At 61.5% G+C, this 55,507-nt stretch carries 61 protein-coding genes and 1 pseudogene; 17 read left to right on the top strand and 45 right to left on the bottom strand.

What is annotated here, in order from left to right; genetic code table 11:
- Positions 1-864 precede the first annotated feature (864 nt).
- On the top strand, positions 865-1,371 hold the full coding sequence (locus LZG00_20400) for a hypothetical protein (GenBank protein MCF3596352.1): 507 nt from the start codon (positions 865-867) through the stop codon (positions 1,369-1,371).
- A gap of 49 nt (positions 1,372-1,420) precedes the next feature.
- On the opposite strand, the gene LZG00_20395 is transcribed toward LZG00_20400, so the two are convergent.
- The 20 genes from LZG00_20395 to LZG00_20300 form a co-directional block, all read right to left on the bottom strand.
- Positions 1,421-2,386, bottom strand: a complete 966-nt coding sequence (locus tag LZG00_20395) for a toll/interleukin-1 receptor domain-containing protein (GenBank protein MCF3596351.1) — start codon at positions 2,384-2,386, stop codon at positions 1,421-1,423.
- A gap of 19 nt (positions 2,387-2,405) precedes the next feature.
- Entirely contained in the window at positions 2,406-3,296 is an 891-nt protein-coding gene (locus LZG00_20390; GenBank protein ID MCF3596350.1) for a reverse transcriptase family protein, read from the bottom strand.
- A complete protein-coding gene (locus LZG00_20385) occupies positions 3,293-3,598 on the bottom strand; it encodes a helix-turn-helix domain-containing protein (protein ID MCF3596349.1) in 306 nt (101 codons plus the stop codon). The genes LZG00_20390 and LZG00_20385 overlap by 4 nt, the downstream gene beginning before the upstream one ends.
- A gap of 45 nt (positions 3,599-3,643) precedes the next feature.
- On the bottom strand, positions 3,644-3,811 hold the full coding sequence (locus LZG00_20380; GenBank protein MCF3596348.1) for a hypothetical protein: 168 nt from the start codon (positions 3,809-3,811) through the stop codon (positions 3,644-3,646).
- A 438-nt stretch (positions 3,812-4,249) separates the two neighbouring features.
- Complete coding sequence (locus LZG00_20375) at positions 4,250-4,831, bottom strand: rhomboid family intramembrane serine protease (protein ID MCF3596347.1); 582 nt, start codon at positions 4,829-4,831, stop codon at positions 4,250-4,252.
- 148 nt (positions 4,832-4,979) lie between these two features.
- On the bottom strand, positions 4,980-5,516 hold the full coding sequence (locus LZG00_20370) for a hypothetical protein (GenBank protein MCF3596346.1): 537 nt from the start codon (positions 5,514-5,516) through the stop codon (positions 4,980-4,982).
- 156 nt (positions 5,517-5,672) lie between these two features.
- Positions 5,673-6,401 (bottom strand): DUF736 domain-containing protein, encoded by a 729-nt coding sequence (locus tag LZG00_20365; protein ID MCF3596345.1) that lies wholly within the window; start codon positions 6,399-6,401, stop codon positions 5,673-5,675.
- 124 nt (positions 6,402-6,525) lie between these two features.
- A complete protein-coding gene (locus LZG00_20360; protein ID MCF3596344.1) occupies positions 6,526-6,831 on the bottom strand; it encodes a hypothetical protein in 306 nt (101 codons plus the stop codon).
- A 16-nt stretch (positions 6,832-6,847) separates the two neighbouring features.
- The gene (locus LZG00_20355; protein MCF3596343.1) at positions 6,848-11,122 is read right to left on the bottom strand and encodes a strawberry notch family protein; all 4,275 of its coding nucleotides are present in this window, start codon (positions 11,120-11,122) and stop codon (positions 6,848-6,850) included.
- A gap of 103 nt (positions 11,123-11,225) precedes the next feature.
- A complete protein-coding gene (locus LZG00_20350) occupies positions 11,226-11,378 on the bottom strand; it encodes a StaA (GenBank protein ID MCF3596342.1) in 153 nt (50 codons plus the stop codon).
- The gene (locus tag LZG00_20345; protein ID MCF3596341.1) at positions 11,368-11,532 is read right to left on the bottom strand and encodes a hypothetical protein; all 165 of its coding nucleotides are present in this window, start codon (positions 11,530-11,532) and stop codon (positions 11,368-11,370) included. The genes LZG00_20350 and LZG00_20345 overlap by 11 nt, the downstream gene beginning before the upstream one ends.
- A 94-nt stretch (positions 11,533-11,626) precedes the next feature.
- A complete protein-coding gene (locus LZG00_20340) occupies positions 11,627-12,145 on the bottom strand; it encodes a type II toxin-antitoxin system YhaV family toxin (GenBank protein MCF3596340.1) in 519 nt (172 codons plus the stop codon).
- Positions 12,142-12,468, bottom strand: a complete 327-nt coding sequence (locus tag LZG00_20335; GenBank protein ID MCF3596339.1) for a type II toxin-antitoxin system PrlF family antitoxin — start codon at positions 12,466-12,468, stop codon at positions 12,142-12,144. Before LZG00_20335 ends, LZG00_20340 begins: the two co-directional genes overlap by 4 nt.
- A 125-nt stretch (positions 12,469-12,593) precedes the next feature.
- A complete protein-coding gene (locus tag LZG00_20330) occupies positions 12,594-13,247 on the bottom strand; it encodes a hypothetical protein (protein ID MCF3596338.1) in 654 nt (217 codons plus the stop codon).
- A complete protein-coding gene (locus LZG00_20325) occupies positions 13,247-13,840 on the bottom strand; it encodes a regulator (GenBank protein MCF3596337.1) in 594 nt (197 codons plus the stop codon). Before LZG00_20325 ends, LZG00_20330 begins: the two co-directional genes overlap by 1 nt.
- A gap of 76 nt (positions 13,841-13,916) precedes the next feature.
- Positions 13,917-15,899, bottom strand: a complete 1,983-nt coding sequence (locus LZG00_20320) for a ParB/RepB/Spo0J family partition protein (protein ID MCF3596336.1) — start codon at positions 15,897-15,899, stop codon at positions 13,917-13,919.
- A gap of 158 nt (positions 15,900-16,057) precedes the next feature.
- Entirely contained in the window at positions 16,058-16,447 is a 390-nt protein-coding gene (locus LZG00_20315; protein MCF3596335.1) for a DUF3768 domain-containing protein, read from the bottom strand.
- Positions 16,448-16,535: 88 nt separating this feature from the next.
- Positions 16,536-16,745 (bottom strand): DUF6330 family protein, encoded by a 210-nt coding sequence (locus tag LZG00_20310; GenBank protein MCF3596334.1) that lies wholly within the window; start codon positions 16,743-16,745, stop codon positions 16,536-16,538.
- A 23-nt stretch (positions 16,746-16,768) separates the two neighbouring features.
- Positions 16,769-17,707, bottom strand: a complete 939-nt coding sequence (locus LZG00_20305) for an ssDNA-binding domain-containing protein (protein ID MCF3596333.1) — start codon at positions 17,705-17,707, stop codon at positions 16,769-16,771.
- A 40-nt stretch (positions 17,708-17,747) separates the two neighbouring features.
- The gene (locus LZG00_20300) at positions 17,748-18,218 is read right to left on the bottom strand and encodes a hypothetical protein (GenBank protein MCF3596332.1); all 471 of its coding nucleotides are present in this window, start codon (positions 18,216-18,218) and stop codon (positions 17,748-17,750) included.
- 352 nt (positions 18,219-18,570) lie between these two features.
- Between LZG00_20300 and LZG00_20295 the strand changes: the two genes are divergently transcribed.
- Entirely contained in the window at positions 18,571-18,864 is a 294-nt protein-coding gene (locus tag LZG00_20295; protein ID MCF3596331.1) for a hypothetical protein, read from the top strand.
- A gap of 28 nt (positions 18,865-18,892) precedes the next feature.
- On the opposite strand, the gene LZG00_20290 is transcribed toward LZG00_20295, so the two are convergent.
- The 9 genes from LZG00_20290 to LZG00_20250 form a co-directional block, all read right to left on the bottom strand.
- On the bottom strand, positions 18,893-19,054 hold the full coding sequence (locus LZG00_20290) for a hypothetical protein (protein ID MCF3596330.1): 162 nt from the start codon (positions 19,052-19,054) through the stop codon (positions 18,893-18,895).
- 135 nt (positions 19,055-19,189) lie between these two features.
- Positions 19,190-19,891 carry a VIT family protein gene (locus LZG00_20285; protein MCF3596329.1) on the bottom strand — a complete coding sequence of 234 codons (702 nt, stop codon included), beginning with the start codon at positions 19,889-19,891 and terminating at the stop codon, positions 19,190-19,192.
- Entirely contained in the window at positions 19,888-21,795 is a 1,908-nt protein-coding gene (gene cadA / locus LZG00_20280; GenBank protein ID MCF3596328.1) for a cadmium-translocating P-type ATPase, read from the bottom strand. Before cadA ends, LZG00_20285 begins: the two co-directional genes overlap by 4 nt.
- Positions 21,796-21,800: 5 nt before the next feature.
- Complete coding sequence (locus LZG00_20275; GenBank protein MCF3596327.1) at positions 21,801-22,781, bottom strand: FAD:protein FMN transferase; 981 nt, start codon at positions 22,779-22,781, stop codon at positions 21,801-21,803.
- A complete protein-coding gene (locus LZG00_20270; protein MCF3596326.1) occupies positions 22,762-24,969 on the bottom strand; it encodes a PepSY domain-containing protein in 2,208 nt (735 codons plus the stop codon). Before LZG00_20270 ends, LZG00_20275 begins: the two co-directional genes overlap by 20 nt.
- Before the next feature lie 11 nt (positions 24,970-24,980).
- Positions 24,981-25,451: a DUF2271 domain-containing protein gene (locus tag LZG00_20265; GenBank protein ID MCF3596325.1), complete on the bottom strand. Its 471-nt coding sequence runs from the start codon at positions 25,449-25,451 to the stop codon at positions 24,981-24,983.
- A 35-nt stretch (positions 25,452-25,486) separates the two neighbouring features.
- Positions 25,487-25,867 carry a PepSY domain-containing protein gene (locus LZG00_20260; protein MCF3596324.1) on the bottom strand — a complete coding sequence of 127 codons (381 nt, stop codon included), beginning with the start codon at positions 25,865-25,867 and terminating at the stop codon, positions 25,487-25,489.
- Between the two features lie 180 nt (positions 25,868-26,047).
- A complete protein-coding gene (locus LZG00_20255) occupies positions 26,048-27,433 on the bottom strand; it encodes a ferredoxin reductase family protein (protein MCF3596323.1) in 1,386 nt (461 codons plus the stop codon).
- Positions 27,390-27,707, bottom strand: a complete 318-nt coding sequence (locus LZG00_20250; GenBank protein MCF3596322.1) for a PepSY domain-containing protein — start codon at positions 27,705-27,707, stop codon at positions 27,390-27,392. Before LZG00_20250 ends, LZG00_20255 begins: the two co-directional genes overlap by 44 nt.
- 145 nt (positions 27,708-27,852) lie before the next feature.
- Between LZG00_20250 and LZG00_20245 the strand changes: the two genes are divergently transcribed.
- Together LZG00_20245 and LZG00_20240 are read left to right on the top strand one after the other, a co-directional pair.
- The gene (locus LZG00_20245) at positions 27,853-28,512 is read left to right on the top strand and encodes a response regulator transcription factor (GenBank protein MCF3596321.1); all 660 of its coding nucleotides are present in this window, start codon (positions 27,853-27,855) and stop codon (positions 28,510-28,512) included.
- Positions 28,509-29,876, top strand: a complete 1,368-nt coding sequence (locus tag LZG00_20240; protein ID MCF3596320.1) for an ATP-binding protein — start codon at positions 28,509-28,511, stop codon at positions 29,874-29,876. Before LZG00_20245 ends, LZG00_20240 begins: the two co-directional genes overlap by 4 nt.
- 156 nt (positions 29,877-30,032) lie before the next feature.
- Here the strand turns inward: LZG00_20240 and LZG00_20235 are convergent.
- From LZG00_20235 to repA, 4 genes and pseudogenes are all read right to left on the bottom strand, one after another.
- Positions 30,033-31,794 (bottom strand): annotated as a pseudogene (locus LZG00_20235) (ParB N-terminal domain-containing protein).
- A gap of 168 nt (positions 31,795-31,962) precedes the next feature.
- Positions 31,963-33,174 (bottom strand): replication initiation protein RepC, encoded by a 1,212-nt coding sequence (locus tag LZG00_20230; protein MCF3596319.1) that lies wholly within the window; start codon positions 33,172-33,174, stop codon positions 31,963-31,965.
- Positions 33,175-33,387: 213 nt separating this feature from the next.
- A complete protein-coding gene (repB, locus tag LZG00_20225; GenBank protein MCF3596318.1) occupies positions 33,388-34,320 on the bottom strand; it encodes a plasmid partitioning protein RepB in 933 nt (310 codons plus the stop codon).
- A complete protein-coding gene (repA, locus tag LZG00_20220; GenBank protein MCF3596317.1) occupies positions 34,304-35,497 on the bottom strand; it encodes a plasmid partitioning protein RepA in 1,194 nt (397 codons plus the stop codon). Before repA ends, repB begins: the two co-directional genes overlap by 17 nt.
- A gap of 208 nt (positions 35,498-35,705) precedes the next feature.
- Here repA and LZG00_20215 point away from each other — a divergent pair, with 208 nt between their 5' ends.
- Together LZG00_20215 and LZG00_20210 are read left to right on the top strand one after the other, a co-directional pair.
- Positions 35,706-35,933: an AbrB/MazE/SpoVT family DNA-binding domain-containing protein gene (locus tag LZG00_20215; GenBank protein MCF3596316.1), complete on the top strand. Its 228-nt coding sequence runs from the start codon at positions 35,706-35,708 to the stop codon at positions 35,931-35,933.
- Positions 35,923-36,318 (top strand): PIN domain-containing protein, encoded by a 396-nt coding sequence (locus LZG00_20210; protein MCF3596315.1) that lies wholly within the window; start codon positions 35,923-35,925, stop codon positions 36,316-36,318. The genes LZG00_20215 and LZG00_20210 overlap by 11 nt, the downstream gene beginning before the upstream one ends.
- A gap of 78 nt (positions 36,319-36,396) precedes the next feature.
- On the opposite strand, the gene LZG00_20205 is transcribed toward LZG00_20210, so the two are convergent.
- Positions 36,397-37,281 (bottom strand): recombinase family protein, encoded by an 885-nt coding sequence (locus LZG00_20205; protein ID MCF3596314.1) that lies wholly within the window; start codon positions 37,279-37,281, stop codon positions 36,397-36,399.
- Positions 37,282-37,507: 226 nt separating this feature from the next.
- Between LZG00_20205 and LZG00_20200 the strand changes: the two genes are divergently transcribed.
- Positions 37,508-38,575 (top strand): hypothetical protein, encoded by a 1,068-nt coding sequence (locus tag LZG00_20200; protein MCF3596313.1) that lies wholly within the window; start codon positions 37,508-37,510, stop codon positions 38,573-38,575.
- Positions 38,576-38,644: 69 nt separating this feature from the next.
- On the opposite strand, the gene petA is transcribed toward LZG00_20200, so the two are convergent.
- Together petA and LZG00_20190 are read right to left on the bottom strand one after the other, a co-directional pair.
- The gene (petA, locus tag LZG00_20195) at positions 38,645-39,202 is read right to left on the bottom strand and encodes a ubiquinol-cytochrome c reductase iron-sulfur subunit (protein MCF3596312.1); all 558 of its coding nucleotides are present in this window, start codon (positions 39,200-39,202) and stop codon (positions 38,645-38,647) included.
- Positions 39,203-39,307: 105 nt separating this feature from the next.
- On the bottom strand, positions 39,308-39,832 hold the full coding sequence (locus LZG00_20190; protein ID MCF3596311.1) for a hypothetical protein: 525 nt from the start codon (positions 39,830-39,832) through the stop codon (positions 39,308-39,310).
- Positions 39,833-39,907: 75 nt separating this feature from the next.
- On the opposite strand from LZG00_20190, the gene LZG00_20185 reads away from it, so the two are divergent.
- Entirely contained in the window at positions 39,908-40,474 is a 567-nt protein-coding gene (locus tag LZG00_20185) for a Crp/Fnr family transcriptional regulator (protein MCF3596310.1), read from the top strand.
- Between the two features lie 5 nt (positions 40,475-40,479).
- Here the strand turns inward: LZG00_20185 and LZG00_20180 are convergent, their stop codons facing one another.
- The 6 genes from LZG00_20180 to LZG00_20155 all read right to left on the bottom strand — a co-directional run bounded on the left by LZG00_20180 (position 40,480) and on the right by LZG00_20155 (position 44,226).
- A complete protein-coding gene (locus LZG00_20180; GenBank protein MCF3596309.1) occupies positions 40,480-40,929 on the bottom strand; it encodes a DUF411 domain-containing protein in 450 nt (149 codons plus the stop codon).
- Between the two features lie 11 nt (positions 40,930-40,940).
- Positions 40,941-41,948 (bottom strand): cation diffusion facilitator family transporter, encoded by a 1,008-nt coding sequence (locus LZG00_20175; protein MCF3596308.1) that lies wholly within the window; start codon positions 41,946-41,948, stop codon positions 40,941-40,943.
- Between the two features lies 1 nt (position 41,949).
- Positions 41,950-42,612: a VTT domain-containing protein gene (locus tag LZG00_20170; GenBank protein ID MCF3596307.1), complete on the bottom strand. Its 663-nt coding sequence runs from the start codon at positions 42,610-42,612 to the stop codon at positions 41,950-41,952.
- Between the two features lie 3 nt (positions 42,613-42,615).
- Entirely contained in the window at positions 42,616-43,005 is a 390-nt protein-coding gene (locus LZG00_20165) for a hypothetical protein (GenBank protein MCF3596306.1), read from the bottom strand.
- 221 nt (positions 43,006-43,226) lie between these two features.
- Positions 43,227-43,712 (bottom strand): metal transporter, encoded by a 486-nt coding sequence (locus tag LZG00_20160; GenBank protein ID MCF3596305.1) that lies wholly within the window; start codon positions 43,710-43,712, stop codon positions 43,227-43,229.
- Between the two features lie 40 nt (positions 43,713-43,752).
- Positions 43,753-44,226 carry a rhodanese-like domain-containing protein gene (locus LZG00_20155; GenBank protein ID MCF3596304.1) on the bottom strand — a complete coding sequence of 158 codons (474 nt, stop codon included), beginning with the start codon at positions 44,224-44,226 and terminating at the stop codon, positions 43,753-43,755.
- A 188-nt stretch (positions 44,227-44,414) separates the two neighbouring features.
- On the opposite strand from LZG00_20155, the gene LZG00_20150 reads away from it, so the two are divergent.
- The 7 genes from LZG00_20150 (at position 44,415) to ccmI (ending at position 51,102) form a co-directional block, all read left to right on the top strand.
- Complete coding sequence (locus LZG00_20150; protein MCF3596303.1) at positions 44,415-45,137, top strand: response regulator; 723 nt, start codon at positions 44,415-44,417, stop codon at positions 45,135-45,137.
- Positions 45,137-46,603 carry an ATP-binding protein gene (locus LZG00_20145; protein ID MCF3596302.1) on the top strand — a complete coding sequence of 489 codons (1,467 nt, stop codon included), beginning with the start codon at positions 45,137-45,139 and terminating at the stop codon, positions 46,601-46,603. Before LZG00_20150 ends, LZG00_20145 begins: the two co-directional genes overlap by 1 nt.
- A complete protein-coding gene (locus tag LZG00_20140) occupies positions 46,539-46,844 on the top strand; it encodes an SHOCT domain-containing protein (GenBank protein MCF3596301.1) in 306 nt (101 codons plus the stop codon). The genes LZG00_20145 and LZG00_20140 overlap by 65 nt, the downstream gene beginning before the upstream one ends.
- A gap of 64 nt (positions 46,845-46,908) precedes the next feature.
- Entirely contained in the window at positions 46,909-48,909 is a 2,001-nt protein-coding gene (locus LZG00_20135) for a heme lyase CcmF/NrfE family subunit (protein MCF3596300.1), read from the top strand.
- 8 nt (positions 48,910-48,917) lie between these two features.
- The gene (locus LZG00_20130) at positions 48,918-49,484 is read left to right on the top strand and encodes a DsbE family thiol:disulfide interchange protein (protein ID MCF3596299.1); all 567 of its coding nucleotides are present in this window, start codon (positions 48,918-48,920) and stop codon (positions 49,482-49,484) included.
- Positions 49,481-49,954 carry a cytochrome c-type biogenesis protein CcmH gene (locus LZG00_20125; protein ID MCF3596298.1) on the top strand — a complete coding sequence of 158 codons (474 nt, stop codon included), beginning with the start codon at positions 49,481-49,483 and terminating at the stop codon, positions 49,952-49,954. The genes LZG00_20130 and LZG00_20125 overlap by 4 nt, the downstream gene beginning before the upstream one ends.
- Positions 49,951-51,102: a c-type cytochrome biogenesis protein CcmI gene (gene ccmI, locus LZG00_20120; GenBank protein ID MCF3596297.1), complete on the top strand. Its 1,152-nt coding sequence runs from the start codon at positions 49,951-49,953 to the stop codon at positions 51,100-51,102. Before LZG00_20125 ends, ccmI begins: the two co-directional genes overlap by 4 nt.
- Positions 51,103-51,130: 28 nt before the next feature.
- Here ccmI and LZG00_20115 read toward each other — a convergent pair whose 3' ends face one another.
- The gene (locus LZG00_20115) at positions 51,131-53,260 is read right to left on the bottom strand and encodes a thioredoxin family protein (protein ID MCF3596296.1); all 2,130 of its coding nucleotides are present in this window, start codon (positions 53,258-53,260) and stop codon (positions 51,131-51,133) included.
- Between the two features lie 283 nt (positions 53,261-53,543).
- On the bottom strand, positions 53,544-53,846 hold the full coding sequence (locus LZG00_20110) for a DUF2933 domain-containing protein (GenBank protein ID MCF3596295.1): 303 nt from the start codon (positions 53,844-53,846) through the stop codon (positions 53,544-53,546).
- A 156-nt stretch (positions 53,847-54,002) separates the two neighbouring features.
- Here LZG00_20110 and LZG00_20105 point away from each other — a divergent pair, with 156 nt between their 5' ends.
- Together LZG00_20105 and LZG00_20100 are read left to right on the top strand one after the other, a co-directional pair.
- Positions 54,003-54,563: a L,D-transpeptidase gene (locus LZG00_20105; GenBank protein MCF3596294.1), complete on the top strand. Its 561-nt coding sequence runs from the start codon at positions 54,003-54,005 to the stop codon at positions 54,561-54,563.
- A gap of 28 nt (positions 54,564-54,591) precedes the next feature.
- Positions 54,592-55,050: a cytochrome c gene (locus LZG00_20100; GenBank protein MCF3596293.1), complete on the top strand. Its 459-nt coding sequence runs from the start codon at positions 54,592-54,594 to the stop codon at positions 55,048-55,050.
- Positions 55,051-55,302: 252 nt separating this feature from the next.
- Here LZG00_20100 and LZG00_20095 read toward each other — a convergent pair.
- Positions 55,303-55,507: hypothetical protein (locus LZG00_20095; protein MCF3596292.1), on the bottom strand; the 205-nt coding region annotated here is incomplete at its 5' end.

Here is a 55,507-nt window from a genome sequence, read left to right as displayed (position 1 = left end):
TGGCCGAATGCCTGGTTTCCGAATCTGCCCGGGTCAGGGACGGCGCAGCCGCCGGCTTGCCGGGCGCAAAAGTTTTCCGAGCGCGGCATCCGACACATGCGCGCGCTCACGCAAGGGACCGCCCCATGCCACAGGCCCCGTCCTCGCCGAAAAGTTTTGCGATCCTTGACGCGGGCTGATTTGGGGGCCATCCGGAGGATATGCTTCCGCACTCATGTGTGTGTGTTTTGACGGTAGGTTTGCCCGACACGAGCAGGCAAACGGCCCGACCGGACGCGGCAGACGGATGGAGCGGCGGGATCGTTTTGGCCTCGGGCCAAAACAGACCAGAGCGCAAACCGGCGGAGCGGCCGGGGAGGGACGTGCTCGCGAGGCGGGCAAACCGGGATGCCAGGCGCAACACCGCGGTGAGGCCGCATGGCCGAATGCGCGACGGACCGAAGGGCCGTTCTCCCCTGCGACACGCGAAGCCGAGCTGGGGAGGCCGCAAGGCTTAGCCCAAGGTTGATGTGCTGGCGACGCCGCTGCCGACTATAAGGATTACTTTTCCAAGCATTCGACGTGATGGGCGAATTGTGGTCATTCGTTGCGATCTGCGCGAGTCTGTTTAACGCAAGTACCTGGCAACCTCCTCTCACGCGGCGCCCGCTCGAGGATTTGGATCCGCTGAATCAGACCTAGCCGCCGAGGCATTGGCGTGAGATATAGGGGCAATAGAGGGTAGGTGGTAAGCCACGCATTTTTAGTTGGTCGGCTACCATTCGCACTATGTCAGTTCTCTCTACGTGCGTTCGGCCAGTAGGATGAATTGGTCTCAAGAATCGACTCAAGATGCCGCATGTAAATAGAAAGTAACGTAGTATCATGGAAGTTCTGTTCTCAACAAATCTCAAGCCAATGGCCGACTTAGAAGTGGGAGAAATCGGTCTCTGTAACTTTGGCAGAGGGGCAGAACTCGCCATGCTTGTTGTAAAACTCGATGAAGACCTTGGCTTCGCGACACTGAATGGCCAAGGCGACGACCTATTCAGTATTCACTATGTAGATCACAGACCTGACCTCTGCCTCTCGTATGGCCAAGACTGGAAACTGGTGCTCGACCCCGCTGGAGATATCCAAGTGGGAAGCTACGCCTCACCTGAAATTGGCGACATCGTCATGTGGAACGGTGCCTTTGGCTTATGCGCATTTCAGTCCCGAGGGCCTATGAGGAACAAGATCAACTGTCCACTGGCAGGTACTAAACCCGACAGATCGCCCATCGAAGCAGTATTTAGGTCCTGGAAAATTGTCCTCAACGAAAATGATCCCGAGACTGGTCTCGCGCCCGTAATCTTCCGCCATTCTGCCAAGAAGATTTCGCAACCTTGATGGACGCATCGTCAAACAAAACCAGACACCCCTAAAGTTGCTGATGCGGTTACTGAAGTGGCTTCACAAACATGTGCCAATAAGTTTCTGCCGCACCCTCGAACGTCAGCTTCTGGTCTCTGTTTTGGCCAAAGTGTGCCATCCCCATACTCCGCAGATACAGGGTTTGCTCATCGGCCTCGACGGTTAGGTTCTCATTGAACCCGTTGGTGTCTGCATTTTCGGTCGCAGTGTAAGCAATGCCCCCCATATGCCGCCCCCCCATGAACACGGTGCAGCGGCTAGCAGACTGACCGTTATGGTAGGCAACAGCGCTGAAGCGATTTGCGTCAAGCCTGCGGAACGACCCGTCAATCTCGGGATTGCGAGCCGACAATTCAGAAAGCGAGTTCTCGAAATATTTTGCCATGAACTCAAACGCCTCGGTCTGGAAAGCATCACGATCACGGTCTGTGAACGTTTTGGCCACCCGCAGATTACTTGACCGGATCACTTGAGCCGGTGTCGATCTGTTGACTGACTGCGTGTTTTGCATGATGGCAGGTGCCGCTGACTGCTTGGTGACCGATTGTGGACTACCGATGCGCTTTGCTGCCGCCTGAACGGCTTCGGCGACGAGACGGAACGCATGGTCGATGTCCGGCCATTGCGTGACCGGACGACCGTCCGTTGGCGTGGCCATCAGCTTGCCGAAGGGTGCGCCATGCCAGAGGCAATCGCGCAGAATGACCGGGATCACGATGGCCTCTCCCACCTTATGCCGTTCCAGTGCACGAGTCATCTCGATCTCATAACAATAGTCAGAGTTTAGAAAATCCGGGCTTACCAGCAGCAGGATGATCTCATCGGCTTCAATGTGCGCGTCGATCTCACCGGCGAAGTCCTGCCCCGCCTCAATCCGGCGGTCGTGCCAAGTCTCTATCAGGCCTTGACGCTGAAGGATTCTGAGCTGGCGTTCCAGCTGGTCTCGTAGTGCCTCGTCAGCGTGGCAGTAGGAAAAGAAAACCGTCGTCATGTTAACCCATCATTGAAAATCAGTGTGCCTGGTTGCGCGCCAGGATTTGCTGCTCGGTGCCTTCACGCCCCATGAGAGAGGCCATCTTCTTAGCCTTCTCGTATCCCTCGGGAAGTTTCGCGATCTCTGCCCTAAGTTTATGACGTTCTAGGTGCTGAACGTTTGGCATGAGAAGCGTTTGATCTCGCACCACCACGCCCGTTACGACTACCGGCGCATTAATCTGACCGATTTCCTTTGACGCTTTGAAGCTGTGACCATGGTGAGCAAGCCGCTCCTTGATCGCATGAACCAGCACCCCGGGAACGTTTTGCCCAGAAACTGTTATGTCATCGACATACACGCTAACCTGGCATCCGGCATCACGGGTCAGCTGATCAATCTCGTCCCACATGTCAGCGTAGGCCCAAAAGGCCAGCGATGGGCTGGCAGGGCTTCCGGCTGGCAGAACCCCGTTCAGCGTTGTGAGATCAAGGAGGACTTTCACTACGTCGGGAGGGCACCCAAGATATTTTCCTAAGAACCATGCTACCTTGCTGGCTGTGCAGCTCGGATAGAAATCTTCGATGTCGAGAAGATGGAACGCTGCTGCACCGCGATGCCGTGCGGCATTGTCGATGTTCGAGCGACCGCGCACTGGCGACATCAGGTAGTCCGGAGTTTTCACCCGCAGCAGCAACTCTCCGATCCGCCGTTGAATACGCTTCAGATCGCCCCGTGGTGCAAGGACAGGACGGAATGTTCCGTCTTTTTTCTTCTTGCGCAGAGGCTTGTAGAGATCGGGTGCGGCCTTCAACTCAGCAAACTTCTCAGAACTGGTCTGTAATAGTTTGAACAACTTTTTGCGTGTGCTGCACCGATAAAGGGCACATTGATCGAGGGCATAGGACTTGTCGCGGCGCTTCGTCATGATGACGCTCGCTTCCGCTCGATCATCCTCAGAAAATCAAGTATCTTGTCAGCGACAACCCCACGCGCTTTCTCGATAGCGCCCGGCGTCGTGCCTTCTGTCAACTTCTCGTCAAAAAACCAGATCGAACTGACTGGCAGATCAAACTCTTCGGCGTATCGTGCAACGATTTCCTGACTTGGCACTTTCCGGCATCGTTCGATATCAGAAAGGTGCGATTGGGAAATATCGAGGCGTTCCGCCAACTCGTTCTGTTTCAGGTCATGGAAGACCCGGATCAATCTCAGTGCTTCACCTAGCATTCTCGGTCCTCCTTTCGCCAAATGCGAACATTAAGGGTCGCGCGGTTAGTCGCCGGACAACCGGGACAGCCATTCGATGAGGTCAAAGAGTTTCCCCATCCCCCAGGCTACCCAGAATGCGCCCTTTAACAGGCGAGACTTCCACGTCGGCTTGCGCTTCCGTTTTGTCTCGCGTGTCCCACGCTGGCTGATCTCGTCGGTGTCGTAAGCCATGTTATGGCCTCCTCTGCTGGCCCTGCCGCAGGATTGCGAAAGGGTGTCGCCACCAGCGCGAGGAACGGAGAGACCGTCCTTATCCCTTATGCTGGCCCCCCGGGGTCGCCCGGGGGGCCGCCGCCCCGCCGCCGCCGCCACAGGGGCCGCTTGGGGGGTAGGCGTCAGAGGGAACTAGCCCCTCCACGGATCGGTGAACCGACCCTAAGTACAGCGATTTTATTCCGAACCGAACCGAAGCCCGGCATACCGATAAGACATAGATAGGATCTTCCTTGCGCGATACAAGATCGCTGTAGGCGATTTTTTTGCAACTTCCCTAAGGGACACCGTTACGAACGAAGACGCCGTCACCGAGGCCCTGAAAGTCCAAGAAGGTCGCTTCCGGACCTTCGCTGTATCCGTCACCGATGTCCGGTTTTGGCCGAGTGCATTGCTTCAGTCCAGATCGACCCCGCCGAGGCGCGGCGCATGTACATGCGTTCGGACGAGTAACGCCGCGGCCGCGCCCGCGATGGCGCCGAAGAAATGCGCCTCCCACGAGACGCCAGGTTGGCCCGGAAGAACGCCCCAGAGAATGGAGCCGTAGAGCAAACCGACCACCAGTGCCGCGCCCAGCGTGATCAGTGAACGATCCACGAGGCCGCGCGCGACGAGGAAGCCAAACCAGCCGAAGACGAGCCCTGACGCGCCGATATGGATGGCCGAGCTTCCGAACAGCCAGACAAGACCGCCGCCGAGGCCGATCACCACTGCGGTCACCGGCAGCAAGGCCCTCGTGGTCGTTGCCACCAACAGCCCACCCATCACCAAGAGCGGCGGCGTATTTGCCATAAGGTGCGCGAAACTTCCATGCAGGAGGGGCATGGCGATGACACCATCCAATCCGCTTACGTGACGGGGGATCAGGCCGAAGGCCGGATTCAAGCCGTAACCGATAATCCAATTGAGGAGGTGAACCGCCCAGAGCAGTGCGACAAAGGCGACAAGCGCCGCGGCGCGACGAAAGAAGGCGCGCATGTGATCCCGGTTCATCATGTTGGCGACAGTAGACGTCACCACAGCACCTTCAACGGCTTTCGCGCGCTGCACAGGATGCCACCTCCAAGAAAGGGGGTTTGAGGCGGCCAACCTCGGTACGGCTCAAGCCAAGAGAATGGCTCGGATCTTACACGGTGTTTCCCGGACGAAAGGGCTGCGGTTCACGCTCGGGACGCTTCAGGGCTTCGGCGTATTTGCGCGCATTGTCATCGATCGTGTTGTGCCAAAGCTTCGAGACGAAGGCCCGGGCGTCTTGGACTGTCATGTCTTTCAGCGAAGAGGACAGCGCCATGAAAAGCTCATCCTCACTGATTGCAGCGGCACTGTGCATGGCGTCCGCGTAAAATGAAGGGTCGTTCAGGACCTGTTCGCTTAGCGGCATCAGCGCGAGGTTCTCCTCCGGGATCGCCATGAAGATCGTGTCCTGAACTTCGGTCAGATACGCACGCCGCGATGTGGACACCGGCTTTCCCGCCGCCTTGGCCTCCAGAAATGCCTGCCTTGTCCTGTCGAGCTTTGCCCTTGCATGGATCATGATGACATCACGCTTGCGGTCAAGCAGCGCAAATCCGGTGCAACGCTCGATATGAGCAAGAAGCTCTGCAACCTCTGCTTCTACATCAAAGCTCTCGAACCACGGAGCTTTTCCCAGTCTCGCCACCATGCGCCTACCTTCGTCCATTCGATAATATATTATCGTATATCATATTCAGCAGATCGCAAGCAGATGGCGCCCGTCATGCAGCCAAACATGGAAAAAGGGGAACCGTGATCCCACGGCTCCCCTTTGGGTTCAGATCGTCTCGCCCTCGCGTGCCAATTAGGCGACCAACGACAGCCCCGTGCCTGCGTCCTGCGGCTGCTCACCGCTGTCGATGAACGGGATGATGGAGAAGGCCTGCCCGCCGCGCTGCTCTTCGTTCTGCACGGCGTTCACGCGCAGGTCGCCATCGGGCGTGTTGATCAGCAGCGACAGGTAGTCATTGCCCGTGCGGCTGCTTTTCGCCATCCAGGCCGAGCCGACGCGGATCGGTGTGCCCCGGGGCGAGCTGACCTCGATACGGTAATCGGGGTGGGTTTCCTCGGATTTGTAGCTGTTCTCGATCAGCATGAACTCCAGATCGAACATCATGTTGGCGATGTAGCCGGTGAAGGCGTTGTCGGCGTCCATGGCGGTGAGCTCCCCCGAGATCGAGCCGGATTTCATCAGGCCGTTCGAGACCAGAGGGATGATCTCGAATTCGCCGCTTTGGGCCGCGCGCGCCTCTTTCGTCTGCACCGCGTTGACCCGGAAGGGGCCCAAGCCGACATCGATCTGCATCGAGATGTAGGGGTTGCCGCTGGTGTTGCCGGTCTCGTTCCAGGCCGTGCCGATGCGCACCTTGCGGCCTGATTTGTTGACTGCCGTCACGTCAAAATCCGGGCTGCGTTCGGACATCTTGGCCCGCGCCTCCAACTGGATGGCGATGTCAAAGCGCGTCGAGTGGATCATGCCGGTGTACTGAGCGGCTGCGGTCTCGACATTGCGGGTGAGGGTTCCTGCGAACATGGGATGTTTCCTTTTGGATTGGCCGGTGCCTGACGTCCTTGCCAGCGCATCCGGGATTGCTTTTTCGACCCCTCCTGGGATCACAAACCAGAAAGCTCGCTTTCCTTTCTTCCCAACCTTCAGTTCAGCGCTGTCGCCTGAGAGATTGTGCCACCTCCCCGCCGGGTACGACGCCCCTCCCCTGCCCGTCTGCTCTCAGTTGGCTGTCCTGGCTCTTCTCGTCGCCACCCTCCGGTCCAGCGATAAAGAACTCTGCTTCCTCCCCGTTCAACCGCTGCCCGCTCCGGTCGGTCAGCCCGATGGTGCTGCCGTTCGGCTCAAACGTAATCAGGTATTGGCCGAGGCTGTCCTTGTGCACGCGGTAGCCGGTGTTGGCCCAATGCACGGTCCGACCGGCATCGATGGCGGCTTTGATTTCATCGAGTGTCAAGATCTTCACCCCTCACCTATTCCGCTGCCACTGAAGCCACGTCCCGCGTGGCGTCTGGTCCGGTTCCAACAATCCGGGCCAGAATGCTTCCCGTGTCGATCCCGTCCCCATGCGGCAGGAACACCCGCAACTGGAAGGCAATGATCTCAGTGAAACACCCCATGACCTTGAGGCCTTCGATCATGCCCTTGTCCGCGCCGCCAAGCTCGAGGCGCATCTCGCCTGCGACGCGGCGACGGGTCAGGGTCAGACCCCGGCCCAGATCGACCGGCGCGGTGGTGCCGAGGGCGGCGGTTAACATCTCCTGCGGCGTTTGCGGATTGGAGACGAGGAAGCGGGCGCGCAGCGCGGCCGCACCTTCCTCGCTCAGCGTGCGCCCGATCATGGCGGCCGCCCCGTCCGGCGTGACCCTGTAGATGCGTTCATTCGTGGTCGGAATATCCTTCCAGATCGGCAGCAACAGCCCGGTCAGCAGGTAGAGCCTGGTCGTGGTGGTTTTTGGCAGGGACGCAGCCTCGGCATCCCAAAATCCTGCAAACTCGGGCCTGTTGATCTCTTCCCAGGCCGAGGACTCGAACCGCGCCTCTTCGAGATAGCTCGACCCGTTTGGCCGCACTACCTTGCGCATCAGCGTGACGATGTCCTCGTCATACATCTGCATGGGCCGCGCCGAGATGAGCGCTGCGCGGCCGGAGGCGCGATTGACCATCGGCAGCTTGTCGGGATTGCGTGAGAGGGCCTCTTCGGCACCAAGGACGTGCACCGGGTCCGTCACCTCAAGTCCGATGATCCGCGTGACCGCACCGGATTTCGGGCAGGTCCAGAGATCCTCGGTGGAGACCTGTTCGATCTTTTCGCCGCGCAGGGTTTCGACGCCGAGATCGAGCGTGCCCGCCGCGCGCGCCCGTTCAGTCTGATCGGCAATCCGGCGCATGAACTCGGCAAAGAGCGCGTTCTGAATGTGGATGGGCAGGGCCAGAACCCGGTTGAGAAACCGCTGGATCGGGGGAAGCTCCTCGAGAAGCACAGCGTCCTTGTCGATCAGTCGCAGGGCTGTCCAGTCGTTGAAGCTCTCGTAGCTCATCGCCTCGGCGCGCCCGGCGGCAAGATCGGCGAAATACCCACGCAGAGCCGCCCGCGCGATCGGGCTTTCGAGATTGTCCTCCTCGCGGAACATGCCTTGCGAGCCGGTCTCGCGCTGGCCCTTGGTCAAGGCCCCCAGCTGGTCGAGGCGCTTGGCGATCGTCGAGGTGAAACGCTTTTCGCCATGCACATCCGAGGTGCAGACCCGGAAGAAGGGCGCGCTGACCTGAGCCGAGCGATGCGTGCGCCCGAGCCCCTGGATGGCCGCATCCGCGCGCCAGCCGGGCTCCAGAAGATAGTGCCGCCGCCGCTTCTGGTTCTTCGCCGTTTGTGCCGCATGATAGGACCGGCCCGTCCCGCCCGCATCGGAAAAGATAAGGATATCCTTCTCGCCGTCCATGAAGGCTTGGGTCTCGGATGAATTGCTGCTGGCGGCGCGCTTCTCGATGAAGAGATGACCATCCTCGGCCTTCAAAGGGCGGATGGACCGACCCGTGACCTCTGCGACGGCCTCGTCGCCAAAAGCCCAGAGGATCTGATCGAGCGCCGAGGGGATCGGCGCCAGCGTCATCAACTCCATCATGGCCGCATCGCGCAGGGCGAGCGCCTCGCGCGAGACGACGAGCGCGCCGGTCTCATCCCGCAAGGGTTCCGCCACCATGTTGCCGTCAATCTCCACGAGCTTTTGCGCATGAATCGGGAAGGCCTGTTCGAGGTATCCCAGGACGTAGTCGCGCGGCGTTAGCGCGCCCTCGACCAGCTCGTCCTCCGGGTCCATCGTCTCAAGCCGACGTTTCAGCAGGCTTTCGCCTGTAGAGACCACCTGAATGACGCAAGCCTTGCCCGCCGCCAGATCGTCCGCGATGGCGCGGATGATGGTCGGGGCCTTCATGCCCATCAGCAGATGATTGAAGAAGCGCTGCTTCGTGCTCTCGAAGCGAGATTTGGCCGAGGAGCGTGCGGCCGAGGCATTAGTCTCTCCCGAGGCGTCGTTGACGCCGGTCGCTGTCAGCGCGGCCTCGAGATTGTGATGGATCGTCCGAAACGAAGTCGCGTATGCGTCGTAGATCTCGATCTGGGCCTGAGTGAGCGCGTGTTCGAGCACGTCATACTCCACGCCGTCGAAGCTGAGGGCACGCGCCGTGTAGAGCCCGAGCGTCTTGAGATCGCGCGCGACCACTTCCATGGCAGCGACACCGCCGGCTTCCATCGCAGAAACGAAGCTCTCGCGGCTTGGGAAGGGGTATTCGGGGCCCTGCCCCCAGAGCCCCAGCCGCGCGGCATAGGCGAGGTTGTGGACGCTCGTCGCACCCGTGGCCGAGATGTAGAAGACGCGAGCGCGGGGTGCTGCCAGTTGCAGCCGGAGGCCAGCAAGGCCCTGCTGGGAGGGTTTGACCCCCCTGCCCTGCTCCGATCCGGCCGCGTTCTGCATGGCATGGGCCTCATCAAAAGCGAGGACGCCGTCGAAATCTTCGCCCATCCAGTCGAGGATCTGGCTCAGCCGCGTGGTGCCGCATTTGCCCGCGGACCGCAGCGTGGCGTAGGTGACGAAGAGGATACCGTCGCCCATCGGGATGGGCTGGTCCGGTTTCCATTTGGAGAGCGGCTGAATGTCGGCGGGCGAGCCGCCGAGATCGGTCCAGTCGCGGATCGCGTCCTCGATGAGCGTCGCGGATTTGGAGACCCAGATCGCCTTCCTGCGCCCGGCCAGCCAGTTCACGAGAATGAGCCCCGCGCATTCGCGGCCCTTGCCGCAACCGGTGCCGTCGCCGAGGAAATAGCCAAGGCGATAGGCTCGTGCATCCGGGTCATCATCGGCGCGCGTCAGCTTGGTCTGGTCGTCATCGATGGTAAACCGACCGGGCAGATCACGCCCATGGGCATCATGCGCCATGATGATGGTCTCGAGCTGCGCCTCGGAGAGATCTCCCTCCTCGATCAACCGTGCGGGCAGGCGCAAGCCATCACGGCCCGTATTTGAGGGCATGGGCGGGGCAACCGAGGCCATGGCGATGCTTTCGACGAGCGGCGTGGGATGTTCTTGCGCACCCGCGATCTCGATCCGTTGCGGACGGTAGCGCGCATATATGTCCGAGATCGGCGTGTTGTCGCGCGGGGTCTCAAGTCTCGTGAAAACTAGCGGGACAACGGCATTGGCCCGGGGTTTGGAGGCGGCGACAGGCGCAGCGGCGGTCTTGCGCGGAGCAGAGGATGGAACGGTCGGCCGCGCAGGAGTAACCGCTGCCGCCCGTTGGACGGGGCGCATCTCAGGCCGGGTTGCGGCCACGGCGACGACAAAAGGAAGGGCTTCATCCAGATCCCGCACAGGGACGCGGATCATTTCGCCATCCTCCTGCACCTTGTCGAAGACCATGAGCTGGGTTTCGACAGAGGTGCCGAGCTTGCGATAGACCTGTCCCGGCATCGTCAGCGCCAATCGCGGCGTCAGGAGACCGCAGGCGCGGGACCAATACGCGGAATCGCGTTCGGGCGTGAATCCTGGCGGCATGATCGCCACCAGCCGCCCGCCGGGTGCCAGACGCTTTGCAGCCGCGATGAGATGCTTGGCGGCGATGTGCTTGTCTCGGGAGCGATCGACCGAGGAGGCGAAGGGCGGATTCATCACCACGACGTCGGGCAGAACGGGCGACTGCAGCAGATCGTCGATATGCTCGCCGTCATGGCCCGTCACCTCGCCGCCGAAAACCGCGCGCAGGAGGCGCTGGCGAAAGGGGTCGATCTCGTTGAGCAAAAGCATGGCACCGGCCCGGGCGGCGAAAGCGGCCAGTGCACCGGTGCCCGCCGACGGCTCCAGCACGGTCTCGCTCTTGCGGATCGCCGCGGCCCGCACCGCCATGGTCGCGAATGCCAGCGGTGTGGAAAACTGCTGCAGCCGGATCTGCTGCTCTGACCGGCGCGTTTCCGTCAGAAGCCGTGAGGCAAGCAGCTTTGCGGCGGCGATGTCACCTTCGGCGCCGTCCCCACGCAGCAGCACCTGGATAGCCGCAGCCTGCATCAGGTCATATGCCATGCGCCAGTCCCAGGCACCGCCGGCATCGCTGCCATGAAACGTCTCGCGCATGATGCGCGCCAGCGCTGAGCTGCGCAGCGGATGGAGGTCGATCTCCGTGCCGATCTGCTCGAGGGCAGAGGCGAGGTCAGGGTGGGAGATCGAGAGAGCCGGATTTGCCGGTTTGGGCTTGGTCATGGGGATTTTCCTTTGGATCAGGGTCTGAGTTCCAAAGGACAAAAAGCCCCCTTTCGCTTTTCAGGGTGACGGGGGTCAGACCGCGCCGACCTCAAAGGCTTGGTCAGGACTTGGGTTCGACCTGCCGCTTCGCATCAATCAATGCCTGTGCGGCCTGCATCACCTGAACCTGAGATGTTCCCGAGCGTGCATCCTCCAGCGCGGCCTGCACCTGCGCGCAAAACCACGTGTCATAAGAATTCGCTTCAGCGGCCACGGAAATGCTCCTCGAGCCCGATATCCAGCAGCTTGCCGAGGTCATCGGGCATGTCTGCAACGCGTACAGCAATTGGGAAACGGTGCCCCGTCAGGTCAGGCGCGCATTGCTCCTCTAGACCGAGGTGCTGCCTATCCTTTTCCGTCTCATTCATTGTGCTTTCTCCGACCGCATTATCAGCCGATGCTACATCTTCGAGCGTGGCGTCGTAAATGATAATGCCAAAGGGTCATAGCAAGCTGGCCCACTTACCGATCGGGCACCGCTTCAAGGGATTTCTCGAACCGCTTGCCTGCCGCTGCAGCTTCTTTCAAGAGCGCGTCGAAATTGTCAGGTGGATTGCCATCTTCCAGCATTCCTTTGAACGTCGCATAGGCGTCCGTCTTGCTGCCGTAGGCGCGCAGGGTCTTGTCGTCGTTCACCCAGGCCACCACGATGACCTTCGCATCGCTGTTGAACCGATAGAACAGCCGATACTGCTGGAAGAATTTCGCCCGGAACCAGTGCTTGCGGTGATCGCCGAGTGTGCCGCCTTGCCGGAAGGCGGCGGCACCCGGATCTGCCGGTATGGCCTCGGTGACCAGCTTGAAGATGGCGGCCAGCCGTTTCGTGGAATTCTTCTTGCGCCAGGTCTTGGGATCGCGTGCCTTACGCACCTCGACTTCCTCGATCAGCCCTTCGAGCTGGTCCAGAAAGAGCGGATGCGCATAAATCGACCATCCGTTTACGACAAGGGGCGCTTGGGCGGGCACGCTATCGCCGCTCATTCATCCTCGAGCGATAGCGGCGCATCGAGATCGACATCAACGTCTCCGACCAGTGCTGCAAGACGGTCATGCAAAGCCCCATCGAACGCCCGAATGCGGTCCGGATGCGCCTTGATATCGGCCTCGACAAAATCGAGAAAGGCTCCGAGCACGGGATCTTCCTCGTCGCTGCGCACGGGCTCGATATAGACCCTGCCACTCGGCTCGGTGCAGTAACGAATCTGGTCGCCCTTGCCCAGCTTGAGTTGCTTGCGAACACCCGCCGGCACGGTCGTCTGATACCGATCCGTGAGTTTCGAGACATCTTGTGCGAGCGCTGTCATGGCAGTCTCCTGAAAGAGAGGGATCTTTGCTGCCTGCGATAGGTAATGCATTTGCATTGCCTTGTCAAGACAAGCCGCAGCATCTGCTGTCGCCGGGCAAGTCGATGACCCGTCCGGCGCAGGACCTAATTTCGCCCCGCCAGGAACTCCGCCAGCACCGGGCTAGCCGCACCTTTCGTGGAGCTGAGCAGCTCCGAGCCCGCAAGCGAGGCCTTTGACAGGCGTACGAGCCCACCAGTTTCCTCGATGCGGTAGCAGCGGCGCTTTTGCCGCCCGCGCCTGTAGTGGGTCGCGGTGACAATCTGGCAGGTACTGCCATCGGTGAGCGTCACAGGTGCTGCGAGCTTGATCTTGTCGCCTTCCTCGTAGTCCGGGATCGACGCCCAGTCCCGGCAGCGCTGACGCCAGTCCTGGGCGTAGCTGTCTGGGTCTTTCAGCTCGGACAGCAGGGCCAATAGGCTCAGTGGCGCGCGGGATTCGACCGGTCCCGCGCTTTCCTCCATGTCCTTGTAGCCCCAGCAGCCGTCATCATATCGGGTAAGGAATACGGCGGCGAAAGTGATGGAGCCATCCGCATCGGTGACATAGGTCGTGTCTTCGACAGGGGTGCCGTCGATATTTGTGACCTTTGCCGCCGCGTACCAAGTCGAACCCACCTTGCAGGCTTTGACCAGTTCCGTCTTGCGCCTTTCGCCCTCGAAGGTGCACAGCCGAGCAATCTCCGCTTTCTCATCCGCGTAGGTCTGGACGCGGCCGTCGGTGTAGAAGAGCCAACCCATCACGCCGCCCTCCGGTCATCGATTTCCATCAGCGCATCGAGCGGCACGCGGTAGGGCTGCATGGCGTCGAAATCCTCGCAATTGCCGCAGTTCTGCACGATCGCGAAGGTGTCGCAGGCATCCTTCAGGATGACCCGGAAGGTGCCGCCGAGGCCCGAGGGCACTTCGTAGGTCCCGCCGATGAGATAATCCGAGGCCCGGCGCACGAAGACGCGGATACTGTGGCCATCGGTGGCGAGCCGGATCGCCCCCCGCCCCCGGTCGATGAGCACCTGCACGTCATCCAGGATGTCGGTGTAGAACTGGCCGGTCAGATCACGAAACGCCATGCGGCGCTGCGCCATCCAGTCGGTGTCCCGAAACGGGTTCATGCCGTCGGCGAAGGCGAAGGAGGGATCGGCCTGCTCGGTGGTAACGATACGGGTGGTCGTGCCATCGATGCCGTTCGAGCGCAGATGCACACCATTGCCGACGATGAGGATCAGGGCCGGCCTGTCCACGGGCCCGTTCCAGTTGGGCAGGAAGGTCTTGCAGGCACGCGCATGTGCGATTTGCGCCGCAACAGCGGAGGCAGAGAACTTGAGAATAGCCATGGGGATGTCTTTCTGTTCGGTTTGGAAGGGTCGACCCGCGCGGGCGGCATGGTCCACGCGCGGGTCGCGTGAGGACTCAGGCCGCTTGCGCGATGTCGCCGTCAGGCTCCGGGGTTTCCGCAGCGGGCTCCGCCTCATCAAAGGCGACACCGGCGGTCTGCATCATGGGCGGACACCAGGCGCCCACGGCAGCGCGCTGCGCTTCCGTGAGCGTCGCGAAGGGCTCAGCGAAGAGCTTGTCGCAAAAGGCGACGATCTCCTTCTTGCTCGACGAGGCCAGCGTCACAGCCTCCTGGGCGAGACCCAGATCCTCGCCGAGGATCTTCAGGAGCCAGGCCTTTTTAAAGCGATTGAAGAGCGCCGCATTCGGCGTCCAGTGGGCGCGGATATCGGGCATGATCTCGATCTCGAACGCATGCATCAGGCTGTCACGCTGCCGGTCCCGGGCAAAACAGGACTGCGTGGTGCTGGCTGTCGCATAAGCGACGAGCTTGGCTTTCTCGCCGGCCTCCAGCGCGCGAAACGCCGCAAACTGATCGGCGGGCGAGCGGCTGTCATCGAGCCACGAGAGGTCCAGCGCATCATGCGCCGCCGCCACCTGCTCGAGCGAGGTCTCGTCGATCTCGTCCATCTTGGCATGGCTGCGGTATTCCTTGCGGGCGTCGATCTTGATCGCCTGCGTGACGCTCATACCGCTGGCCAGGACGTCGCTCACCAGCTTGAAAAGCGTCAGATCGAGCGTGGCTTCCGGATGCAGCGCCATCGCGGCACCGAGCGCCATGGCCCGCTCGGTCTTGAGATCCTCGGCCAGCGAGGCCGGGTAGTTGATTTCGCCGGCGTCCGGTGCCTCCTCCCCCGTCGGGTTACTTGAAGAGCCGCGTGCGCCCTCCTCTTTGACGGTGTCCTCGGGGCGGACGAGGCCAACATGGAGCGTGATCTGCCCACCCTGCCACGACGCGATCACCCCAGACCGTGCGAGGTCCTCGGCGCTGTAGGCCTCCTGCAGATCGCGCGCTTCCTCTTCCAGAGCGTCGACGCGGTCGTAAAGGGCGTTGTAGGCACCGTCGTCGAGCCCCTCATCTTCCATCTCGAGCTGCAGCTGTTCAAGTTCGGCGGCGATCTCGTCGATGCGCTTCTGGGCAGTCTCATCCGGCTCGATCGGGCCGGGATAGACGCGGCCGTAGTCGGCCATGGTCGCGTAATCATAGCGGACCATCGCATCGGCCCAGGCAAAGCCCAGCCTCATACGGGCCTCTTCGGCAGCGGCACCGAGCTTCTCGAGCAGAATGGTCTCGACCAGCGCCGCATCCTCGAGCACAGAATGCTCTTCCAGCAGATCGGCTGCGACGGCGCCGCCGCGTGCCTCGTAGTCTTCGCGCACGAAAGCCCCGATATCGTCGCTGACCTGCACCCCGCGGGATTTGAGTGCCTGACGGACGGTATAGGCCTGCAGATAGCCGCCGTCTTTCGTGAGCGCCTCGAAGACCTCGCGCTGTGCCTCCTGGCTCGGGTGCTCGGCGAAGGCCTTCATTGTGTCGAGCGTGATCACCTTGCCCCGAGCCGCGGCGCGGATGTCGGGGTGGATCAGGCCATAGCGCAACCGGCCTTTCACGGCGGCGACGGTCGTGCCGAATGACTTCGCGATGGTCTCGGGCGTCTGGCCGTCGACCTCCATCATGCGGGCGAAGGCCTCGAACTCGTCGATTGCGTTCATCGGGGCCTGGGTGATGTTCTCGGCGAGCGACAGTGCCGTGGTGACGTCGCACTCCTCCGGCACAAGGCGACAGTCGATCTTGGTTTTCGCAGTGAACCCCTTGGCGGCCTTGTCTGCGGCCAGCTCCTTCAGGGCTGCATGGCGCCGGCCACCGGCGAGGACAGCATATTTGCCGTCAAGCTTCTGGACCAGGAGAGGCTGGAGCAGGCCCAGCACAGCGATGCTGGCCTTCAGATGCGCGATGTTCTCGGGGTCATAAGTTTCCGGCGAGTTGCTGCGCACGTTGGCGGGATGGGCGGTCAGATCGCCGATGGCGACGGTGAGAGCGGTAATGCTTTTAGTCATGGGATATCCTTCCAGGTGGGTGAGGTGTGGCCCGCGCCTTCACGCGCGTGACCAATCCCCGTCTTCAGGGATCACCACGACAAAAGGCCCACTCTCCCTTTGAGGGGTCAGTGGGCCTTCATCGCCTGGGGTGTCAGGAGAGGGTGTCCCCTGCCCTTCTACCAGTCGCGCGCCAACATAATGGTCAGCACGCGCATGGTGGTGGCGGGGTTGTCCGGGGTCTCAGCCCCGTAGCGGAAATCCGAGTCCGCCTCATAGAGATCGATTTTCCAGAACACGGTCTCGCCCCGGATCTCGACCGCCCCGAAATCATGCCAGCCTTCCGGGTCATTTTCGGGCTCGAATGTGGCAAACTCACCAGTCGCCTTCACCGCCTCGGCCATGAAGCCATCGTCGGCCTCCATAAGCGAGCGGGTGACATGCATCCGGCCCTGGATGGGCTGCGCGGGCGGCACTCCAAGGCATGCAAGTTTGCGAAACGCGTCGTTCTGCACCGCGATCACGGTCGGATCCGGACGGTCTGGCTGGGGTTGAACATTCATGGACATGGGGATCTCCTTTGAGAGGTTTGAAACACCCTTCTCAAAGCCCGCTTTTTCTTTTCCGCTTGGCGGATGAATCGAGGCCGAAGGCGCCCTACCCGAACAGCCCTTTGGGTCTGAAATTCGGGTTGGGGATGGTCTCGACCCAGCCACCCTGTTCCTTGATGCTCTCGAGCGCCGCCGAGAGCGGATAAGCGCCCTCGGACGTGCTCCACCAATAGGCACCGCGCTTGAAGGTGATGATCTTGCGGCGGCCGTCGTTGAAGCAGGCCACCCGCAGCGTTTTGGGTTCTTTACGTGACATGGGTGTCTCCGTTCTCCGCGCGGTCAGGCGGCCTCGGCGCCGTCCCCTGCCCTGCCCGTCTCCGATCTGGCGATCAGATAATCACAGGCGCGCTGCGCGTCCGCGGCGTGCCGGAAGATCGCGCCCTTGTCCGACCGAAGGACCCGCAACCAGTTGTGGAGATAGGCGGCATTCATCTCGAGCGTATGCGCCGTGAAGCCGAGCGACTGGCCTAGGAACACCGAGGTCAATTCCGCGACAATCTCCTCACGCGCATAGGACGTGTTGCCAAACTTCGAGAACCCGAAATCACGGTTCAATCGATGGGGGGCTTTCGTGGCATGGGCGAGCTCATGGGCCCAGACCCCGTAAAAATTGCGCGGGTCCTGGAACCGCGTGATGGACGGCATGTAGACCTTGTCCACGGGGGGCAAATAGTACGCTTCCGTGCCCGTGAAGACGGTCGTGATGTCGATGGCATCGAAAAACGCCTGCATGTGCGGGATGGGCTCGGACGGCGGATGCTCGGGCACGGGCTCCGGGTCAGGGTAGAAGCTGTCGGGCAAGCCCTCGATCTGGCAGGCGTTGAATACGCGGTAGGATTTCTGGAAGCGGAAGACACGGGCTTCCTCGGAGCGATCATCCCCGTCGCTGCGGTCATCCTCATCGCCGGCGTCCCTCCAGCTTTGACCGTAGTAAACGACGACAGAGGACTTCTCGCCCTTGCGAACCTTTGCGTCCAACGCATTGGCTTGCGGCAGCGTCATCCAGAAAGGTGAGCTGTGGCCCGCCATCACGGTCCGCATCGTCAGCAGAAAGTTGTTCACCCCCTGGTAGGGCTCACCGCCCACGCGCACGGGGCGAGAGCTGCCGCCTGCGGTCCAGGGCTGGCGCCACGGCAGCACGCCGCGCTCAATGATACGGATGATTTCGTTTGTGATGACCTCTGAGGCATCGAATTTGGGCGTGCGGGATCGGGCCATGGCTGGCGTCCTTTCGAGTTTTGGTGAGAGGGAGTGGTCACTAGGTTGACCGACAGGGCCGCGGATCGTTGGTGATGCTCGCGCCGAGCTGTTCGGCCATGTCGATGTAGGTGGTCAGCGACACGGACCTGCCGGGACCCGAAGGTTCAGAGTCGTCCGATCCGTCCCGCGCCACCCGCGGCAGGTTCGCGAAGGCGATGACATCGGTGACGGGTCGGATATCGATGAACGGGGTCCCTTGTGCGACCGCGAGGGCGGCCAAGGGAAAGCGCTTGATCGGCGCGAAGGTCGACACGGTGGTCCAACCGAGATGGAGGAATGTCCCGCCCTCCCCGCAGATCACATGCGCGTTTGGCAATAACGCCGCCTGCTTCAGATAACCGAGATCACGTAGGACGGTCTCGCGCTCGCGCCGTTGTGCCAGCGCCGTCTGGCCAGTTCGGCGCAGCTCTCTATGCCGCCACCACGAGGCAGCGGTTGCGCGGAGCACGCGCAAGACACCTGTTTGCATGGGAATGCCCTTCATCAGGAACGGCAGACCGGAATCCGGCCCGGACCCATCTGAGGGACCCCAAAGGCCCTCATCCGTCAGTCACAAAACCCGAAGAACACTTTCACTCTTTAGGGATCTGATGCCGAGGAGCGTTAAATGCAAAGCTCATGAGAACGTAGGATCCTCCACTTTCCGGCATCAGACCCCAATGAGGAACAGGATCAGGCCCGGACACCCTCTTTCGGGCATCCTCAGGCCTGACCTCCCCCGGCCCTCCTCTTCCTCTCAAACCCCATGATTTCCGCAGGTGGCTTGATTTTGTTCCTGTTATGTTCTATGTTGAAAGCCACGCTAAGAAGGGAGATCCCCGATGGAAAGCACCACTTACGCCCTGCCCGCGACGCCAAAGCAGATCGCCTATGCGCGCGCACTGGCCCTTCGCAACCAGACGCTTCTGCCGTGTGAGGTTCAGCAAGATCGGCGCTCCTTGAGCGCCTGGATCGACGCACAGGCCAAGCTGAAGCCGGGCACGCAGGACAGCCGCCCGACATCAAAGCAGGTCGCCTTTGCCGAGCGCCTCGCCCGCATCAAGCGCCGCGCCGTGCCGGACGAATGCTTCCGCGACAAGGAGCTGATGTCGAAGTGGATCGATGGGAACAAGTGAAGCTGGGTAGACCCCGCGCTGATCGAGATTACTTCGGCCGATCGACAACGGATGCCCCGCCCGACTTGGCAAGCGCGATCAGGCTGGACTGGATTTTGGATGTGAAGACGGAACTGAACGTGCCGATGGGCGTGCGGTCCTCCCAGACAAAGGACCGCTCCAGAACATCGGTGTTGATCTCGTCCAGCATGACCCATTTGCGGACATGGGTTTATGACCCCACGCGCTGCGACTCGATCTGTGGCACCTCGATGATCAGCACGATGTTGACGAGCGTTGCCGCAACAAGCAGCCGGAGCGGGGTTCGGGTACACCCCATTAACTCCTAGCCTACGGCGACCCCGAACAGCGCACCGACCCCGGCTGTCGCCGCCATTGCAAGCGCTCCCCATAGCGTGACCCGCGTGGCCCCACGGACGACGCCTGCGCCGCCGGCCGAAGCGCCCAATCCGCCAAGAACCGCAAGGCCAAGGATCGTCGATCCCGCCACCAGGGGAGCGATCTGCGCCTCCGAGACCAGCAGCACGACGATCAGGGGCAGCACCGCCCCAACGGCGAAGGTCAGTGCGGACACCAGAGCCGCCTGGACAGGGCGGGCGGTAACGGTTTCCGAAATGCCGAGCTCGTCGCGCGCATGCGATCCGAGCGCGTCACGTTCAGTCAGTTGCACGGCAACCTTTTCCGCCAGGTCGCGGTCCAGCCCCCTTTCAACATAAATCCGGGTTAGTTCCTCGAGCTCGGCCTCGGGCGTTTCCTCGAGTTCACGGCTCTCTCGGGCGAGGTCCGCCTGTTCGGCGTCAGTTTGCGAGCTGACCGAGACATACTCCCCCGCCGCCATCGACATCGCGCCAGCCATAAGCCCGGCCAGCCCGGCGATCATGACCTCGGGCTTGCCGGACCCGGCTGCGGCGACGCCGACGACGAGGCTCGCGGTCGAGACAAGACCATCGTTGGCGCCGAGAACGGCGGCCCGCAGCCAGCCGATGCGATGCACCATATGGATTTCAGAATGTGATAGACGGCTCATGGCGTGGCTCCTTGAACGATGTCAGCTTGCTCTGAAATGATCGCCTGGGGTTTGCCCGTAGCTGGCTCCTGTGGCGCGATGCGCAGCGCGCGCAGGGCGTTCAGGATCACGGCAACGTCGATCACTTCTTGCAGGAGCGCGCCCTGAACCGGCGTGAGGTAGCCGAAAGCGGCCGCGATCATGCCCATGACAGACAGGCCGATCCCGGCGACAACGCTTTCGACCGCGATCCGGCGTGAAGCCCGCGCGATCTCGATGCCGGGCCCCAGCCGGTCGATCCGGTCGACGAGCAGCACCACGTCGGCGGCCTCGGCCGAGGCCGCGGCGCCCCGTGCCCCCATTGCCACGCCTACATCGGCTGCGGCCAGGGCGGGCGCGTCGTTGACACCATCACCCACCATCATCACCGGCCCGTGTTTACGCTCAGAGAGCACCAGCAACACCTTTTGATCCGGCGTCAGACCGGCCCGCAGCCCGTCGAGGCCCAGCCCTTCCGTCACACGCTCGGCCACGTCCGCGCGGTCGCCGGTGGCCAGCAGGATACGCGAGATCCCTTGGCGGCGCAGACCGTCCAGCATGGCACCCGCTCCCTCGCGCAGCGGGTCGGACATGACGAGGTGCCCGGCCATGTGACCGTCAACTGCCACTGCGACAAGGACCGATCCGGCGCCCTTGGCGGGGTGATCGCCCACCATCCGCCCGACCCGGGACGCCACGAAGCCGTCGCCCCCGACGATCACCTCGCGGTCCTCCACACGACCCAAGACCCCTTCGCCCGGGATCTCAGCCACTTCTGTCGGAACGGGCAGTGTGAAGCCCTGTGCCTTGGCGGCGGTGACGATCGCTTGCGCGACAGGGTGCTTGGAGGCCTGATCGAGCGCGGCCGCGAGGCGCAGGATGTCGTCCTCGTTCATGCCATCGTGGCTGTCGATCGAGATGATCTGCGGACGGCCATCTGTCAGCGTCCCCGTCTTGTCGAGGATCAGCGTACGGATGCGCGCCATTGTCTCGAGCGGCCCTGCGCCCTTGATCAAAACGCCAAAATGCGCCGCACGCGAGAGACCCGCGACCAGCGCAACCGGCACGGCAAGGATCAGCGGACAGGGCGTGGCGACCACCAGCACGGCGACCGCGCGGATCGGATCGCCTGTGAACCACCAGGCCGCGAAGGCGATACTGACGGTGACGACCAGAAAGCCCAGCGACCAGCGGTCGGCCAGCCGGGACATCGGCGCTTTGGACGCCTGCGCTTCCTCGACCAGGCGAACGATCCCGGCATAGGTGCTGTCCTTGGCCTCGCGCGTCGCCGTCAGGTCGAAGGCCTCGCCCGCGTTGGTCGATCCGCTCATGGCGTCGGCCCCGCGCGCCAGCCGGACTGGGAGGGATTCGCCGGTCAGCGCCGCGGTGTCGAGGAAGGCGGTGTCGGACGTAACCGAACCGTCCACGGGAACGACATCGCCCTGCCGGATCAGCAGGCGATCGCCCGGTGCGATCTCCTCGAGAGGCACATCCTCAAGACCGCCGTTCCGGTGCCGCGTCGCGGTCCGGGGTACGCGAGATAGAAGATCCTTCATCGAACGACGTGCACGGCCCTCAGCGAAGGCTTCGAGGAAAGTGCCTCCAGAATACATGACTGCGACGACAGCCGCAGCCAAGGTCTCGCCGAAGACAAGCGCCGCCGACATCGACAGCGCGGCAACGATATCGAGGCCCACCTCGCCGCGCCCAATGCTGCGGACGATTTCGACCACAAGCGCTGCCAGCGCGGGAACAACTCCTGCAATCCAGATCAGGTTCGCAACCTCTGGTTGGCCCGCAAGGTAGAATGCGAGTCCCACGATCAGCCCGGTTGCGGCCATCAGCAGGAGTGCGGTCTTGAAGCGATCGGTACGGGTCTGTTCCATGCGGCTCATCTTCCCCCGGCTGAGGCGATTGCCGCTGGTTCTTCGGAAAAAAGACGCCCGACTCCCACGCCCATTGCATTCCCTTCATCATCGCGCAGAAGAAACAGGGCGTCGAGTCCACGTTGTCTTGCGAGGTCCGCACCCCTCTCCGCACCGAGCACCATCAGCGCCGTCGCCCAGGCGTCGGCCTCGGCACAGGTGCGGGCCACGACGGTGACGGAGGCCGGCGAGGCGATCAGCGGCGCGCCACGTCTCGGATCCATGGTATGCGACAGGCGGCGCCCATGCACCTCGACCCAATGGCGGTAGTCACCGGAGGTCGCGACGGCGGCGTCCTGCAGCGCCAGAACCGAATGCGGCGTCCGGCGATCAGGGTCCGGCGCTTCTACCGCGATGATCCATGCCTCGCCATCGGGGCGCAGGCCCATGGCACGCATCTCACCGTCGATGCCGACAAGGGCGTCGGCAATCCCATGATCGCGCAAGGTCTCGGCGAGCCGGTCGACACCGTGGCCCTTGGCGATGCCGTTCAGGTCCAGCGCGACGGGCGCGGTCTTGCGCAACTGCATCCCCTCGATCTCCAGCACCTCCTGAGCCGGGCGGCGGGGGGCGTCCATCGCGGCGCGGATACCCTCGGGCGCGGCGGCCCCGGGCCCGAAACCCCAGGCCGTCACCGCATCGCCCATGCCGATATCGAAGGCCCCGCCCGAGGCACGCCCGATCTCGAGCCCGAGGCGCAGGACCGCCCGCAGTTGCTCCGGCACCACCACCCAATCGCCCACCGGCGCCGCATTGATCCGCATGAGCGCGCTCTCCGCGTTCCACATCGACATCTGCGTGTCCACCTCGTCGACAGCCGCCTGAAGGGCGGCACGAATTGCATCCGTGTCGCGGACCCGATCCGCGAAGAACAGCGCCGACCAGCGCGTGCCCATGGCGGGGCCGTTCAGGGCGATGCGCGCGCGCTCAGTAGACATCTTCGACATACCGCCCCTCTGCCTTTAGGACTGCGGGCGTAAGCCCGGCAGGTGCGAGTATCTCGGCCAACGCATCGCTCACGCCCGTGGCCATGTCGCGCCCGCCGCAGACCATCACACGCGCCCCGTCGCAGATAAGCCGGGCCACCTGCGCCGCGTCGGCGCGCAAGGCGTCCTGCACATAACTGCGCCGCGCGCCGCGCGAGACGGCGGTGACAAGCCGGGTCAACCGCCCCTCAGCCTGCCAGCCGGGCATCTCTTCGCCATAGAAGAAATCGCTGTCCGCATGCCGCATCCCGAAAAACAGGTGCACGGGCCTGTGCCGCGCATTGCCGCGGATGAAGCCCGCCAGCGGCCCGATGCCGGTGCCCGCCCCGATCAGGATCAGCGGGGTGAGACCGCGACCGGCGTCAAAGCCGGGATTGCGCCGCAGGAAGGCCCGGACCGTATCGCCCGGTTCCAGCGCGGTCAGCTGGCCCGAGGCCAGACCGCCCGGATGCTTGCGCACCACGATCTCGACGAACCCGTCGCGCCGGCCCGAGGCCAGCGAATAGAGGCGCGGCATCGGGCTGCCCTGCGGCAGGACGCCGATCAGGTCGCCCGCCTGGAACCGTGCGAAGCCCGTGCCCGTCAGCCGTTGCCACGGCGTTGCGCGCGGCAGGGCGAAGCGCAGGATCGCGGCCCCCGCCTGCATCTCGGCCCCGTAGTTGCGCCGCGAGACGAGGGTCAATGTTTCGGTGCGCGGCGAAACGGGCTGGTGAGAAAGCTCGAGAGAGATGCCAAGCACCTCGCCAAGAGCTCGGCCCCAGCGCGCGAAATCCTGTGGCGATTGGCGGTCGATCGTGTCCAGCGGCATGAGTTCGGCCCAGCCCTTCGCCTGCGCCGCTGCCGCAACGGCCTTGGCGAAGGCGCAATAGGACGGAAAGCTGCGGTCGCCGAAGCCGAGCAGGGCCATCGGGATATCAGGCGCAGGGGCCGACGCGTTCATCCGGTCGAGGAGCCCCTTGGCCGAGGCGGGCGCCGCGCCATCGCCATAAGTCGCGGCGAGGACGATGATGCGCTCTGCACGGGCGTAGCGCTCTGGTGCGAAGCCCGACATCGGGCCAACATGGACGCCCTGCCCCGCTGCCGTCAGCGCGGCATGCAGGGTCGCGGCGAAGCCCCAGGTGCTGCCACCCTCGCTGCCGACAAGAATGATCGTCTCGGCACGGCCCGCGGGCTGGTTGCCCCGGATGCGCGGCCGCCCGCGCCGCCCGGCAAGCCAGATCAAGACGCCGGTCACGCCCATCGCCGGCACTCCGAGCGCCATCATCCCGAGCACAAGGCCGAGCATCGCGGCCCCCTGCCCCGTGTGCAGCATGTAAATGGTTTCCGAGACGCGCTCCCACCCGGTCAGGTCGGCCCATGCCACGAGCGCGCCGGTTCCCTGGTCAAGATAGCCGGTGCCCCGGTCGGTCTTCAGTGTGAACACGTCCGTCGCATCGCCGGGATAGGGAAAGCTCAGTTCGCGCAGCTCGGCGACGGGCGTCTGCAGCAGCGTGGCCATCTGATCGAGAGCGAACCCAATCTCTCCGCTCACTTCGGTGGGATCAGCCGGCAGGACGCCACCGTCCGGCAAAAGATCGAAGGTGGAGGCTGTCATCCAGAGGGCGGTGGTGGAGGACAGAACGAGGCCGATGACGGCGATCCGGGCGATCTCGACATGCAGCCTGCCCGTGAACGGACCGCGCAAGGACGCGAACCAGTGCCGCCATCCGCCCGCCCGTCGCACGACCAGCATAGCACCCGAGAGCGAGAGGACCAGCATCGCCGCGGCCCCGGCGGCCATGGCGATGCGCCCGCCATCCCCGAGGAAGAGCGAGCGATGAAAGTTGGTGAGCCAGCGAAGCGCCTGGTTCGGGTCGGCCGAGGCCACGCCCGCGCCCGTCGCCGGGTCGATCACGGCAGCACCCGGCGCGCCCTGATCGAACCAATAGGCGGTGATCCGACCGGAGGGCGACCGCCGGATCTGCTCGACGCCCGGATAGACGACCTGGATGCGCTCCGCGAGGGTGGCGACTGTCAGGCCAGTCTCCACCTGCGGCGCGGTGATGCGCTCGACTGCCGGAAAGACCGAGAGCGCAGCGCCGCTCAGGCTCAGGATCGTGACGAGCGCGAGTGCCAGAAGACCCGGCCAGCGATGGAGTGTACGGATCATGGCCCTGCCCCTCACATGTCGTAGGAGAAGTTGGCGATGTAGCGCCGCCCGCTCACCGGCGTGCCCGCGCCCGCCGTCGTCAGCGGCACGGCCACCTCGTTCGGGCTGTCGCGCATATCCTCGACTGCCGCGTCGATGTGCAGCGTGTAGCCCGCATCGAACAGCGCGTCGGCCAGATCGAGCGTGATCTCGAGACTGCGGCCCGCGCCGACGCTGGCGCCGGTGATACCGTTTACCTGCGCGGTATCGCCGCCCGTGGCACGGTACCAGTCGCTCAGATGCTCGTAGTACTTGGACTTGCCACCAGCCATCCAGAGACTGCCGACATAGGCGCCCGAGGCGTCGGTAACGTAAAGCGCGAGGTAAGCGCCGTCGCCACCATAGTTGTTAAGGGTGGTTGTGAGCGTCACGGGCCGTGCCATAGCGAGGCCGGGAAGCGTGAGTGCGGTGGTAAGCGCGAGCGTTGCGAGAAGTGATTTCATGGGAATGATCCTTGTTCAGGGTGCTTCGGAGCTGTTCAGTTCACCTGAACCTGCGGAGGGGCGCCGTTTCCGAAGAGGCCGTTCTGCGGAGGAGCGACCGTTCCAGCGGGCGCGGGATTGCGGGCGCCACCGCGGTCGTCGTCATCATCCTCGTAGTCCATCTCGACGATCTGCAGCGTCGCCGGATCGAACTTCACCTCGATCTCGCGGCCATTCTGGTCTCGGCCTTCGATTTCGTAGCAGCCGTCGTCGATCTCGAAGTCGCGCACCGTCCAACCGTTCTGTTCGGCCATCTGCATGGCGGCCTCGCGCGGCTGCCACTGGTCACGGGGCGCATTGCAATCATCGTCGTCGGCCAGCGCAGCGCCGGCGGGCAAAAGTGCGATCAGGGCAAGGGCGGTCAGGGTCTTTTTCATGGCAAGGGGTCCTTTCGTTTGATGAGACCAATCTGGCACCCCGACCTGAGGGCATCCTGACGCCCCAGCGATTCCTGCTTCAGCTTGCCGTCAGGAAAATGGCCCCGCCGATGATGACGGGGCCAAAAAGATGCGAGCGCAGGCTACAGGGCTGGCATGGCTATACGCCCTGCCCCGCGTTCAGGTGAATTCGAACTGCTCGAAGCGGACACGGCGAGGCGTTTGGCCTTGTGCTTTCAAGCCCTTGAGAATCCCGTCCTTCAGACCGGTTGGGCCGCAGAACCACAGATCGGCTTGCCGGATCGCGAAAGGGACCGCGCCAATCAGGCGCTCGGCCGTGAGCCTGCCATCGCGCGTCGTAACGACCACCTCGAAACTGAACCTCGGGTTGCGGGCAGCCGCAGCGCGCAACGTCTCTACGCCAATCGCCTCCTCTTGTGTCGGAACGCAGTAGATGAGGTGAATGTCGCGACTCTCCGCCTCTGTCAGGCTTTCCGCCCAGGCGAGGAACGGCGTGATACCGATGCCGCCGGCAAGCCATATTTGGCGCGCACCGCCCTTGCGGAAATTGAACCGTCCATATGGCCCTTCGACCTGCACGCGCGTTCCGGTCCGCAAGATGGCGGGCAGGCTTCGTGTCCAGCCACCCAACCCCCTGATGCAGAACGTCAGGGTGCCGTCAGGGCGCGGGGCGCTGGCAATCGTGAAAGGGTGCGGCTCGGACAGTCCTGCCTCTGGCGCGCGGAAGAAGGCGAATTGCCCCGGCCGCCACCGCATGGCCCGCCCCTCGGGGCGGAGGGTTAGCGTGGTGGTGTCCTTGGTCTGGCTGATCTCTGTGACGGTGAATTCTCTACGCCGCAGGTACGGGGCGACCAGCTCGGTGAATATCCACGCGATCACTCCGGCGATGCCGAATGTGTTCAGAAGCACCGAGAGCGATGGATCTACCTCTGTCGGCAGGTCGACGAAGAACTGGTGAAAGACCACGATTGCAAAAAGGGCCCCCATGAAACGATGGCTGAACCGCCAGATTTGATAGGGGATTTCCAGTGGGGTGAAGGGCAATCTCCGGAACCAGCTGACAGCAACCAGGGCAAGAAGCGCGTTGAAGGCAAGTTCGCCCGCCTCTTCACCAAGTTCACCAAGGGAGGTTTCACGCACCAAACGCTCGAAATCCGGCTCGATCTGCTGGTGCAGGATCATCAGGACCATTGCGGAAATACCAAGCCACTTGTGGACCCGGTACATGCGATCGAGACCGCCGAACAACGGCTCCACCAGCGGCGGCCGTGCGGCGAGGATCAGGGTCTGTGCCATCGCGACAACTGCCGCGGCCCCGACGGCGATGCCGAGCGCGGCATCCGCACCATAAGTCGCATAGGTGTTGAAACCGAGCAAAGCCGCCAGCAGGCATGGCAACGCAACCAGCACCGGGCCCGTCAGGGCTAGAGGAGAGTTTAGGGAAAGCCGGGAGAGTGGCGGCAGGCTCGGCACCGGGACAATACCGTCGCGACGCGCTGCATCAGTCATCGTCGCGTCTCTCGTGATCCCGCTCGCGGCGATCATCCTCGTCGTCCTCGTACTCGAACTCGATTACCTCCAGCGTGGCCGGGTGGACAGTCACCTCGATCGCACGCCCCTCGGCATCCCTCCCGTCGATCTCGTAGCAGCCGTCATCGATCTTGATCCGGCGCACCGTCCAACCATTTTCCTCGGCCAGCATGGCAACAGCATCGCGCGGCTGCCAGTCGGCCATCGGCACGAAGCAATCGTCGTCAGCCAGCGCCGCGCCGGCCGTAAAGACCGCGAGAAAGCCGATAATTGTCAATGTCTTCTTCATGGGGCACACTCCTAGTGGCTCGCCTCTTGATGCCATTCATGCGCCGCGAAGCTGACGGCAGCCTGAAGGGGCTCGACCCACAAGCTTCAGCTTCGTGTCAGCCAGACGGATCATGGAGGGACATCAGGAAAGGACGGGTACGACCATGCGCATATTGCTGATCGAGGACGACACGACTCTTGGCGCTGCCGTGCGCGACCAGATCGCAGCTGATGGCCAGTCAGTAGACTGGGTCACGCGGCTAGACGCGGCGGCAGACGCGATGAGCGCAACCTCTTACGACCTGCTCCTGCTCGACCTCATGCTGCCAGACGGACGTGGTATCGGGTTCCTCAAGGGCCTCAGGACGCGTGGAGACGTGACGCCGGTCATCATCCTGACGGCGCTCGACCAGGTGTCCGATAGGATCGAAGGCCTCAATGCGGGCGCTGACGACTATCTTGTGAAGCCCTTCGACCTGTCGGAACTGTCGGCACGGATCGGATCGGTCGCGCGGCGCTACAGCGGCAACCCCAACCCGATCCTGACCCACGGACCGCTCGACATCGACCTTGCCGCGCGCAGCGTCCATCGGGATGGCAGACATGTGCCGCTGACGGCGCGGGAATGGGCGCTCTTCGAGGCCTTCCTGGCGCGTCCCGGGCAGCTCCTGTCCAAGGCGCAGTTGGAGGAGAAGCTCTACGCTTTCGACGCCGAAGTCGAGAGCAACACCATCGAGGTGCACGTGAGCCGCCTGCGCAAGAAACTGGGGAGCGCCATCATCGAGACCGAGCGCGGCATGGGTTACCGGCTGGGCAAGCCATGATGTGGCCATCCAGCCTTCAGGTACGGCTCGGCTTGTCACTCGGCCTTGTGCTGACGATCCTCTGGCTCGCCGCCGCCACGGTTACCGCGGTGATCGTTCGGGGCGAGATGGACGAGGTCTTCGACAGCGCCCTGCGCGAAACCGCCGAGCGCATCCTTCCGCTGGCCGTGACCGACATCGTCGGCCGAGAAGATCAGGGTGTGACGCAGCGCCTCGCGCCGATCCGGGAGCATGACGAGTTCTTCACCTACATCGTACGCGATGCCGAGGGACGCATTTTGCTGCAATCCCATGCGGCGGACCCTGCCGTGTTCCCTCCATACGACGGGCCGGGATTTGGGCAGAACGCCACACATCGCCTCTACAGCGACGCGGCGCTCCAGGGGACGATCAGCATCACCGTGGCCGAACCGTTGGCGCATCGCGCATCGGTTGCTCTTGAAATCCAGATGGGCCTCGGCCTGCCGCTGCTGGTCGTGCTGCCGTTGGCGCTCGCGTCGATTATTCTCGCTGTGCGCTTTAGCCTCGCCCCTCTCCATCGGTTCCGTACGCGGCTTGAAGCGCGCGGCGTGCGCGACCTGTCAGAAGTACCCGCGGCCGACCTGCCGACCGAAATCGGACCGCTGGCCGCAACCTTGAACAGCCTTTTGGCTCGGTTGCGCGACGCGTTCGAGGCTGAGCGAAGTTTTGCAGCCAATGCGGCTCATGAACTAAGGACACCATTGGCGGGCGCTATCGCCCAGGCGCAGCGACTGCGGTCAGAGACCAAAGATCCGACCATCGACGCCCGTGCCGCCGAGATCGAGGCAACGCTCAAGCGTCTCACTCGGCTTTCCGAGCGTCTCCTGCAGCTTGCGCGGGCGGAAGGCGGTAGACTTCGGATGGACCAGAGCGCTGATGTCAGAACCATCACTCGGGTCGTGGTGGAAGATATCGCGCGCACCACAGAGAACGGGCGCCTTACGTTGAACTTGCCGGACACGCCTGTCTTGTCTGATATCGACCCCGACGCATTAGGAATTCTGTGCCGGAATCTGGTGGAAAACGCCCTACGCCACGGGGCGCAGAATGCCCCAGTCGCGGTTACACTCACGAGCGAGGGGCAGTTGATCGTGGCGAACGAGGGCCCCGCGGTAGCAACCGAAACACTCGAACGCCTGACAGGGCGCTTCGAGAGGGCAGATGCAAAAACTGATGGTAGCGGGCTTGGCCTCGCTATCGTCTCAGCCATCGCAGAACGGATCGAAACCTCTCTCTTGCTCCAGTCACCACGTCCCGGTGAAACTTCTGGATTTCAGGCATCCGTCAGATTGCCAACGGATGCTCCAAATGCCCATGTGAAAGATCGGGAGCATTGGCCTTGAAGTCTCACGTCGCAGCGCCCCGAGGGGTGCGGTGTCGATGATGGTTGTTGTAGACATGATTCTTCATTCTGAATGCGAGTAATCGCGCTCATCCCATTGATATTATTACACTATAGGGTGATTGGGGGCGGAATCTCCGCCCCCCGCTGGATCACGTTATTCCGAGGCCAGCATCGACGCGCCTTCAGCAGGCAGGTCATCCGTCAGAAATGCAGGAAGGTCAGCTTCACTGACGCTGTCAGCCGCTTCGGCATCCGCCCCCTGCCCTTCGGCATGGTCCTCATCGTCAAGCGCCACGAGATCGTTCCGGCGCATGACGCTCGTCGACCAGCTTTGCCACCACGCTGTCCTTCAGATCGCTCGCCTGCGCCGGCATGTAGATGTGACGCACTGAGGCTTCGAGACAGCTTCCCGAAGCAGAGGAAGTGCGGAAGGTGTCCGTCACAATCTTCAGCAGCAGCAGAATCAACGCCACGTCGGGCGAGCGCCCGATCGCTTCACGCAGCGCCAGCGTCCGGTGTGCCGTCAACTCGATTACGAGCCGCTCGGGCAGTGGCTTCAGCGCTCCGTCATCCTCATCCTCCGGCAGATCGCCGCCAATCGGCTGGCCTCCCGACATGATGACGGTTCCGGCATGAGCGGCACTGTCATAGCCATCGGTGAGATCACGATCATCCCCCTGCCCCGCCACCGCAGGATCAGCACCATCCTGGACCGCTGTCACGTCAACCGGCTCATCCTCTGGACGCACATAGCCGCGATAGACGGCCAGCGCGCCGTAGCGGTCGAGCGTGACGAACGCCCCTGCCCGCCCGATCTCCTCCGCGTCGAAGATCAACGGCCGGGTCTCGATCTTTTCCATCTCCGTTTCCAACACGCCAAGCCGCGTGTCGATCCCGTCGGGGATTTCATCCTGACCCGCGTATTCCTCTTCCAGCGCCCGGTATTCGGCGAGCAGCTTGGCATGGGCCGCGCCTTCGTCATCCGTCATCGGTGCCGGATCACCTGACAGGGACCGCAGGCCGTGGCTGTAGCCGTAGGGCAGGTCAAGCGCGACCTCGATCCACTTCCAGCCCTCAACGGCAACCGTCTCAGCCTTGGCCTGGAGTTTTTCCGTCACCAGCCGATCGAGCAGGGCAGGGTCCTCGAGCCAGCCACCGTCATCGCCCTGAAAGAGGTCATGCAACATCGTGCCGCCCGCCGCTTCGTAGGCCTCAACACCCACAAAGACCGCGCGCCGGTCAGACGCCCGGACCGAGGTCTCGGTCAGCATGCGCCGGATCTGGAATGGCTCCTTGTTCCAGGATGAATGGATCACATCCCAGACCTGAACCTGACGCGCATGATCGGGGTTCACGGTGAAGGCCATGAGCTGCTCCAGCGTCATGCCATCCTCGGCATAGACCTCAAGCAGGGCAGAGGCGACGGAAGCGAGTTTCAAGCGCTGCTTCACGATCTGCGGCGTCACGAAGAAGGCGGCGGCAATCTCTGCATCGCTCTGGCCCTTGTCCCTCAGCGCCACAAACGCGCGGAATTGGTCGAGCGGGTGCAGGGCGACGCGATGCATGCTTTCTGCAAGGGAATCATCCTCGGCCAGGATGTCGGACGCAGCATCGCGCACGATGCAAGGAATGGGCGGGGTCTTTGCCAAACACTTCTGCTTCACCAGCAGGGACAATGCTTGGAACCGACGGCCACCGACCGGGATCTCGAACTTGCCGGTCTCGGTGCCGTCGTCAGCCAAGACGGGCCGCACGCTCAGGCTCTGCAACAGACCGCGGCGGGCGATGTCTTCGGCCAGTTCCTCGACAGACACGCCAGCCTTGATGCGCCGCACGTTGGACTGGCTCAGGACCAGCTTGTCAAAAGGGATATCCCGCGAAGGGGACAGGGTGATTTTCCGGACAGCTTTCGTCATCAGATCTTCTCCACGACGGGCGCCGGAAGCCACTCTCCCGATCTCATTTCCCGTCACCCTCAAACCAACACTCCTTTCCCTCTCGATGATCGTATGGTTGCCAAGAGGCGACTTAACAGCTGTTAAGTCATGCCAACTGAGCACCGCGGCGTTGAAACTTAACAGCTGTTAAGCCGCACTTCGCCGACCGATCAAAGCCATGACCATCGGACCGCAAGAGAATTCGCCCGCCGCGGCCTTGGACGTCAGCGCCCGCAAGTATCCACCCGGTGATCTGATGTCAGAGAATCGTTCCAGCATGGCCACGACGACGATCGAGGCTTGCTCTGGTCCCATGCAGCGTTGCGCTTCTTCCCACGCGGAAACACTGATCCCCATGGCCGGCCTTACATGACAAGCCGCGTCGAAAAGTTGGTGCCAGTGTCGAATGTCGCCCTGATAGAAAGTCTTGAGCGAGGGACAGCCGGCGATTACCAGGTGGAGTGGGATTTTCGGCACCCGCCTCGTGTCAGACTCTTCAAGGTCAGCCACGGGCTCACCCGTATCATCATCAGGCGCGCGTCCCGCCGCCCCGCCTTTTTCTAAGGCAGGTTCAAGATCTATAGATTCTTTATTTGAATTATGATGGTGACGCTCACATTGGGCATCATTGGTGTTCATTTCTTCTGTTTCAGGACCGTCAATCACATTACGCGCCTGGTCAAGAAGGGTCTCCAGTTCAGTCCGAAATGCCGACAGATCCTCAAGCGAGAGTTTGCGGCGAAGAGCGCGGGCGGTGAGGGCTGCCTTGTCGCGGAGCTGGTCCCATAGGCCAAGCCCGGGCTGGATCTCCTCGCCGAACTCCGCCAGAGCGGCCAAGTCGCGACGCATAAGGCTCACTACCTCCCTCAGTCGCCGCACACGGTCCTCGGCCTCACGCACAGCCTCTGCAGCCCGTGCAATTTCCTCGGCCCGGCAATAGAGCGGGGAGAGATCAAAGCCGAAGGCCACCCGATCTTCGCCACGCTTGCGCACATACCGCTTCCCATTGGGGCTATCGCGCCGCATGAGCAAGCGTGCCTCTACCAACCGGGCGAGGTGACGGCGCATCGTCGAGCAAGGCATGCCGTTCAGCCGCTCGCAGATCGCCTTGTTGGATGGGAAGACGACCATTTCGGTGTTCCCGCCAAGCGCATCGTCCGGAAAAAAGCTGAGAAGTCCCTGAAGAACGGTCAGATCGCGCTCGGAAACCCCGAAGGCGGCCTGTGCCTTGGACAGCTCACGGAGGAGCTCCCACTTGTTGACGGGCTTGCCGGGAACAGACGCCTCAGGACGCTCGACCACGCGCAGATGGGCGTGCGAGATCGGCCGCATAAACGGCGAAATCGGTGTGTAATCCATGATGTCATTCACGAAGGCAAAATTTCCCTGGCCCGCGAATCGCTTTGCGCTTGCGGGAAAGGGGCCAGATCGCTACATTCAGAGGTGCGAAAACTGAAGTTTTGTAGCGGGCTGGTCCCGTGCGAAACCTAAGAAAGGTCTCGTGAAGCTTGCTTCTCGGGGCCTTTTTCTTTTCTGCCTGTCTCGTGCCTCCTTTTTGATTGTTGCTCTTCCTCAGTCTTCCGAACGCTTCCAGCGCTCGTGAAGCTCGGTGATCAGCTGCGGGGCGTTGCCCTCAAGCCAGCTGACAAAATCGCTCTCCTCGGCCTTCAACTCGAGCTTGAGTTGCTTTCCACGACGTCCGATCGTGACAGTGGCGGCACCGACCCCCGGAATCACCGTGCCGGGCCGCCCGCGAGGGCGAGACGAGGATGTGGTCTGTTCGGGCTTCCCTGCAGCAGAGAGGACGGCCAAAAATGCATGATCGGATTTCTCGTCAATACCGCCTTGGTAGGATGTCTTGGCCTCACCCGCCAAAGCTGCAAGCAGTTCGCGATCGGCATCCGTAGCCCCCAGCAACTTCTTGAGCTCTTCCCACCTGGGCCGACCAATGCCCGGAGCGGCACCGATGGCGAGGACCAACTCCTCCCCAACGGTGCGGACCACGCTTAACAGCTGCGACACTCCTGCCTCGGTCAGATTGAGAACCTCGGCGACACCCTTGTTAGTGCGTTCGGATGCGCTCAGATGGTCACCGTCGAGCAAGGCTGCGGCAACAAGCGCTCGTTCGATGAAGCTTAGATCCCGCCGCTCCTGGTTCTCTAACAGCTGATCACGAAGTGCCTGATCGCCCTCCATCTCTGTGACAATGGCGCGGACCTTGATCCCAAGTTCTCTGCAAGCTTCCAGTCGACGACGGCCATAGATCAGGCTGTAGCGATCACCATCAAGCGGCCGGACGAGGATTGGTACTCGCTGTCCGTTCTTGGAAATTGACGCCTTGAGGCCCGCAGTCTCAATCTGCAGCCTGTCATCGAGCCGACCTGTGGTTTCGATTTGGTCAGGCTCGATTTCGAAAACGCCGCCGCGCAGCCTGCGCCCTTCAAGAGCGTCGGGCGCGTTGCGCAGGGTCTGCAGTGGCAGTCCCAGTTTAGGCTTTCTTGCCATTGCGTCCCCACGTGTTCTGGATGATCGCCGCGATCTCGTCGTTGACGGCGTTCATGGATTCGATTGCACGATCGAAAGTCTGACGCGTGAAGTCCTTCTTGTCGGCCTCGTAGAGCGTCTGCTTCGTCAGCCCTGCATCAGAGATCGCAGTAGACTCAACCATGTGGTTGGTCAGGACTGACCTGCCGAACAGACCCCGGATGAAAGCAATAACCTCGGTCTGCGGGGCATCACCCACCTTGTAGCGGGTCGGCAGAAAGCGCAGCCAGTCGAAGCGAAGGTTTGCGCCAGCATCCCGGATGACGCCAAGCAGATCAGCGGTCATGCGCAAAAACTGCGACATGGACATCAGATCGAGCATTTGGGGGTGAACGGTAACAAGCACCCCTGAAGATGCTGAAAGGGCGGACATGGTTAAAAAACCAAGCTGCGGCGGACAGTCGATGACGACGACGTCATAGTCCGCTTCGACACTGTCGAGCGCGTCGCGCACACGGGCAAAGAATGCGCGGGCGCCGCCACGCTGAATGGCTGCCGGTGTCTCATGTTCGAATTCCATGAGCTCGAGGTTCCCGGGAATCAGGTCAAGACCACGGATGTAGGTCTTGCGGATCACGTCCGAGATCGGGACCGGTTCATCGTAGCGAACCGCATCATACAGCGTGCCACCCTCCATCAGGTCCAGCTCAGGCTGGATGCCATGCAGCGCGGAAAGGGATGCCTGGGGGTCCAGATCGATCGCAAGGACACGATATCCCTTGAGAGCCAAGCGCTGTGCAAGGTGAGCGGATGTTGTCGTTTTCCCGGACCCGCCTTTGAAGTTCACAACAGAAACAATCTGAAGCTCGTCACCGGCACGACGCCCCGGAACGTAGGTTCCAGGCTTCTTCGCGTTTGCCTCAAGAGCGTGGCGAATCTCCCAGATATCATCGAGGGTATATCGCCGGTGGCTGCCCGCAGTGGTTTCGACGTCAGCGATCTTTCCTTCTCGATGAAGCTTGCGAAGGTAGGTATGATCGACGCCAAGCAACTCGGCCGCCTCGCCGCTGGTCAGGCTGCGCATGACTTTTTTGGCGTCGGGAGGGAAGTGGGCAGCACGTTGCGCATGAAGATTGGACGCAAGAAGCTCTGCGTAGTGCCCGATGGCAATGTCCAGGTCCTGCTCAGCTTCGCTCATCTCTGCCTCGATTCGTGGGCGCGTTTTTTATGTGATCGCGCGTTATTTATCGAGACTATTGCCCGAGCTATCAGATTCGTGCAAGCTCTTTCTAGATTTGGTGTCAGTCGCTGCGTCATGCACAAGAGTAGCTAGGGTTTGCGGCAGGCTTGTCTTAGGAACCTTTCGGATATACATTACAAGACGTATATCCGCATGGGAGGTCACGATGCAGGTCGCAAAATGGGGTAACTCGCTGGCCGTCCGTTTGCCCGCGGAGCTCGTCCGAGAGCTTGGTCTCAAGGAGGGTGATCAGATCGACCTGGTCAAGGACGACGGTCGGGTCAGAGTCCGTCGCCTTGCTCGTGCGGATGAGGTACTTACCGGCCTGCGCCGCTTCCGGGGCAAGTTGTCCGCAGCAGAACGTCTGAGCCGCGACGACGCACATGAGCGTTGAGTTCGCGGACACGAATGTCGTTCTTTACCTGCTCGACGACGGCCCAAAGGCCGATCGCGCCGAGGTCATCCTGGGGCAGGGGCCCCGGATCAGCGTTCAGGTTCTAAACGAGTCACTGGTGAACTGCCGCCGCAAAGCTGGCCTCGGTTGGGAGGAAGCAGCGGCCTTTCTCGAAGGCGTGCGCGCCTTGTGTCCCGTCGAAGATCTCACCGTGCAGACCCATGACGTCGGCCGCGCTTTGGCGGAACGCTACGGCTTCTCGATCTACGACGCGATGATCGTGGCCAGCGCTTTGGTTGCGGGGTGTACCACGCTGTGGAGCGAGGACATGCAAGATGGCCTGCTGGTGGAAGGCCAGCTTCGCATCGTCAACCCCTTTGCATGAGCGAACGGCTTCTGTGCCTGAAACTGACCACAACCTTGTAATCCTTCCCTATAGTGGAGGATTTGCAAGGTTGTTAGGCTACTCAAGCAGCCCCAGCCTCTCCGCCCGCTCCAACAGCATCTTGACTGACGACGGCTGCCATCTCGTTCGGCCACGTGGTGTGCGTTCGCGCATTGATTCCAGCCGTTCACAGATCGCCTGGAGCGTAATGCCGGGATCCGCGCCCTTGATGGCGGCGACGATGGCGGGCAGGCGGTCGTCGGTTTCGCGGCGGCCGGCGCGGGCCAAAACTGTCTCGGGCAGGAAGCCGTCGCGGACATAGGCCTTCACGGCGCGCAAGAGACGGCTTTGGGTCCAGCGACGCGCCTCGGGCAAGGGGCCGTTGATGATGCGCACCACGTCTTCCCAGGCCAAGTCAGGGCGCAACCGGCGCACATGGGGCACCCAATCTTGTGCCGTTTCGTTCAGACGCTCCATGTAGCCGTCCTGTCGCGCTAGCCGCACCTTGCGAAGAGCGGCAGGGTCTTTGGCCCGCAGTCCAGGGTTTCCGCCCACGCGGCCCTTTGTGCGCGCACTGGCGAGGCCGGCCTTGGTGCGCTCCCGGATCAGGGCGCGCTCGAACTCGGCCGCAGCGCCCAAGACCTGCAGCGTGAACTTGCCCTGCGGGGATCCAGTGTCGATCGGGTCCTGGATCGAGCGAAAGAACGCACCCCTAGCCTCCAGCCGCTCGATCACTTCCAGCAGATGCGACAGAGACCGCGCAAGCCGGTCGATCCTCACGACGACCAGCGTATCGCCACTCTGGATGCGTTCGAGCACACGCCCAAGCACCGGCCGCGCGCGATTGCCGCCTGAGGCGTGCTCTTCATAGATTTCGGCGCAACCCGCAGATTTCAGGGCCTGCGACTGGGGCAGGGGGGTTTGATCCTCTGTGGATACGCGCGCATAGCCTATCAATGGCATCAAAACAGTCTTTTTGCAGTTTCATATAGCGGCAATAAACGACCGTTTACAAACGAATGCAAGCAAGTGTTTTCTCATTGTGCCGATGCACAATCCCCTAGTTTCCTTGCATTGATCGCGATCTGAAAGGTTCCGTCGGCAGTCGCGCGCACGTAATGTGTAAAGAGCATTGTCGACGGTCACAAAACAGCTTGGGTAATGTGCAAATAATCTGTATTTTGCACATATGATGCCACAATCGACTATTATTCCTGAAGATTTCGACGAACCCCTCGACATCGGAGAGGGGAATGAGGATGCTTCGGAAGAAGTTCTCTGGTATCTGCCGGGCCCGATCGAAGAGGAACCGGATTACCGGCCTCCCGGACCTCGGGCGGGACAGCCGGAAAAGGGCCTCATTGATGACTGGGCAAGGGCCGAAGCGGATCAGGCTGCGCTTCTGGCAAGGGTGGCCGGGCGCTTGGGTGCGCTCGATGACCGATTGGCTCGCGCGCCCAAAGGCTGGCTGCATAGGTTGGCACTGATCGAGGCGGCAGACCTGAGCTGGTTTGCAGGAGATCGCGTAGGCCCGGATCGTCTGGCGCTATGGATTTCTATGCGCCTGTCAGGCGCACAAGATGACCCAAATGCCTTGGCGCGAATTGGATGGGCCGTTCGGCGACTGACAGGCGGTCCTGACCCGATAGTCGATATCGCAGCCTTCCTCGACCGCCGCGATCCTGAAAACATCGATGAAAATGCCGAGCGCTTCGACGATCGCGCGAGCGGTTGGCTGGATTTGATGAAACAGGCCGCCGATCTTCATCCGATCACCCGCGCCTGCATGGGGTTTCATCTCTGGAGTCTTGCGGGCCTTGGGCAGCAGGGCGATCGGGTGGAAGCAGCGGTCACGGCCGCGCGCATCGCGGCTAGCGAGGGAAACGGGGCAATTTTCGCACCGTTGGCAATGGGCGGGGCAGGGGGCCTGCGCGCGAGTGGGCCATCGGCAGAGCGCCTTAAACAATGGCTCGAGGGGATGCAGACAGCTATCCACATGGCGATGCGGCGCCTCGACGATATCCAATCATGGTCAGCGAAGGCCAAAGCAGAGATGTCAACGCTCTCAGGCAAGACACCGCCGGTCCTGAGCGCCCTGCTGACCGAATGGCCCCTCGTTTCCGCCCCGATGGCCGAAATGTGGATCGGTGCTAGCCGCGCCACCGCTCAACGCAATCTCGCCTGGATGGAAGCGAAGGGTCTAATCCGTGAAGTGACGGGGCAGGGACGGTTTCGGATGTGGAGTATTGCGATTTAGGCCGACCAGCGGCCAGTCGAAATCTGTTCCAGTTTCGAGCGCTCTGATTACAGATTATCCTTTATTGCATCACCCCAAAGTCAGCACCATCTCCTCCGAGAGCGACAAGTCCGGAATATGCAGGTTCTCAGGTGCCGGGCCTTTGCGAATGCGCCCAGCCGCGTCATAATGGGAACCGTGACAGGGGCAGAACCAACCCCCGAAATCCCCCGCCCCATCCCCCAGAGGGACACAGCCCAGATGGGTACAGACACCGATCATGACCAGATATGCCTCGTGACCCGCAATGGCCCGGTTCTCATCGCTTGCCAGCGCATCGTCGGGCAGATTTGGGTTGCGCGCCGAGCTGTCAGGCAGGTCAGAGACCGCCTGTGCCCGAGCCTGAGCCATTTCTGCCTCCGTTCGATGACGGATAAAGACAGGTTTTCCGCGCCAGTTGACGGTCAATTGCGTTCCGGGCGCAAGATCGGAGATGTCGACGATGATTTGTGCCAAGGCGCGGACATCTGCCGAGGGGTTCATCTGGTTCACCAGAGGCCAGAGCGTGGCCCCTGTGGCCACGACCCCCGCTCCAGCCGTTGCGTAATACAGGAAATCCCTGCGTTCGGTATCTTCTGACGCTTCCATCATGGGGCATGTGTCCATGTCTCCCGCGCGGGAAGGTCAACAGGCAAGATGTAACGTTTTGTCAGCGCGCCTCACTACGGCCAGAAAACACGTCGTGTCGGCGCATTAATGGTGCGGGGCTGCGCCTTTTGCCATCATGAGGTGATGCTCCTGGTGATGCGCCCCGATGGTCATCAGGCCAAAAAAGCCAAGTCCCTGAATCTGCGCGGCATCGCCATCGACATTGAGCGCCACGCCATCTTCTAAGTCCTCTGTCACAACATCCCAGCCGGTTTCAGCCGCGAGAAAGGGCGCATGGGCGGACACCATGGCGCGGATGGCCTCGAGAACACGTGGGGTGCCCCGAATCTCGAACCGGGCCCCTTCCGGCCGCAGCGTGCGGGCGATCACGGCCTCCTGGGTCAGAAGGTCCATATCGACCAGATGGCGGCGCAATCCGTCGATATCGACCCGCTCCCAATCCGTCTCGGGATCGGCCTGCAGGATCGCAACGATTTCCGCCAGGGCGGCAAAGGCCGCTTGCCCGGTTTCCTGTGGTCCACCCCTATCTTGCCCAGTCGCGGAATGGGTGTGCTGCGCGGCCACGGGTGCGGCCATCACTATGGCAAGGAGGAGGAGAATGAGACGCATGGACGGGTCCTTTAATGGGGTGGTGTCATCTTTACGCTAGCAGGGGCGGATGCATCGCAATATGATTTCAATCATATGCTGCCAAACCCCTATGATCTTATCCCGAGCTCAGCCCTGCGCCCAATTTCCGGCGCGATTGGCGATGTGGTGTTTCATCAAGGTGACCCGACCCACGGTCTCTATGTCGTGCAAACCGGGCGCGTGCATCTCGAGCGGGTCGGCCCAAATGGCGAGCGGTTCATCATTCACCGTGCCCAAGCCGGTACAAGCTTTGCCGAAGCTTCGGTGTTTTCAGAGGTCTATCATTGCGATGCGGTCTGTGTTGAGGCCGGGGTGCTGATCCGGATCGACAAGGCTGCCGTCATGGCCGCCTTTGCCGACCCGGCATTTGCCCGCGCTTATGGCCGTCAGGCCGCTCAACAGATACAGGCGCAGCGACAGATGCTCGAGATTGTCGGCATTCGGCGCGCAGAGGACCGGGTCATGGCGGGGTTGGTCGCGGGCCTGCTCGACGGCTCCGTCGTTGAGTTCGCCGCCCGGTTACAGCTGAGCCATGAGGCGACCTACAGGGCGCTGCGAAAGCTCGTGCAGGACGGGCGGGTCACAAACCCGTGCCGCGGGATTTATCACCTGCGCCCGTGACCCGATCAGCTGTGGCTCGCGAAGACCGAGGTCACCCCGTCGGAGCCGACAAGCAGGGTATCAAAAGTGTCACCTGCCCCGGGACCGCCCATGCCGGGCGAACTCATCGGCATGCCGGGAACCGTCAACCCGCGCGCCATCGGTTGCTCTGCCAGCAGCCGCATAATGTCAGCGGCAGGCACGTGGCCCTCGATGAAATAGTCGCCCACGACCGCTGTGTGGCATCCAGCAAGCTCTGGTGCGATTTGCAGCCGGTCTTTGAACGCCCAAAGTTGATCCTGATCGACGTCCTGGGCCTCGACCGCGAACCCCGCTTGCCGGACATGATCGACCCAGGCGGAGCAGCATCCACAGGTGGGGGTTTTGAGCACCTTCAGAAGGGGTGCCGTGTCAGCGACAACGGGAAATGCCAGGGTGGCTGCTGCGCCTGTCATCAAAAATGTGCGTCGTTTCATTCGGAGGTCCTCTAGGAGTTGTCAGGGAGTCTAGCGTCCTGCGCCGCGCTGTCGAGCGGGTCTGCATGGGCGGCATGGGCGTCGGCGGCGGCGGGCGACACGCGTTGGCTGTCCGGGAGCGTCACATCGAGATCCCGCGCGTGGCGCTCGTCGAGACACGCGGTTTCGAGCTGCAGCGTGACCAAGTGAAACCCATAGTGTTCCGTCAGTCGACGATAGGCCCGGTTCAGCAGGCCCGCGGCCTCTGCGGGCTCACCATGACGGATATGGGCAGAAAATGCGTGTTTGCCGCTGGTCAGCGTCCAGGCATGCACGTGGTGAACGTCCAGAACCCCGTCCTGGCCGCGCAGGTCCGCCGTCACAGCCTCGAGATCCGTTCCCTCTGGCGTGCCTTCCATGAGGATGTGGACCGCTTCCTTGATGACGCCGACGGAGGCCCAGAGGAGAACCACCCCGAACGCCATGCCGAGGATCGGGTCAATCGCCAGAAACCCAGTGAACTCGATCACGAGAGCGGTGACGATGATCAGGAGGCTGCCGACAAAGGTCTGGATGATGTGCCAGAGCGCACCACGGGCATTCAGATCGTCCTTGCTCGATTGCCACATCAGCCCCAGCGAGATCACTTCTGTGACCAGGCCTCCGAAGGCGACCCAGAGCATGGGACCCGTGGCCAGGTGAATCGGATTCCCGAGCCGCATCGCGCCCATCCAGATCACCAGAAGCGCCATGCCGAGAAGAAAGCCGCCATTCACCAGTGCCCCGATGATCTCGGCGCGGTACCAACCGAAACTCCGCGCCGAATCCGCCGGGCGGCGCGCAATGCGCTGCGCGATGATGGCCACCAGAACGCCGCCAACTGCCGACAGGGTGTGAAACGCATCCGACAGGACGGCAATCGAGCCAGTCCAGAGGCCCACGGCCAGTTCAATCACGAAGTACATACCGGTGAGCCAGGCGGAGATGACCAGCGCCTTGCCAGAACTCGGCATGTGCCCGGCGTGCGAATGACTGGCCATATCAGCTCTCCTCCCGTTGTGTACCGGTCTTTCGCGTCGCGGCGAAGAGAACCGACAAGCCGGTAAAGCCACCGAGCGCAAGCGCGGTCCATGTGGCAGTGCGGGCATCTCCGTTCATCGCCTGGCTGCCCATGTGAGCGAGCAAAAAACTCGCTGGAATAATCCCGGCCATCGTGGCCAGCGCGAACCTCCAAAGATGCAGTTTGCTCAGACCTGCGGCGTAACTGATCATATCGAAGGACAGGAACGGCAGCAGGCGACTGCCGAAGACCAAGAAGGTCAGAGTGTTCTGCGATCCGAACAGGCCCGCGTTAATCTTCTGACCGAGATGACGCTCAACGAAAGGACGACCCAGGCCGCGGGCCAGTCCAAAGGCCGCAAGCGCGCCGAGTTCCGCGCCAAGAACGACGAAGATCGTCCCGTACGTGTGTCCATAAGCCGCTCCGGCGGCGAGTGCGATCGGCGCCGAGGGCAGGGGGCTTGCCACAATAGCGATTGTCATGAGCGCCACGATGACGATTGGTCCGGCAAGACCTGCCGCCTCGATCCAGCGGTCGATTTCCGCCCGATCCGGCAGGCGAATATCAACGCCAAGGACGTCGGGGAAGGCCAATGCGATGATTGCTACCAGGATCACCGCAATAAGAAGAATGCGCATCATCATGGTTCAAAACACGGCATAGAGCAGAACGAAGAACGCCGCTGCCAAAAGGTCAAAGGCCACGCAGAACGGAATATACCAGTTCGGGATCTGGGCGAGACGATAGGAATTGTGGTGTGACATGTCCCAAAGGGCGTGCAGGGCCAAGCCCAAGGGGAGGAAGGCCCAATGCCATATCAGCCCCAGGAACGCTGCTGAGCCGAACAAAAGGGCGACCGCGAGCTCTGCCCAGAACATGCGCGCTCTGCCGTCCGCAGCGCCAAAGCCGATATAGGCACCGCCAAACAAAGCAAGCGTGATCGAAGCAAGAGCTATCGAGCTCTTTTCATCCAAAAACAGGTGAGCCGGCATTGTGAGCAAGACAAACAACACACCAACCCATACGGGAGATTTCAAGATATCCCCGTGTCGATGGTGCGATACGTTATCGCCTGTCTTTTCGAAAATCTGTGCCATGGCTTTGTACCTAGGGATTCCAGCAACTGGAAGGTCAAGGGCTATTCATCCACGCGCGCAACGCAGCGCTCACTCAACCGTTCCACGGTGAGGTCAAAGGACCGATATCAGGACGTATTTGACGCTGACGCCAAGCTCATGTCCGACGCGCGTGGCGATTTTCAGTCATCTTTCGCCTTCTGCCAGACTTGCTGGCAGGCTGAGTAAAGAAACGTCGCTGACCAGGTCAGCAACATGAAGCCCAAAAGCGATTGCAGCATCAGCAACAGTCGAAAGGGCCCGACCACCTCTATGGACGAATAGCCAAGGGTCGAGAACGAGATGCCCGTAACATAGAGAACATCCTGAAACATCGGCGGGCTGTTGCTGAACGATTGCGGCAGAACGCTTGCCACCACCATCGTGTTGAACACGGCGAGCGTCACAAGTTCCAATACGTGCAGCAACAGCAACGCGGAAAACGTCAGGATGATCCGAAAGCCGGAGCCATCCGACCGCTGCGGGGAAAACTTCAGAATGCCCGACAACGCATAATGATGGACAATTCCCATCAGGATCGCCGCGCATATTCCGACAAACATGGCCATCAACTCGGTCATACACCCAAACCCGTCTACCTGTTCAAACAGGTCAATTTGACCATACATCAGGCTTTTAGCACAACGGAACCGATTGATTCTTCACAGGTCAGGTCAACGCGGGGGGCAACCCGTTCAGGGCGACATCCACCGGAACGGTCGGCAAGTTCAATGCGATCCAGCCAGGCCCTTCGCCTGATCCCAACATCCCTTCCGAGATATCGGCGTAGCCCGAGTAACCAGCTTGTCTTAACGCTCGAAGCAGCGATGCGGAGCGTCCGCCAGTGGCGCAGATCAGTCCAACAGTGCGATCACCGCTCAGTTCCTTCGCCCTGAACAAGCGGTCCGGAAAACCGGACGCGTGCATGCTTATCGGCCATACACCAGCACCTACGCCGGTTTCTTGCCACTCTTCGTGCGTTCTGACATCGATGATCCGCGCCGTATCCGATAGAAGCGCGTCAAAGGCATTCTCTGCCGACCAGACAGATCGGCTCTGCGCCAAAAGCGGTGACGCCGTGACGGTCAGCACCGTCATATGAGCACCCAGAACGAAACGGCGCCGGTTCAAATCAAGAGCCATATTCGAAAACCTCATCCTTTGATCGGTTGCGATCCCAAAGGTCACATAACATACGCGCGACGCTACCCGGGAGCACGACACGGTGCAGGCACAGATTTGTATCCATCTGTAGCAAGGGACTGACCTGATACAAACGGCTACAATTCTGCCCATGAAACACGATGCAACGATGATCTAGGAAGGACGCCATGGGACCGCAACCTCATATCCTTATCGTGGACGACCACGCTCAGATACGCGAAAGCGTCGCGCGCTTTCTGGAGAAGAACGGAATGCGCACGACCGTCGCCAGGGATGCCGTGGAGATGGATGCCAAACTGGCCACCGGTCACTTCGACCTCCTCGTGCTCGATGTCATGATGCCGGGCGAGGACGGTTTGTCGGTTTGCCGCAGACTTGCGCCAGAGGGTGATCTTCCGATCATCATGCTGACGGCGCTTGGTGAGGAAACGGATCGGATCGTGGGGCTGGAAATCGGTGCGGACGATTATCTCGCCAAGCCGTTCAATCCACGAGAACTGCTCGCCCGCATCAAGTCGGTTCTTCGGCGAAGCAACCGTGACGAACCCGTGGCCGGAAGGCTCGCGGGGAGGAAAGTCTCTTTTGCGCATTGGATACTGGATACCGACCGGCAGGTGCTGATTGACCAGTCCACCACCGAGACGCCATTGACGACCTCCGAGTTCAAATTGCTGGCGGTCCTGCTGGAACGTGCGAGGATGGTGCTCAGCCGTGACCAGTTGCTTGACCTGACCGCTGGTCGGACGGCAGGCCCGATGGATCGCACCATCGACAATCAGATCAGCCGCCTCCGCCGCAAAATCGAGCCGGATGTACTTAGGCCCAGTGTCATCAAAACGGTGCGGAACGGCGGATACTGTCTGGCTGCCGATGTCGAGGATGCGCCGTGATGCGCCGTGCGATGAGGTCTCTGAGCGGCCAGTTGATCCTGCTTGTGGTCGCGGCACTTGTCGTGGCCCAGGCGATCAGCCTGTTCCTGTTCGCTGACGAGCGCAGCCTTGCGATTCGTGCCGCATTGGGGTTCGAGGCCGCGGGTCGCGCAGCAAATGTCGCGCGGTTGATCGAGGAGGCTCCGTTGGATCTGCAGGACTCGATCCTTCGCGCGGCAAATTCGCCTCTGATCCGGTTCGATCTGTCGGACGCTCCGATCGTGGATCACACCGGTCACTCGGACGGCGGCATCGTGGAAGCGCGAATACGCGCCCTGATGGACGACAGCTACAGCCGGGACATTCGCGTTGAATTGCACGAGATCGAGGGCGAGTTGCGGCCTCTTCCCAATCTCTCGGACGAGATGACGGAAATGCATCTAGCGATGATGCGCGGAGAGTTGACAGCGGTTGAAATGAACCTGTCGATCGCGATCAAGGGGGCGCGTTGGCTGAATGTCGGAACGCGGTTCGAGCGTCCGCCAATCCAATGGCCTTTCTATTCGATGCTGACCTTTGGAATTTCCGCCGGACTGCTTCTGGTGGCGATCTTCTGGTTTGTCATGACGCGCCTGACGCGTCCTTTGCGGCACCTCTCCAAGGCCGCGGACCATCTTGGCCGGGGCGAAGATGTGGGCGAATTGGCGGTCACAGGGCCGACCGAGGTCAGGGATCTGACCGTCGCCTTCAACCGCATGCAGCGACGGCTGACCCGGTTTGTCAGTGATAGGACACGGATGCTCGCAGCCCTTGGTCACGATCTGCGCTCGCCGTTGACCGCCATGCGTGTCCGCGCGGAGCTGGTTGACGAAGAAGAGACGCGGGACAGCCTCATCGCATCGGTCGAAGAGATGCAGAGTATGGTCGAAGCGACGCTCACCTTTGCACGCGGCCTTACCGGATCCGAGGGTGCCGAAGTGGTCGATCTGCGCAATTTTCTGGACAGCTTGTGCAGCGATATGGCGGCACACTGCACCTTTGCCCCGAGTGATGATGTTGCCGTGCGGCTTCGACCCAACGCGTTCCGAAGGGCACTGAGGAACTTGCTTGAGAACGCCGTTCGCTACGGTGGTGCCGCAAAAGTCAGCTGGGCGACCCACGGTTCGAACCTCGTACTCAACATCGATGACAATGGGCCCGGCATTCCCGTCGACCAGTTGGAAAAGGTCTTCGATCCCTTCTATCGCCTCGAGCAATCGAGGTCTCTGGAAACGGGCGGTTATGGGCTTGGGCTCTCGATCGCGAGGACAATCGTCCAATCCCATGGCGGCGATATCCAGCTGGTCAACCAGAACAGCGCGGGTTTGCGCGCTGTTGTCACCATCCCACTGGATGAAAGCGAACTAATCGAAGGAGAAACAGATGAAACTGAAAACGCTCATTCCAACGTTGCTGGCCAGCTTGCCCGCCAGCATGGCGCAGGCTGATGGACCAGGCTCCTGGACGGGGCACATGTGGGGCAGTGGCTATGGCTTTATGGGCGGCTTCATGATGCTCGCCTTCTGGGGCGCCGTGATCGCATTGATCGTGTTTCTGGTGCTCAGGCTGCGGGACAATGGCACTCCCCCGCCGGAATCGGACGCGCGGGAAACGCTGAGGCGTCGCTTTGCGAATGGGGAAATCGACGAAGAAGAGTTTCGTCGCCTGAAAGCAACACTGGACGAGTAGTCCACATCACGAATTTGAACACCGTCCCACGCGACGTCACTAACTTTAGATCGGAAAGAACGCCATGGTCCCGGAAATTGGTCACTTTGCACTGGCCCTCGCGCTTGCGCTTGCGCTTGTTCAAAGCGTTCTGCCGATTGCAGGTGCGTCGCGTGGAAACGCCGTCTGGATGAAATCCGCCCAGGCGACGGCAATAGGACAAGTGCTGTTTGTGGCCATAGCCTTCGCAGCGCTGATGCAGGCCTTCATCGTCAGCGACTTCACCGTCAGGAACGTCGTCGAGAATTCCCATTCGCTCAAGCCGATGCTCTACAAGGTGGCCGGGACCTGGGGCAGCCATGAGGGTTCGCTGCTGCTCTGGATCCTGATACTCGCGGTGTTCGGCGCGGGCGTCGCCTGGTTCGGATCGAACATCCCCGCCGAGACCAAGGCGCGCACCCTGTCGGTGCAGGCGTGGATCAGTGTCGGCTTCCTGTCCTTCCTGCTGCTGACGTCGAACCCCTTCGAGCGGGTGTTTCCGCCGCCGCTCGACGGCAATGACCTGAACCCGTTGCTTCAGGACATGGGTCTCGCCATGCACCCGCCGCTCTTGTATTTCGGGTATGTCGGCTTCTCCATCGTGTTTTCCTTCGCCGTTGCGGCTCTTATAGAGGGTCGCGTCGATCCGGCCTGGGCCAGATGGGTCCGGCCATGGACATTGGCCGCCTGGATCAGCCTGACGGCGGGTATCGCCCTCGGGTCTTGGTGGGCCTATTATGAACTGGGCTGGGGCGGCTGGTGGTTCTGGGATCCGGTCGAGAATGTAAGCTTCATGCCTTGGCTTCTGGGCACAGCGCTGTTGCATTCGGCCATCGTCACGGAAAAGCGCGATGCGTTCAAAAGCTGGACTATCCTGCTTGCCATCCTGACTTTCTCGCTTTCACTTCTCGGGACGTTCATTGTCCGGTCAGGCCTGCTTACATCGGTACACGCGTTCGCCGTCGATCCGGAGCGCGGGCTTTACATTCTGGGTCTGCTGGCCGTGTCCATCGGTGGGTCGCTGGCGCTCTACGCCTGGCGGGCACCCGAAATGGAGCCGGGCGGTCTGTTTCGCCCGATCAGCCGCGAAGCCGGGCTGCTCGTGAACAACCTCATTCTGGCCGCCGCTACGGGAACGGTCCTGTTCGGGACGCTTTATCCGCTGATCCTCGAGGCTGTCACGGGGGACAAGATCTCGGTGGGTCCACCTTTCTTCAACGCGGCCTTCATTCCGATGATGCTGGCGCTGGTCGTGTTCATGGGTCTTGGTCCATTCCTGTCGTGGAAGCGGGCTGATTTCGCCGGTTTGCTCGATCGCATTCGGTTCGTGGCCGTGCTGGCGGTCGTCGCCGCCTTGGCCGCGTGGTATCTTCTGTATGGCGGGCCGATCATGGCCTATCTTGCCATCCTCGGCGCAGCGTGGCTGCTTTTTGCGACCCTGCGGGAATGGGCGCTACGCATCCGTCTGTTCGAGGTTTCCCTTGCAGAGAGCGCGAGACGCGTGCGCAACCTGCCACGCGCCTCTCACGGTATGACGCTTGCCCATGCCGGCGTCGCTGTGTTGATGATGGGGATGATCGGCTCGACCGGATGGAAGAGTGAGGAGATCGTCTTTGCCGCCCCCGGGACCGAAGTCACGATCGCCGGGTTCGACATCACCTTCGAAGGGGCCGCAAAGGTTCAAGGGCCGAACTACATCGCGGATCGCGGCACCCTTGTGGTGCGTCGGGATGGCGAATTGGTCACGACACTTTTCCCGGAACGGCGGTATTACCCGGTCGCGGAAAGCCAGACGACGGAGTCGGCCATCCGCTCCACATTGGCGGGTGATCTCTATACGTCGATTGCAACGCCAGCCTCCGATCAAGTGAACAACGCCGGAGCATGGACCCTTCGGATCCTCTATGAACCGCTCGTCAACCTGATCTGGATCGGCTCGATCCTGCTGGTGATCGGTGGCTGTTTGTCCTTGTCGGATCGCCGTTTGAGGGTCGGGGCGCCGCGCCGTGCCAAACAGCCAGCCACCGATGCCGTTCCTGCCGAGTAGGAGAGAAGATGAAACGTCTCATTGCCGGGCTGCCGTTTATTGCGGCGGTCATATTCGGGGGGTTTTTTCTCTGGGGGCTCAATCCCGACCGGGATCCCAACGAGATCCCTTCCGTCCTGATCTCGCAACCGGCCCCGGCGTTCGACCTCGATCCCGTGCCGGGGTTGGAGACACCCGGCCTGGCCCGAAGCGATCTTGTCGGCAACGAACGACCGGTCGTGGTCAATGTCTTTGCGTCCTGGTGCGTGCCCTGCCGCGCGGAACATGCCGTGTTGACAAGATTTGTCGAACGAGACGGCATGCGGTTGTTCGGAATAAACTACAAAGACAAACCTGAGGATGCCGTGAAGTGGCTCAATGACCTCGGCAATCCCTACGAGCGGATCGGGTCCGACCTGTCGGGCCGGACCGGGATCGAATGGGGCCTGTCGGGCGTGCCGGAAACCTTCATCGTCGATAGCGATGGCACCGTTTTGTTTCGCTATGTCGGGCCGGTCGTGGGTCCGGACGCCGTCGAACGGTTCACGCAAGCCCTGAAGCAGGCAGGCGCACTGCCAAATGGAGCAGCATCATGAGACAGTTGATTTTCGCGTTTTGCATCGGGCTCCTTCCCATTGCCGCCAATGCGGTGGAACCGGACGAAATGCTGACCGCCCCGGTATTGGAACAGCGTGCGCGGGAGATTTCCAAGGATCTGCGATGTGTCGTCTGTCAAAATCAGGACATCGACAGTTCGAACGCGGGTGTGGCGCGGGACTTGCGTCTGCTCGTACGCGAGCGCTTGGTCGCCGGAGACAGTGACACCGAGGTGATCGAATACATACGGGCGCGGTACGGGGATTACGTGCTGCTGAAACCGCCTCTGGAGCCTGCGACCTACGCGCTTTGGTTCGCTCCGATCGCTTTCGTTCTGATCGGGGTTTTCGTTGGTGGCGGGCTACTGATGAGTCGGCGAAAGCAAGAGGCATTTGAAGACTTGGGCTCGGAGGATGAGAACACCGTGTCCGAAATTCTCAGACAAAACGAAGCGGGGGATGCGTCATGATCTGGGGTATTTTCGGTCTTCTGACGCTGGTCGCGATCGGAATAGTCCTCTACCCGCTGCTGCTGTCCAAATCGAACACTCTCACCAGAGGAGATGCGGTACCGGCCATCCTCGCCGATCAGATGCAGGAAATCGAACGAGACATGGACCGCGGTTTGATTTCTGAACAAGAAGCTCAAGCAGCCAGACTCGAGATCAAGAAACGGATCCTCGCGACGACCCGCAATTTGGAAGCAAAAGCCGGATCGTCCCGTAGTGGTGGCAGAGGCACTCTTGTTGTCGCGGCGGTCCTCGCGCCGGTTATTGCCGCGGGCTACTATCTGACAATGGGATCGCCGGAGGTGCCTTCAATGGCCTTCGCTGCCCGTGCAGAGGAGCGCGCACAGACTGATGAAGTGACGGCGCTGGCAATACAACTTCGCGAAAGGCTTGTATCCGATCCGACCGGCGGCCCCAGCGAAGGGTGGATGCTGTTGGGCCAGACCTATCAGCGCATGGGCAGAACAGTTGATGCTGTCGAAGCATTCGAAGTTGTCGCCAAACGGGAGGATGCCACCTCCGCGACATTCTCCATGCTGGCGGAGGCTGTCGCGGTTGCCAATGATGGCGTTGTTATTCCACGGGCAAAATTGGCCATTGATCGCGCTTTGGAACTTGACCCATCCAATCCTGCGGCAACCTATTTCGAGTCTCTCTACCATCTTCAAAAAGAAGAGACGCGTAAGGCCTACGATCTGCTCGTTTCCCGGCTGAACCAGGAAAAGACGTTCGTGCCCTGGATGGAAACATACGTTTTGCAGATCAACCGGATTGCAGCGGCAGCTGACCTCCCGGTCGTCGATCTACCCAGCGGGCCGACATCACAACCCGGCCCGAGTGCGGCAGATGTTGCGGCGGCGTCGGAGATGAATGACGCGGACCGCGCGGAGTTCATCCGGTCGATGGTCTCGCGGCTGGCCGAGCGTCTTGAGGATGATCCGGACGATCTGGATGGTTGGATGCGGCTGGCAAACGCCTATACCGTCCTTCAGGAGCCCGATCGCGCCATCGCCGCCTACCGTAAGGCTGAAGCGCTGTTGGAACAGCAGCCTGCCAGTGATCCTCGGCGTGCGGCGGTCCGTGCCGCGCTTGAGCGGCTCGGCGGCTGACTACTGGTCGGTGTCCCGCCCGGGCAGGTCACTCCTGTCCGGCAACCTTTGCGGAAATATCCCGACCCCTGGCTTGCGCCAAGGCGTTCATCACGTCCTCGGTCGTCAGCAATTCGGACAGCACAATGCCGTTTGGTGCCGACGGTCCATAGACGGCATTGAAGGGGATGCCATATCTGCCGAAACTCTCAAGGTAACGGGAAATGCGCGCGTCCGGGCGTGTCCAATCTGCCTGCATCGGCGTGACGCCCGGCGTGTCCAGCGCACTGCGGACCGGATCACGGTCGATGACAAGTGTCTTGTTCGCTTTGCACGTCAGGCACCAGTCAGCGGTCACATCGACAAAGACGACCTCTCCTGCGGACACGCGTTTCGCTATGTCCGAACGATCAAATGCGATCCAAGCCAATGCCGATTGCGACTCTGAACGGGCCGGCGCTGATTGCTGCAGGACAGGACCTGCGGCAAGAGCCAGGACAAGGCTGGCTGTGGCAATAGACCACCTGAATTGGGACTGCACATTCGGGAGGGACAAGATCAGAACGGCGAGACCGGACAACGCCGCGACCGCGATGACAGACGCAAGCCCGGCGACACCGTCGAGCACCCAGAACAGCCACACGGCGGTTGCAAGCAACAAAACCCCCATGACGCTTTTGATGATCAGCATCCATCGACCAGGCTTGGGCATGAATGCGACCAGACGCGGGAACGCGGCGATGACGAGATAGGGCAGGGCGAGGCCGAGCCCGAGGCTCGTAAAGACGATGAGGATGTCCACGCCACGCCCGGCCAAAGCAAAGGCCACCGCGGTGCCGAGGAACGGTGCCGAACAAGGCGTCGCCATGACGGCACCGAACATGCCAGTGAAAAAGTCGGCGGAATACCCGTTGCGTCCTCCGGCCCCTGCAAGCCGCGTCTGCATGCCGTGTGGAAGGGCGAACTCGAACGCTGCGAACAGATTTGCCGAAAAGACGAGCAGGACAGCGATCATCGCCGCAAGAAACAGCGGGCTTTGAAACTGCAAACCCCACCCGACGCTGAGGCCTGCCGTCTGGAGCGCCCAGAGGACGAGCGCCAGACCCCACATGAACGTCATGATGCCGGCGCTGGCAGCGACGAAACCGAACCGGACACGGGTTGTGTCGTGATCGGTGTGTTTGAGCACAGACGACACCTTGATGGACAGCACCGGCAGCACGCAGGGCATCACATTCAGGATCAATCCACCCAGCAGCGCGATCGCGGCAATCCAAAGCAGTTCCATCATGTCCGGTGTCGTGGCGGCCAGTTCGAAAGGCGGCGCGATGCCTTGCGCCACGCGATCCGCAATCACGGTAAACGCCCGGTTCTCGCCGTCGGTGACGGTAATCGACGGAGCCACTGTCACATCCGTATTCGACGAGAGGATCGGCAAGCGCGCCCAAAGCAAACGATCCTCTTCTCCCAAACGGATATCGGGTTTGCCAAGCGCAACACCCATACCCAGTTCGGGAAACACATCCGGCGACTGGAGTGGTTCATCGACGCGAAGGCTGACGATCAACTCCGTGAGGTCTTCGTCGATGAAGGCATTTGCCTCGCTGACGCCGCTCGTCTTGGCCCCTTCGGGGACGCGCTCGGAAAACGTACCGATCAGCCCAGCCGAAGTGCTGTCGATGACGTTGCCCCGTCCGAGGCGAAGTGACAGGTCAAACTCTTCCGGGACACAGACATTGGAGCACACCAGCAGTTTGACCTGCGCGGAAAGAGTCACAGGTGCGCCGGGATCTTTGAGCGTTATGCGCAGCGGAAAGACGACGTCACCCGCATAACCAAAATTTTCGATGCCGAAGGCGGTGAAGCGCGTTGGGGCGGGCCACATGAATTCGACATCTGCGACGTTTTCGGAACCGCTCCATTCGACCGAAGGCGGTATTCCCACCTCGCCCGCCGACCGCCAATAGGTCTTCCAGTTTTCGTTCAGTTGAAGATGAAGCCCGGCTGACAGAGTCCGTGTGTTCTCGGGAACGCCGTCCTGTACACTGATGAGATACGCGGTAAGTGGCGCACTTTGGTATTCAGCAGAGGTTGCTGCCGAGACACTTCCAGAGACAAGGGCCAAGAGCACGAAGGGAATAAGCAAAACCCGTCGCAGGATCAAAAGGCAATCGATCAAGATACCTGCTTCCTTCCCATATTTTCCGCAGATTTCGCCAGGACGGCGGAAATTGCGTCAAAGTCCACCTGTGGCAAAACCCTGACGACCGTCCGCACAGACAATTCGCGCAACGCCAGTCGCAGAAGATGAAAGGGTTCGACACCCATCCGGCAGAAGGTCTGACGCTTGCTTCGTGGACACGATAGCGCCGCGATCCGAGCAGTCTTCAAGACTTCCGGCACATCCCCCAAGCATGAAACCCGACAACAGCAACGCGCCTACGCGTACCTTCCCGCGCACATCACGGCCTGTCGCGGACCACGACTGGAATCGCGGAGGTTATGGGCTCGGTCGTTTCCTCGATAGTATCCTTTGCCTTGTCGGAATGGCACGATTTTCCCATGAATTTGTGCATCACGAGATGCGCCCCCACGCACAGCAGGAGCGGGGCAAAAGCCGCTGCATTGCCCCACATGCCCGCCAATGTGCCGCCGGCAAGAAAAAATCCCGCAATGGGCAGCAGCATGACGACGCAACACGCCATCATTCCGTAATGCATGAGCCTGTCCGTGATCGGCTTTTTTCTGTGGTTCCGGTGGTCCATGACACCCCCATTGTCTCGTTCCCGGCGTCATTTGCGGCCCTCCAGCAGGGTAAGGTCAAGGATACAAATGGATACACTTCTCGCGGCCTTGTCAGGTTGCCTGATGCCGGGTCTCCCGTAAAAGAGATGCAACAAATCCGAGGCTAGGAGTGTGTCATGACAATTTTGCGAAACAACAAGGTTAATCGACGAAGCCTATTGGGATATGCGGCTGTCGCTTTGGTTGCACCAAGCGTGGTTCGAGCCGAAACCATTCGCCGCAACATCTCTTCTTTTCGAGTTCATGACTGGCAAGATCACTTCGACGCACTCGGAAAGGGGATCATCATCTCCGATACCGTGACGAAGGCGCTCCAGCATTGGACATCAGATGGCGAAATGCGGATCTACCCAACGTCCGTTCCGCTGACCGACGAACTCACCAAACGCGGTTACACCGAAGTGGTGGAAAAACGCAAAAACCCCAGCTGGGCGCCAACGCCCTCCATGCGGGAACGCAATCCGGAATGGCCGGCTCGTGTCGAGGGGGGTGATCCGGACAACCCATTGGGTACTCGTGCACTGTACCTGTCGTGGCAGTACTACCGTATTCACGGGACACAGGATACGCGCAAGATCGGCCGCCGGTCGTCAAACGGCTGCATCGGCCTGTTCAACGCACAGATCGAGGAAGTCTACGAGCGGGCACCTGTCGGCACTCAAGTCAAACTCATCTGACCCAACGGGCAAGGCGGAAGATACAGGCATGGACAAATTGACTGCGCTGATTGGTGCCGTTTTTGTTATCGGCGGGGGTTTTGCCGTTTGGCAGTTCGTTGGAGCGGAAGATACAGCGGTTGGCCACTCCATGACGCCACCCGACACAAGTGAGATCGCTGAAGGCGGCCCGATCGTCCAGGTCCAGCTGCCTGACGCACTCTCGCAGCAGGCGGCGCTTGGGAAGAACATATTTGAGGCAAAATGTTCCGAGTGTCACGGCGAAAATGCCGCCGGTCGCAACGGTGTTGCGCCGCCTCTCGTGCACAAGATCTACGAACCGAGCCACCATTCGGACATGGCTTTTGTTCTGGCAGCTCAAAACGGCGTCCGTGCACATCACTGGAATTTCGGTAATATGCCTAAGATCGAGGGATTGACCCAAGGAGACGTCAAGATGGTGGCCGCCTATGTCCGCGAATTGCAGCGGGCCAACGGGATCAACTGATGCGTTGGTCGAAGACGAACCGATGGATTCTGTCGGCCGTTTTCGGCCTTTTCCTAGTGGTTCTCGGAGTGCCTGAGGCGCCAGCTTTTCATGGTGAAGCGTCCTTGGCGCAAGAATTTCACGCTCACGAAGATGTAGGGTCATCGACGAACGAGGCCTCTGGCCACTGTCATCCGGGACTCGATTGTTCTGTCACGCCGGTGGTGTTTCTCCAGCCAAACGTGGTTTACGAGCCGCAGTTTCTGACGGCAGTCATGCAAGACGTCGCGACCCAACGAACCGAGTTGCGCTCCGCCAGCGATCCTCCACCGCCACGACGGTGGGTCTGATTTCACATCGCTCGAAAAGCAGACCCAAAGAAGGATCGAAGACATGAAAAAGACGACTATCGTAGCGGCAGTGTTGATTGCAGGTACTGCGGTCACGGCATTCGCGCATAGCGGTGCCACCGGCATCG

The organism is Rhodobacteraceae bacterium LMO-JJ12 (assembly GCA_021555075.1).
Classification (GTDB): domain Bacteria; phylum Pseudomonadota; class Alphaproteobacteria; order Rhodobacterales; family Rhodobacteraceae; genus JAKGBX01.
Note: the sequence above shows the minus strand (reverse complement) of the source record. Positions and strands in the feature narration are given on the sequence as shown.

Coding starts and splice junctions, on each gene's coding strand:
- LZG00_20290 (MCF3596330.1), bottom strand. CDS start 19,054: ATGCTGGACGAGATCAACACCGATGTTCTGGAGCGGTCCTTTGTCTGG.
- cadA (MCF3596328.1), bottom strand. CDS start 21,795: ATGGAACAGACCCGTACCGATCGCTTCAAGACCGCACTCCTGCTGATG.
- ccmI (MCF3596297.1), top strand. CDS start 49,951: ATGATCTGGGGTATTTTCGGTCTTCTGACGCTGGTCGCGATCGGAATA.
- LZG00_20130 (MCF3596299.1), top strand. CDS start 48,918: ATGAAACGTCTCATTGCCGGGCTGCCGTTTATTGCGGCGGTCATATTC.
- LZG00_20260 (MCF3596324.1), bottom strand. CDS start 25,867: ATGAAAAAGACCCTGACCGCCCTTGCCCTGATCGCACTTTTGCCCGCC.
- LZG00_20105 (MCF3596294.1), top strand. CDS start 54,003: ATGACAATTTTGCGAAACAACAAGGTTAATCGACGAAGCCTATTGGGA.
- LZG00_20305 (MCF3596333.1), bottom strand. CDS start 17,707: ATGGCCCGATCCCGCACGCCCAAATTCGATGCCTCAGAGGTCATCACA.
- petA (MCF3596312.1), bottom strand. CDS start 39,202: ATGGAAGCGTCAGAAGATACCGAACGCAGGGATTTCCTGTATTACGCA.
- LZG00_20340 (MCF3596340.1), bottom strand. CDS start 12,145: ATGAGCGGCGATAGCGTGCCCGCCCAAGCGCCCCTTGTCGTAAACGGA.
- LZG00_20100 (MCF3596293.1), top strand. CDS start 54,592: ATGGACAAATTGACTGCGCTGATTGGTGCCGTTTTTGTTATCGGCGGG.
- LZG00_20310 (MCF3596334.1), bottom strand. CDS start 16,745: ATGTCACGTAAAGAACCCAAAACGCTGCGGGTGGCCTGCTTCAACGAC.
- LZG00_20180 (MCF3596309.1), bottom strand. CDS start 40,929: ATGAAACGACGCACATTTTTGATGACAGGCGCAGCAGCCACCCTGGCA.
- LZG00_20355 (MCF3596343.1), bottom strand. CDS start 11,122: ATGACCAAGCCCAAACCGGCAAATCCGGCTCTCTCGATCTCCCACCCT.
- LZG00_20400 (MCF3596352.1), top strand. CDS start 865: ATGGAAGTTCTGTTCTCAACAAATCTCAAGCCAATGGCCGACTTAGAA.
- LZG00_20110 (MCF3596295.1), bottom strand. CDS start 53,846: ATGGACCACCGGAACCACAGAAAAAAGCCGATCACGGACAGGCTCATG.
- LZG00_20185 (MCF3596310.1), top strand. CDS start 39,908: ATGCTGCCAAACCCCTATGATCTTATCCCGAGCTCAGCCCTGCGCCCA.
- LZG00_20370 (MCF3596346.1), bottom strand. CDS start 5,516: ATGGTGGCGAGACTGGGAAAAGCTCCGTGGTTCGAGAGCTTTGATGTA.
- repA (MCF3596317.1), bottom strand. CDS start 35,497: ATGAGCGAAGCTGAGCAGGACCTGGACATTGCCATCGGGCACTACGCA.
- LZG00_20390 (MCF3596350.1), bottom strand. CDS start 3,296: ATGACGAAGCGCCGCGACAAGTCCTATGCCCTCGATCAATGTGCCCTT.
- LZG00_20375 (MCF3596347.1), bottom strand. CDS start 4,831: ATGCGCGCCTTCTTTCGTCGCGCCGCGGCGCTTGTCGCCTTTGTCGCA.
- LZG00_20150 (MCF3596303.1), top strand. CDS start 44,415: ATGGGACCGCAACCTCATATCCTTATCGTGGACGACCACGCTCAGATA.
- LZG00_20365 (MCF3596345.1), bottom strand. CDS start 6,401: ATGTTCGCAGGAACCCTCACCCGCAATGTCGAGACCGCAGCCGCTCAG.
- LZG00_20265 (MCF3596325.1), bottom strand. CDS start 25,451: ATGAAATCACTTCTCGCAACGCTCGCGCTTACCACCGCACTCACGCTT.
- LZG00_20380 (MCF3596348.1), bottom strand. CDS start 3,811: ATGGCTTACGACACCGACGAGATCAGCCAGCGTGGGACACGCGAGACA.
- LZG00_20315 (MCF3596335.1), bottom strand. CDS start 16,447: ATGTCCATGAATGTTCAACCCCAGCCAGACCGTCCGGATCCGACCGTG.
- LZG00_20295 (MCF3596331.1), top strand. CDS start 18,571: ATGGAAAGCACCACTTACGCCCTGCCCGCGACGCCAAAGCAGATCGCC.
- LZG00_20200 (MCF3596313.1), top strand. CDS start 37,508: ATGATGCCACAATCGACTATTATTCCTGAAGATTTCGACGAACCCCTC.
- LZG00_20230 (MCF3596319.1), bottom strand. CDS start 33,174: ATGGATTACACACCGATTTCGCCGTTTATGCGGCCGATCTCGCACGCC.
- LZG00_20285 (MCF3596329.1), bottom strand. CDS start 19,891: ATGAGCCGTCTATCACATTCTGAAATCCATATGGTGCATCGCATCGGC.
- LZG00_20205 (MCF3596314.1), bottom strand. CDS start 37,281: ATGCCATTGATAGGCTATGCGCGCGTATCCACAGAGGATCAAACCCCC.
- LZG00_20255 (MCF3596323.1), bottom strand. CDS start 27,433: ATGATCGCCGCGAGCGGGATCACGAGAGACGCGACGATGACTGATGCA.
- LZG00_20250 (MCF3596322.1), bottom strand. CDS start 27,707: ATGAAGAAGACATTGACAATTATCGGCTTTCTCGCGGTCTTTACGGCC.
- LZG00_20385 (MCF3596349.1), bottom strand. CDS start 3,598: ATGCTAGGTGAAGCACTGAGATTGATCCGGGTCTTCCATGACCTGAAA.
- LZG00_20215 (MCF3596316.1), top strand. CDS start 35,706: ATGCAGGTCGCAAAATGGGGTAACTCGCTGGCCGTCCGTTTGCCCGCG.
- LZG00_20190 (MCF3596311.1), bottom strand. CDS start 39,832: ATGCGTCTCATTCTCCTCCTCCTTGCCATAGTGATGGCCGCACCCGTG.
- LZG00_20245 (MCF3596321.1), top strand. CDS start 27,853: ATGCGCATATTGCTGATCGAGGACGACACGACTCTTGGCGCTGCCGTG.
- LZG00_20330 (MCF3596338.1), bottom strand. CDS start 13,247: ATGGGTTGGCTCTTCTACACCGACGGCCGCGTCCAGACCTACGCGGAT.
- LZG00_20175 (MCF3596308.1), bottom strand. CDS start 41,948: ATGGCCAGTCATTCGCACGCCGGGCACATGCCGAGTTCTGGCAAGGCG.
- LZG00_20320 (MCF3596336.1), bottom strand. CDS start 15,899: ATGACTAAAAGCATTACCGCTCTCACCGTCGCCATCGGCGATCTGACC.
- LZG00_20160 (MCF3596305.1), bottom strand. CDS start 43,712: ATGTATGGTCAAATTGACCTGTTTGAACAGGTAGACGGGTTTGGGTGT.
- LZG00_20300 (MCF3596332.1), bottom strand. CDS start 18,218: ATGCAAACAGGTGTCTTGCGCGTGCTCCGCGCAACCGCTGCCTCGTGG.
- LZG00_20240 (MCF3596320.1), top strand. CDS start 28,509: ATGATGTGGCCATCCAGCCTTCAGGTACGGCTCGGCTTGTCACTCGGC.
- LZG00_20270 (MCF3596326.1), bottom strand. CDS start 24,969: ATGATCCGTACACTCCATCGCTGGCCGGGTCTTCTGGCACTCGCGCTC.
- LZG00_20135 (MCF3596300.1), top strand. CDS start 46,909: ATGGTCCCGGAAATTGGTCACTTTGCACTGGCCCTCGCGCTTGCGCTT.
- LZG00_20325 (MCF3596337.1), bottom strand. CDS start 13,840: ATGGCTATTCTCAAGTTCTCTGCCTCCGCTGTTGCGGCGCAAATCGCA.
- LZG00_20170 (MCF3596307.1), bottom strand. CDS start 42,612: ATGATGATGCGCATTCTTCTTATTGCGGTGATCCTGGTAGCAATCATC.
- LZG00_20275 (MCF3596327.1), bottom strand. CDS start 22,781: ATGTCGAAGATGTCTACTGAGCGCGCGCGCATCGCCCTGAACGGCCCC.
- LZG00_20335 (MCF3596339.1), bottom strand. CDS start 12,468: ATGACAGCGCTCGCACAAGATGTCTCGAAACTCACGGATCGGTATCAG.
- LZG00_20210 (MCF3596315.1), top strand. CDS start 35,923: ATGAGCGTTGAGTTCGCGGACACGAATGTCGTTCTTTACCTGCTCGAC.
- LZG00_20140 (MCF3596301.1), top strand. CDS start 46,539: ATGAAACTGAAAACGCTCATTCCAACGTTGCTGGCCAGCTTGCCCGCC.
- LZG00_20125 (MCF3596298.1), top strand. CDS start 49,481: ATGAGACAGTTGATTTTCGCGTTTTGCATCGGGCTCCTTCCCATTGCC.
- LZG00_20155 (MCF3596304.1), bottom strand. CDS start 44,226: ATGGCTCTTGATTTGAACCGGCGCCGTTTCGTTCTGGGTGCTCATATG.
- LZG00_20345 (MCF3596341.1), bottom strand. CDS start 11,532: ATGAATGAGACGGAAAAGGATAGGCAGCACCTCGGTCTAGAGGAGCAA.
- LZG00_20145 (MCF3596302.1), top strand. CDS start 45,137: ATGCGCCGTGCGATGAGGTCTCTGAGCGGCCAGTTGATCCTGCTTGTG.
- repB (MCF3596318.1), bottom strand. CDS start 34,320: ATGGCAAGAAAGCCTAAACTGGGACTGCCACTGCAGACCCTGCGCAAC.
- LZG00_20395 (MCF3596351.1), bottom strand. CDS start 2,386: ATGACGACGGTTTTCTTTTCCTACTGCCACGCTGACGAGGCACTACGA.